Here is a 57671-nt window from a genome sequence, read left to right on the forward strand (position 1 = left end):
TTTAATTCGTCTGATCACAGATACTTTATAAAGCATTTTAATACTTTTTTGAATCTGTCAATGCGTAAGTCCTATAATAATAATATTGTTTTAAATGGCGACTATATTCAGTTAAATAACACTCTAAGCCCTCTCGACGATCAGCTTTTTGCATTTCTTTAGTGGCTAATTGCTCAATTTTGATTTCCAATAAATTCAGAATCGCGGCTTGTTCCACTTCAGGAAGTTGGGCTTTTTCTTTCTGCTGTTTTTTAATTTCTAAATAATCCTCTGCCCAATGACGTAATGGATCGTGCTCAGAGACTTGCGCAAATAAATCGGTAATCAATAATTCAGGCATGACTTTTTGGGTAGCTAACTCTGCCGACATCAAACCACGAATTGAATAAAATACTTTCTTATAAGTAAAATTATCCGCAGTTTGCATTACTTTCATGCCACCTTTTGCCAGTGATAGGTAGTGGTGATACAAGGCACTATAGTCGACTCGCTCAATCAGTCCATCGCGAAAGGTTTGCCATTCTGGAAAGGCATTAAAATAAACAATATGCGCTCGCACCCATTCCAAAACTGTTGGGTTACTTTTTGCCAATAAGCCAAACATTTTATCGAGATCATATGAAACGAAATCGAAATCCCCATCCATGATCTCAATCAAATCACGGTATTTTTTATAGTCAAAATATTGATCTTTGCTCGGCAAATGGAAGCCACGCACATCATAGTCACTGTCAGGGCTAGCCATACCCCATAGACGACTCCCACTTTCAATATAAAATAGTGGAATATCTTGGCGTTGTTCGAATAGTTTTTCGATTTCGTGATGGATGTTCATATTTCCCTCTAAGATTCGATTAAACGAGAATTTTATTATTTGTAACCTGTTAATTTGATTCTCTACTCTTAATTTATCTAATAAAAAATAGCATTTTTAATTTACTAGCTAAGTTGGTGGTGTTTTAAAAAGTATGCTGACATTAAATGAAGCCATTATTGATGTAAAAGAAGGTTAAGTCGAAGGCTTTAAAATGGTTTTCAAGCTTTTTGGAGAAATTACAACTTCTTCTAAAACCACGCCTTATTCGATGCCTTATTTTGCAATTATTACCTTCAATTCCTACAGTAAAAAACTTACCAATACTTTGCTTGCAGTTTTTAAAAGCAGTGATGAAACTGTCCCAATGATCACTTGCAATTCGGGTGTAGTGAATACCTAATTGTTTAAGCTTTGTCTTCAACCTTTGGACTGTAGCTAAATCTCTCTTACCCCAAACATAAGCAACAATCTCACCTGTTTCTCGATGGTAAGCGTAAATAAGCCATTGTTTATTATTTTTATTTCCAACAAAAGTCCAGAATTCATCTACTTCGAGAGATTCATAATGACTTTGTTTAGGCTGAATTTGATAGGCCGATTCAGTTAAAGTCCGTAAGACTTTACCGATACTAATGCGCTCAACTTCAGCGATATCTCGTATACCGCTGCCTCTGACCATTAACTGTAATATTTTACGAGTAATGCCAGAATTACATCCTAGATAGCTCAGAGCATGGTCACCAATAAACTGACGTTTGCAGTCTTTGCATTGGTAGTTCTGTTTCCCATCTACTTTGATGCCATTTTTCTTTATACTGTCACTGAGGCAGGTTGGACATTTGATTTCTAGAGTTATTTGCATTTCTCTATTTTATCAAAATTCAACCTGCTTTTTTTTAGCATACTTTTTGATACACCACCGCTAAGTTAACCTATAACACATCAGTAAAATAGATAAGTCCTATCCGTTCATTTTTTAAGTTATGGAGCTCGTAATTCTTAAAGAAATTTAATTCTCCCTCATAACAAAGAAAATTTATCTCACAATGAATAAGCTCTCCTAATATCCATGAAGAGAAGTCTTTGAATATAAATGAACCGGAGTAAAATAAATTTCCAATTTTTACTCTCAACATAATACGCATACACTTTATATTATGTTCATTATAAAAATGATCAATATAGTCTCCATATACTTGATCACTCTCTAGATAAATATAAGCTTGAATTTTCATATTGGTTTTATAAAAAAAGCGCATCTTTCGATACGCTTTTAGCAGAAATTCTTTTATTTAATCAAGCATTAAAGATCAAATAATTTTCCTGGGTTCATAATCCCATTCGGATCAAATGCCAACTTCAAAGCTTTCATATATTCAATTTCTTCAGGTGAACGTGAATATTCCAAATATGGCTTCTTAGTCATACCGACACCATGTTCGGCAGAGATCGAACCATCATATTTTTTCACAGTCTCAAACACGTATTTATTCACTACCTGACACTTCGCAAAGAATTCGTCTTTAGTTAAGTTTTCAGGTTTTAAAATATTTAAGTGCAAGTTACCGTCACCAATATGACCGAACCAGCAGATTTCAAAGTCTGGATAGTTTTGTGAAACGATCGCATCAATTTCTGAGATAAACGCAGGGACATGCGAAATTAACACTGAAATATCATTCTTATAAGGAATATACGGCGCAATTGACTCTGAAATATCTTCACGTAAACGCCATAAGCTCTGTGCTTGTTCTAAGCTTTGACTCATTACACCATCAATCACCCAACCTTGTTCCATACAATGCTCAAAAATCTGCATTGCTTTGTCCATAATCGGCTCATACGGCGCTTCAAATTCAAGTAATACATAGAATGGGCAAGTTGTTTCAAATGGACGTTGCACATGACCACGATCCAACACTTTTTGCATTGCCACTTCACCAAAGAATTCGAATGCGGTTAAGTCGATTTCTTTTTGGAAAGCATGTAATACAGGCATCACCGCTTCAAAGTCAGGCGTACCCAATACCATGACTTGTAGGTTTTGTGGTTGACGCTCAAGCTTAATCTCAGCTTCAGTAATGAGACCTAATGTACCTTCACCACCGATAAATAAATGCTGTAAGGCATAACCTGTGGCATTTTTAATCATGCCTTTGTTCAAACGTAAAATGTCACCTTTACCCGTCACAACCGTCAAACCAAGCACCCAGTTACGCGTCATACCATATTTGATGACTTTAATACCGCCCGCATTAGTACCAATGTTTCCACCAATTTGACTAGAACCTGCTGAAGCGAAGTCCACCGGATAATACATCCCTTGTTCTTCTGCAAAATTCTGCAACTGCTCAGTCACGACACCTGCTTGGACACGAACCATACGATCCGCTGGCAAGAATTCCAAGATTTGATTCATCTTGTCAAAGCTAATCACGATCTCGCCATTGTTCGCTACCGCACCAGCAGATAAACCTGTGCGACCACCTGATGGCGTGATTGCCACTTTAAAACGGTTCGCCAGTTTTACAATCTCTTGAACTTGTTCAGTGCTTGATGGAAAAACGATGACTGATGGGTTCGGATCAAAGTGCTTAGTATGATCTCGTCCCCAATTTTCCAAGCTATCGGCATCAGTTTTAATACGGTTTTCACCCACGATTGCCGTTAAGAGGGTCAATAACTCGGGTGTTAAAGCGACTGGAGCATTCATCGTTTTCAGGCCTAGTAAGAAAGAGATATAGGACTTCTGGATGATCCTGAGTGTATTTCAAGAGCTTGAAAACAAAGGATTCAAAACATCCAAAATATAGAAACGCTAGCGAACTATCAAACTGTCTACACAACGAGTTCGAGCTTCGTATTCCTTTATTTTACATGTAAGCAAGCGAGGGATAAAGCACAGGATAAACATCTCGTCATAACAAAATGTGTATATGAACTAAAATTCATTCGAAACTGAAAAAATCTCAACAATTATGCTGAGCTAATTTTAAACGAAATATCTATAACACAAAGCTCTATGCTATGATACCGCAACTAAATTTTGGCCTTTGTAGCGGAGCCGTAATGAGCCAACATCTATCACTACCTAAAGACAAAATCCGTTTCCTTTTGCTTGAAGGTGTGCATCAAAATGCCATCGATACATTAAACGCTGCGGGTTATACCAACATCGATTACCACAAAACTGCGCTTGAAGGCGAAGCTTTGAAAGAAGCGATCAAAGATGCGCACTTTATTGGTATTCGTTCGCGTACTCAATTGACTGAAGAAATCTTTGAAGCAGCGAATAAATTGATTGCGGTTGGTTGTTTCTGTATTGGTACTAACCAAGTTGATTTAAAAGCAGCAATGTCTCGTGGTATTCCTGTTTTCAACGCACCGTATTCGAATACGCGTTCTGTAGCAGAATTGGTTCTTGCTGAAGCAATTTTATTACTTCGTCGTGTACCTGAAAAATCAAAAGATACGCATGCAGGTGGTTGGAACAAATCGGCTGTTGGTTCATACGAAACTCGTGGTAAAACATTAGGTATCGTAGGTTACGGTTCTATCGGCTCTCAACTTTCAGTTTTAGCTGAAAGCTTAGGTATGAAAGTTTGCTATTATGATGCGGTAACTAAATTACCGTTAGGTAATGCACGCCAAGTCGGTTCTTTGGATGAGCTTTTAGAAACTGCTGATGTGGTTTCTTTACACGTTCCTGATGTTCCTTCTACGCGTAACTTCTTCAAGAAAGAACAGTTTGCGAAAATGAAGCCTGGTTCAATCTTCATTAATGCTGCACGTGGTACATGTGTAATTATCGAAGATTTAGCTGATGCGATTAAATCTGGTCACATCGCTGGTGCTGCAGTAGACGTATTCCCGAAAGAGCCAAAAGCAAATGGTGAAGAATTTCAATCTCCACTTCGCGGCTTAGACAACGTGATTTTAACACCGCACGTGGGTGGTTCTACGATGGAAGCGCAAGCAAACATCGGTTTAGAAGTTGCTGAAAAATTCGTTGCGTATTCAGATAAAGGTATGACACTTTCTGCGGTGAACTTCCCAGAAATCGCATTACCACTTTCTGATGGTCAACATCGTTTACTTCACATCCACAAAAACGTTCCTGGTGTATTGTCTAAGATCAATACATTGTTCGCTGAACAAGGAATCAACATCTCTGGTCAATCTTTAATGACTAAAGGTGATATCGGTTACTTGGTAATGGATGTTGATGCTTCTGCATCTCAAGAAGCTTTGGATACTCTACATAATGTAGAAGGTACAATCCGAGTACGTGTATTGTTCTAATTTAGACAATTCACTCAAAAGCCACGGCACTTGCTGTGGCTTTTTTATTGGTGATTGAATTATTATGTGAATATTAAACCAATTGTTCTAATAATAAGTGTCCCAATGCTAAAAACACCTGTGCACGCTCTCCTCCTCTTAATGATCGCCATGTTATGTGTACAAGGTAGCGGTTCTTTAGCCAAAATTTTATTTCAAAGTTTTCCAGTATTGACCGTATCCGCAATGCGCCTATGTTTTGGTGCGATCATTTTGGCAATTATTTTTAAAATTTGGACCATCAATTTTAAAGCTGTTCGTTGGAAAGCCATACTCAGCTACGGTATGGCACTAGCAGGAATGAACGCCCTCTTTTATTTATCACTGGAGCGTTTACCTTTGGGCTTAGCGGTTGCCTTTGAGTTTATCGGCCCTTTAAGTGTTGCACTATTTCATGCACGACAGCGCTATGATTTTATTTGGGTGGGTTGCGCCATTCTGGGTTTGGTATTGCTATTTCCTCTACAACAAGCACAACAACATTTAGATTTAGTCGGTGTATTTTTCGCTGTGGCCGCGGGTGCATGTTGGGCGCTATACATTATCGCAGGTCAAAAACCATCAGGTATTTCAGGTAATCATACGGTTTGTTTAGGCATGAGTATTGGTATGCTGTGTTTATTGCCCTTCGCACTCGCTGCTGGTGTCATCGATCGAGTGTTTGAACTGCCGAATTTATATTATTTTATTGGCCTTGCGATATTAGCCAGCGCCTTACCTTTTACGCTAGAAATGATTGCATTACGCAGTTTAACCCCACTCAGCTTTGGTACTTTGATGAGCTTAGAACCTGCCGTAGCAGCACTCTCAGGCTTCATCTTTTTGGGTGAAACTTTGCTTTGGAATCAATGGCTGGCTTTAGCAACGATTATAGCTGCATCGATCGGTTGTACTTTTACCACTCAACATGCTAGACAACAGAAAGAGGCTCAATAAAATGTCACCGTATGACCATAATGTCGTTTTCATAGCATATAGTCATCGCGCCTATTTTTAGGTCTGTTTACTTTGATTTTGTAGATCTCCCATGAAAAATATTCAGTTGGTCGCTGTGCTATACATGGTTCTTTCCATGGTGGCTTATCAAATCAGTGCTTCATTTGCTAAACAACTGATTGCAACACTTGATCCGCTTACAGTCACAATATTACGCCTGTGTTTTGCGACTATTCTAGTTGCCATCATGTTCCGTTCATGGAAAGTGATCGCTAAACTAAAATACCTAAAATGGCGAGATTTACTGCTATATAGCGCTTCTTTGGGCTGTATGAATATCTTGTTTTATAGCTCTTTAGGGAAGCTCCCTCAAGGCATTGCGGTCGGTTTAGAATTCATCGGCCCTCTTGGTTTAGCTTTACTTTCCATTAAGCAGCGTAGTGATTACATCTGGGTAGCTTTTGCCGTCTTAGGAATTGTACTGATGGTGCCTTGGCATGATGCAAATACCGAGCATTTTTCTTATCTTGGTGCGGCGTGTGCTTTAGGTGCTGGACTATTTTGGGCATTTTATATTTATTTCGGACATCGAGTTGTACAACAGAATATTGGGATACATGCCTTAACCATCGCAATTGGTTTATCTGCCCTGACCTTACTTCCCTTTGGTCTGTGGAGTAATGCACCTGCTCTACTCGACACTCAATATTGGGGTAAAGCTTTAGTCATAGCAATTCTAGCTACAGCTATTCCTTATGCACTCGATCTCATGGCACTAAAACGTTTAAGTAAACTCAGCTATGGTACGCTTTCAAGCCTTGCACCTGCGCTTGCTGCTTTAGCAGGACTCGTGTTGCTGCATGAACAAATTAGCTTCATCCAGTGGATCGCACTTGCATGTATTATGATTGCATCGATTGGAGTGACCTTACGTGGTGAAAAATCTCAAACACAGTAAGAGCACTCCTTTCTGCTCATTTTCGTTATAACGAAAATGAGCTATCTGCATTTTTATATTTCTGATATTCAGTAAGATATTTTTTACCTAGTTTTTCCTTTTCATCATCCTCTAATATTTTTCCAGCCTGTTGGAAAAATTTATGTTCCTCTTCCTTTAAATGATGATGGACTTTTTCACTTAATTGTTTTGCTGTCGCTAACCAACTCGGGTTACTCATATCAGTTTCTTCTAATTTTTCAACCAGTTCATCCATTTCATGATGCTCAGATAAAGCATGGCGGGTAATGTCTAAACCCACATCATCAAACATTAGAGGAATATATAAATAACGGTCTTCGGCAACTGAATGCGCATAGAGTTCATTCTTAAGCTGTTTAAATAAATCTTCCCTTTCTTGAGTATGTCCGCTGGTCTGAATTAATCGTTCAGCTAAGTTACGTTGTTGTTCGTGGCTTTCTCTGAGTGCCTCAAATATATTCATTCTTTACCTCTGCGATGGCTAGCATAATCAACACTTACTTCAATTCTTATCTAGTTGATCTGTTTGGCTGAGCTTTCATATTAAAAAATGATACTTTTTTAAACAGCGATGTTTGCGTAGGTTTTTGTATGGAAAGTTTATTTTTATAGATTAAACTGCAACAAAGATTTGATAAGCCAACCGACAAATTAAAATACTGACCAAAATCAAAAATAAAATACGAATAAAACCACTACCGTATTTCAAAGCCAAACGTACACCTAATAATGAACCTGCAATATTGGCAGCCGCCATCATAAAACCAAGCTGAAAGAAGATATGCCCTGCGGGAATAAAGAAGCTCAGTGCTGCCAGATTAGTCATAAAATTGCCAATCTTGGATAATGCAGAAGCATGTAAAAAATCGACTTCAAGAAAGCGAATAAAAAAGAAGATAAAGAAGCTACCTGTACCAGGACCAAAGATTCCATCATAGAAACCAATCGCTAAACTACCCAATGCGGCAAAAAATAACAATTTTGGTGTGATGTGTTGATCAACATGTACTTGCCCAAATTGCTTTTTCATAAAGGTATAAATCGCAATCACAATCAGCATGACTAAGACAATCGGTCTTAATATATGAGTAGGCACCAATGAAACGCAGGCTGCACCTACATACGCACTGACAAAAGCAAAAATTGCGATCACCCATAATAATGACCACTGCAACTTTACTCGACGTACAAATGAAAAAGCTGCTGAACCCGTTCCAAAAATAGAGGCAAGTTTATTTGTTCCAAATAATGTTGCAGGAGCCGTTTGTGGTAATGCACCCATTAATGCTGGAATCTGAATTAACCCACCACCACCAACTGCCGCATCAATGGTTCCCGCACAGAATGCAAAGAACACCAAACTCAGAATCAGCTCCCATTCCATCAACACTAACTCTATAAATTCAACAAACGTTTTGGCACAAGACGCTTTTTATCTGTAATTTCAGCTAAGCCTAAACAACGCTCACCATAGAATACCAATACTTCAGCAGCAGCTTCGTGCTCAATATTACTTTCTTGACCATTACCAAAATATTTTTCACGCCCTTCGGGTAATTGAACCCGTGGAAAATGCTCAACAGGTGCATAAACAGGCAACAATAATGCATCCCGCTGTTCCTGAGTAAGCCCTTCTAAATATTCGATGGTATAACTTGGATTAATTTCAAAATGACCCGTTTGAGTACGATGTAATTTTGTTAAATGTCCACCGCAGCCCAAAGCTTCACCAATATCTTCACCTAACACTCGGATATAAGTTCCTTTAGAACACGTCACGTCTAAGGTCAAACTGTCTTCGGTAAAACTTAAAAGCTTGAGTTCATAAATAGTGACTGGACGCGCTTCACGCTCAATTTCAATTCCTTGGCGCGCTAACTCATACAAAGGGCGACCTTCTCGCTTCAGTGCCGAATACATCGGTGGCACTTGCTTGATATCACCACGAAACTGTTCTAGAACCTGTTCAATATTAGCTTCAGTTAATGCGAGCACATCTCTTTGTTGAAGAATTTCCCCTTCAACATCACCCGTAGCAGTTGTTTGTCCAAGTTTTACTGTTGTTTGATAACGCTTGGTAGAATCCAATAAATAATGCGAAAACTTGGTTGCCTCCCCTAAGCAAATCGGTAATAAACCTGTTGCAAGCGGATCTAAAGCACCTGTATGTCCTGCTTTCTGTGCATTAAAAAGTCGACGTACTTTTTGCAATGCCGAATTAGAACTTAAACCCAAGGGCTTATTAAGCAAAAAAACACCACTCAGATGGCGATAAGAACTTTTTTTCATAAATGAAAAGTCAAAGTATAAAACGGTATTTTATCAAAACTATTCATCGGATTTTTAAAAATTAAACGCTCAAAAAAACAACATTTATGATAAATTTATATTCGTTTCCGAAATTAAAAGCAAATGGATTATGCTTAATGAATAAAAATGGAAAAAAAATAGCATTATTATGTAGCTTATTGATCATTTCAGCAGTCACGCTGAGTGTATTGTATTGGTTATATCCAAATCAGTCTCAGCAATCACTTGATTCAACTGATGAATATAGCAACAACAGTAATCCATCACAGCTGCATAAGAGTCCAAAGAATATCAATCAACTCGATACTTCTTTTAATAGCACCAGCCAAATGGATACTGAGATTGACTGCAAATTACAATTCAATAGCGCTCAGCATTTAATTGTGAATGAACACACGCGGAATTGTTTTGAGTATTTTATTTCCCAATATGGCGAACGGAATATTGATGAAATCCGTCAGAGTTTTCAGCGCTATATTGCCAAGGGTTTTCAGGCATCGGAGCAGCAGCAGATTTTAGCCTTGTGGTCACGCTATGTAGATTATCGCAAAGAGCTGAGTAAGTTACAGGTGCAACAGCCTGCTCAAGAAAGCTATCAATATTTCCAGACTGTTTTTAATTCGATGCATGATTTAAAGCAGCGTTTTTTTTCAAATACCGAAATTGAGGGACTGTTTGGATCAGAGGATATCTATCAACAATACACCCTTGATCGCATGAAAATTCTAGAAAATAACGGATTAGATGCATCAGCGAAAGCAAAACAACTACAACAACGTTTTGAGCAGCTTCCTCAAGATTGGCAAGACAATCTCAAGGATTTATCCAAACTTGATGATTTGCACTCCTTAACTGCACAAATCAAGGCCAGAAATGGTTCAGCGCAGGAACTTCGGGATATGCGGGTCAGTTTAGTTGGAGAGGCTGCTACTCAGCGTTTAGAGCAACTCGATCAACAACGATCTGATTGGAAACAGCGAGTTCAAGCCTATCTTGATGAGCGTAAAACCATTGTAGATAGCAATATGAGCACTTCAGCCAAAGATCAAGCCATTCAACAACTCAAACAACAACAGTTCCAGTCTCCACAGGAACAGCAACGTATACAAACATTTGAAACGGTTCATGACCAAGGAGGAACCTTACCTTTTAGCAACTAGGAACACGTAATACAAGACATTGAAATAATGCGATTTAGCAAGGATGCAATGTCAGTTCGCAAGAACATCAAGACCCTGATGAAAACAAAAATCGAGAGAAATATCATGCAAAAACTAATCCGCTGTCTTGCACTATCTATGATAGCAATGAGCGTATCAACAAGCTACGCATCAAACGCAACACAAGTTACAGGTACGGCCTCCTCTACTTATGCAAAAACCAAATATCCGATGGTCTTTGTACATGGTGTCGCAGGTTTTTCACGTGTAGGAAGTGATCCTCTAGGCGTTGATTACTGGCATCAAATCCTACCTGACCTTGCTCGTAATGGTGCAAATGTCTGGGCGACACGACTTTCTCCATTTAACTCAAATGAAATTCGTGGTGAACAACTCGCGCAGCAAGTTGAAGAAATTATTGCGATCACTGGACAACCTAAAGTTAATTTAATTGGTCATAGCCAAGGCGGTCCAACGATCCGTTACGTGGCTGGCATTATGCCAAATAAAGTTGCCTCATTAACCAGTGTAAGCGGAACCCATAAAGGCTCACCCGTTGCCAGTTTGATTATGAATGTAGATGGTACTGTCTTAGGTACAGCTGGCTCTGCCGTCGTGAACTTTTTCTCAGGAGCGATTACATGGTCACAAGGACTTAATCCAAAAAGCTATCCTCACGATGCTTTAGCCGCTGGACGTAGTATTTCAGTAGAAGGTTCAACCCAATTCAATACACGATTCCCAATGGGCGTACCAACTACAACATGTGGCGAAGGTAATTATCAAGAGAAAGGAATATATATGTATTCATTCTCAGGGACTCAAGCCGTCACAAACATTCTTGACCCTCTTGATCCCCTATTTGCAGGTACGAGCCTAATTGTCGATATTAAAGGAGATAATGATGGTATGGTAAGCCGTTGTAGCGCTAAGTTTGGACGTACAATTAGAGATAATCTCCCTTGGAATCATGCAGATGAAGTGAATCAGGTTTTAGGTTTGAAATCACTGTTTGCACCTGATCCAATTGATATTTATCGTCAACATGCCAATCGACTAAAATTACAAGGACTATAGAGCAGACATAAAAAAATGCGCCAATTGGCGCATTTTTTTGCTTTACAACAAAGTTAAAATTAACCTTGTTTACGAGCTGGTAACTTTTCACGAATACGTGCAGCTTTACCAGACAACTCGCGTAGGTAGTAAAGTTTAGCACGACGAACGTCACCACGACGTTTCACTTCGATTTTAGCAACGATTGGAGAGTGAGTTTGGAAAACACGCTCAACACCAACACCGCTAGAGATTTTACGAACTGTGAAAGCAGAGTTTAAACCACGGTTTTTCTTCGCGATTACAACACCTTCAAATGCTTGAAGACGCTCACGGTCACCCTCTTTTACTTTAACTTGAACGATAACAGTGTCACCAGGAGCAAAAGCAGGGATATCAGTTTTTAACTGTGCATTTTCAACAGCTTGAACTAAAGGATGTTTACCACTCATTGTGGAATCTCCAATATGTGCGGGAGAGAAGAGGTCTCTTACACCGCTGAGGATAGAGGCTAAAACGCATATCGCTCGTTTAACTTTCCCTTTAAAGCAAAATTACCCTAAAGAGCCTATTTTCAACTTAAACTCAGTTTAAGTAGTAACTCGAAGCAAAGCTTCTCGTCTGTTGCAAACACAAACTTCTAACAGTTTAGTCTTGCGAATTTTTAAGCCATTTTTTTTGCTGTTTAGTCAACTCAACTTTTTCCACCAACTCTGGTCGACGATCTAAAGTTCGTTGATAACGCTGTAAAAAACGCCATTTCGCAATATTGGCATGATGTCCTGATTTCAGTACCTCAGGCACATCCAACCCTTCGAAATGGTCTGGCTTGGTATATTGTGGACAATCCAGTAAACCATCCACAAAAGAATCTTGGATCGCAGATTGCTCGTCAGACATGACATTCGGCAATCGACGAATAATACTATCAAGCAGCACCATCGCTGGCAGTTCACCACCCGATAAAACGTAATCCCCAATTGACCATTCTTGATCAACATAATGCTGGATTAAACGCTCATCAACTCCTTCATAACGCCCACACAATACAATCAAACCATCATAATCAACGAATTGTTGTACTGCCTGTTCATTTAAGGTTTTGCCTTGCGGTGACATATACACCACTGGGGCATGAACACAGCCTGCTTGTGTTGCAAGTTGTTTGGCATGGTTAATTGCTTTTGCCAAAGGCTCAGCCATCATCACCATACCAGGACCACCACCGAAGGGACGTTCATCCACTCGTTTGTAGTTGCCCTCTGCAAAATCTCGTGGGTTAATGCAAGTCACTTGCACGATGTCACGCTTTGCTGCACGCCCGCTAATTCCGTGCGCTGTAATCGCTTCAAACATTTCAGGAAATAATGTGATGACTGCAAAAAACACCGCAGACTCCTTTATTTTCCTGCTGCGCTACTATTCCAAAAAGGATTAGTAGTCTACGCCCCAATTGACGTAAATACGACCAGCTTCAAGATCAACGCGTTGTACCACATCTTTATGCCAAGGAATCATTCGCTCTTCAGCATCAATACTATCAGGTGTCGCTTTCACGACCATGACATCATTAGCACCAGTTTCAAACAGTTCGTAGATTTGACCGAGATTCACTTCTTGTTCTTCATCATCAAGACCTAACACTGTTAGACCTTTAAGATCAGACCAGTAGTACTCGTCTACATCTGCTTTAGGAAGCTGTGATTTGGCAATCCAGATATTTGCACCAACTAAGTTTTCTGCACCTGTGCGATCATTCACGCCTTTTAATGCAACAACCAAGCCTTTGCCATGTGGTTTCCAACGTTTTACATCTATGGTTTGCCAACCTGCCTTGGTCTCAATATACCAAGGAAGGTAGTCAAACATATTGCTCATAGGTTCAGTATTGGAGTAAACCCAGAGCCACCCATTCAATCCATAAGCTGAACGTAACTGTCCAATCTGAATACGATCTTCTGGCACATTCTGTGTTGATGTCATGGGCTACCTACTACAATTATGCAGTAGTTGCAGCTTTTTTAGCTTGAGCAGCTAAAGAAGCAACACGTTCTGAAGGTTGAGCACCTTGAGAAATCCAGTGTGCAAAACGGTCAGCATCTAAACGAACTTTTTCAGCTTTACCTTGTGCAGTTGGGTTAAAGAAACCAATACGTTCGATGAAACGACCGTCACGTGCGTTACGGCTATCAGTCACAACGATTTGATAGAATGGGCGTTTTTTTGCACCACCGCGCGCTAAACGAATAACAACCATGAGAACAACCTTATAATTTTTACGGATTATCCCTGCGCCGACCATCGGCAGCACTTCAAACCCCTTTCATAGAGGGCATTATTCTACGTTATATTTGCTCTGAAAGAAAGACTAAATTAAAAGTTATCCACAGTTTTGAATTTGTAGGAATCATTACCAATAATTAAGGTGATAGGCTACTTTAACTAAATCATGAAAACTACTAAATAAAAAAGCAAGCTAGTTAAGCTTGCTTTTGGGACTGGAAAGGAATCAATTAACGTCCGTCCCAATTTGAAGTTGGCGAAAGAATACATGCAGATGCCCCTTTTGCCCAAAACCTCTGTCCTTGATCATTTAAACAGATAACGCCATTACCAAATTGATTTGTCCCACTTTTAGGTGTTGCAACTAATAACCAAGTTCTTACATTTGCATTTGAGGCAGTTAATGGATTGCCATTTACATCTGTAAGTACAATATCATACAACGGCTTACCCAAAGGTATTGTTGATCTACCAAAGATATTAGAAACTGTACGCCCTGCATAATTATAGTTAGCTAACTTATAGTTAGATAAATTTCTTGCAATATCTAACATCTCAGTTTGGGCATTTACCCGCTGCGTGCGAATTTGATAAGCTGTATAAGATGGGTATGCGATAGCAAGTAAAATCGCAATAACAGTCACAACTATTATTAATTCAATTAAAGTAAAAGCGCGTTGGCTTATCATTACCAATCCTCTTTGCCAGTTACAGTAGTTCCACAATCAGCATAGCTAACATTCGCTTTTGTTTTGTTTTTACATTTCATACCACTACTAGTCATTAGAAAATTGTAATTTTTAACATCAGAAGTCTCTGCTTTCATCGCCCAGTTTCTACCACGAACAGTTGGTTTAGGCGGTGAACTCCCATCAACTGCAGTCAATAACTTAGTTGAATCATCTGCATCACGAATCGTAATTGTATATTTGATTGCCATTCCTGTTGCCCCCTGAGGCAATATAACTGATGTCATAGGACCTGTGGCACCATAGATATATGCAGGATCAAAACCACGATAAGTAAAATTTTTTGCTTTATGTCTAGCTAATTGTTCAGCAATTTTCTGCATTTCTTGCTGAACAGCAGATGCATCTGCTCGCCTTACATACTCTTGATAGCTAGGAATAGCAATAACCATAAAAATTGCAATCAAAACTAATACTAGCATCAGTTCGATTAGAGTGAATCCATTCACTCTTCGACTCTTGGAGGAGTCACGCTGAAAGAGCGCGACGTCTCCAATTGATTTCATGTGTTTAATTATTTCACCCATTTTTCATACCACCGAGTAGGGTTAATAATTGCACTGCATCCCCATTCACCAACACCTTTTATTGGTGCTGAAATCGTTTTACCCGCACAAGAAGATCCAGTATTAGTTTTTGGAACTAAGGCAACACCACGAATACCTGTACCAATTACATTAGAGTTACACTCGGTGGCATTATCCGGACAATTTAGCGTTGTTGTTTGTAATCCAGAGTTATTCTCCATCCCCCCTGTACCAGTATCTGGAGTTCCATCTGCTTTTAAATATACGCCAAATGGTAAACCATATAGTTGACGATCAGTCTCACCAACTACCCTTGGTAAACAAGGATTCTGTGGAGCAATACCAGTTCCTTGAGGATCGTAAACAGGAATAATAAGATTTCCAGTAATTGCTATTGGCTCTTCAAAGGCTTTCATACCACCAGCAATCCGTCTAAACCCAGTAGTAGTAGACACTTCTGTTCCATCACTTTTACTTGAAAGGGAACGATACCAACCGTCTTTTGTTGCTGTTGCACCAATAAAGACCGCTGGAATATTTCCTGTCAATGTTTGAGGATTCTTTTGTAAATTAGCAAGTGTCTTATTTTGTGTTAATAGTGTTGGCGATCCGCTGATTAAATTACTCTTGATGAAATCACGATCAATAAGACCGTATACATTATTTACCAATCGATCTGTCAATGCTGTTTTAGGCAACATCCCATCACGACCGATCAATGGATAAACATCTAGTGGAGTGCTTCGATTTCCCGAAGCGATGCCAACCAAAATAAAGGTTGTAGCACCTTGGTCATGAATTGTTAAAGTTGGTGCTTCATAAAAACGAGGATTTGTGCCATTAGTTAAGGCAGTTCCAGTTGTTGTCGTTGCGAGATTTGCTAAACGAACAACTCGCTTACCTAAATTTGCACTTGATGTACCTGAAGCATTATTAAGATCTACACGGAAAACTTGACCACCTAAATCACCAAAATATAAATGATCGGCTAAACCATCTGCATCCCGATCAATAACACTAATACGACTAACAATACTGTGTTTCATATCGGCATTTGTCACATCAGCACCAGATGAACTACTGGTCCACCACAAGCGAGCACCAGTTTTAGCATCAATAATGTAAATCGCATTCCCTTTTGCTTCAGTACGATTATCACAAGAAGCATCTGGGTAATCCGTCGGTACATTTACACCGTTTACGTTCGTGTAAGATAATACTTTACCAAATTCAAATTTTGGGTTTTCGTAGCATTGATCATATCCACCGCCAACGATCATCACTCGTTTAATCTGATTGTTATATCGAATGTTTGCCAAAACAGGCTTAGACCAAGATTGCCCCATGCGTGAATAATTAGATTGGTCAGCACCAACGCGGAATAGAAATTTCGGTGCTTTAGGGTCTAAAACATCTAATCCATAATAGCTACTACCACCCATTCGTAGCCCACCATATACATTCATTTGACGGGCTTTAACTAGACTACTATCGGTAGCAGATGCTGCTTTCTGCGTTGTATAGGCAGCATCAGCAACCCATGCAGCATCTACACCATGTACAGGTGCATTCGTATCATCTTGTCCTTTCACCAAAGCTTTTGATGACAATGTACTTCTTAACAACTCAGCTGGAACAAAAACCATCTGTTCAACACCCGTTTCACCGTCAACAAGATGAAGACCACCATCCATCGTTCCATACAAAACAGATTGGCTTCGTGTACTTGTCAGTTTACCTGTTGAATCTAACGTACCTGAATAAGTTAATTGAATTGGATATGAGTGAATACTTCCACCCATCGCTAAATTCGGAGCATTTGGTGTAATTAATGACGTTGGTAAAGCTGTAGCAGTTTCATCTAAAGGAACACTATACCCAAGATAATTCAAAAGTTTTTGCTTGATAAAGAGTGGAAAATCTTTTAAACCAAGTTGAGTAGAAAATTTACCCAAAACATATGAACCAACATTTGTAGTAGGTACGATTCCTTCAGGAATTCGCAATAAACTTGCACCGTTACTTGCTCCTGTTAATGTACTACCACCAGTTACAGCAACATCTGTAAATAAAGTTCTTAAAGCATTTGGAGTCGCAGTTAATGCATATTCTTTTGGCTTTTTATTCAAATCCTGATTTTGACCTAGAATAGGCATAGGTACACGAGAGTATGCTCCACCTAAATTAACAATCCCGCCATCATCATAACTCGTATTCTGATAGACACTCGCATTGTTCCAATTATCTTTTGTATTTGTATTAAAACCGCCATCATTTTTATAAACAAGTGTAGTTCCATTGACTGAAGTGAATGCACCTACATTTGTACCGGTTAAAGCAACTTTATACTTTTTAAGATTACCAGCCCAAATCACTTTATTACTTTGCGGGTTAGGTTCCAGCGCACGTAAATAACCATAAGGTTGTAAACCTGATGGATCCAAATCATCGATTGGAACTGAAATTGCACCTGTCGTTAATGGCTCCAATGGTGCCGAACCTAAGTTATTAATAAACGCAATAACACTGTCTGTCACTCCGCTTGAACTTTGGGTTGGGAAAAAGCCACCATTACCATAACCAGGACTAGTAAGAGCATAAGTTCCTTGACCAGGTGAACAAGCATCATTACCAGTACGATCAGCTTGTGTCCGAGAACTGATTTTGCAGGCATTTCTAGCATCTTCTGCACCGCTAGTTGCTGTTAAGTTATTCATGACTGAACCAAAACCAACAAAAGCTGTCTGAATAGATACACCTGCTGGGTTTTTTGTACTGTCATATAACTTCTTAGCGAATTCCCCCATACAATCCCAAGCTGAGTCACTACCTGTATTGCTTAGTCCACCACTACAACTAAAACCAGTCCCGCTATTACCTAATGCTTTTGACATTACTTGCGTAGCTTCTGCTGTGCTAGAACTGTTTGCAGCACCATCTGACAAGAAATAGACCCCTTGACCATCACAAGATACTCGATCAGCAGTATCAGGCAATGGGGATTTATATGCCACATCAATATCAGCCGCCGTTCGATCCATTACAATATCTGGATTCGACGTTGTATCTCTACTTTTTGACTTCGGAACCCCACTATTCGCATCCGCATTGATTTGATAGAGTTGAGATTCATTTACCCTAAAAATAATCGTTTGATTAGTGTTGTTTCCAGGGTTATTACTGACTGAGCTCGGATTGGTCGAATCATATGTAAATGTTGGTTGAGATGTCCACAATGGGCTAGAAGAACTTGTACTACCTTTACTTGTACCTGTTGTGGGTGAGTTAGCGACCCAATTTGAACATGTTTGTGTATTAGTACTACCAAACACAGTAGTATTCCAAGCCGTACAATTCGATACAGTGTATGTATAAGTATAATTATATTTTCCAGATACCAAAGTCGTGACATATTTTCTGACCAACCTTTGTTTTTCTACAGCAATGTCACGGTACACTCTATTTTCAGTATATGTCGATGTCCCCATCAAATAAGCTGCGGCTTCTGCAAACGCATGGGCAGATGGCGTACCTTTACTTGCAACCAGACCTGCAACCGCAGTTTTTAATGCTACACGTTGGGTAGAGCCAACAGCTCCAAGCGCCTTAGCAGGTACTAAAATTTCACCTGATGAACCATCTCCGGTTGTAGTCCCTGAGTTATAGGCTGAAAAATGCCCGAGACCTACACGCACATTATTTAATGTTGGATTATTACTATCTAAAAAAGCAAACATACCATCTTTGAGACGACTCAAACGATCATAACAACGATAGCCTGTAATTGATGCTCCTGTCGCACCTAAAGGTTGTGCCTCACAGCCTGAAGCGGTATCTTTGACCTTCGCGCTGGCCGTACTTGCAGATATTGAACAATAATAACGCGTATAAGATGGTGTTGTTGAACTCGTGGACGAAGTTACACTACAATTACTACTTGTTAGACCATAATCGTCATACAAACTATACCCAGAACTAAGGGTATAACCCATCGAACCAGAAGTATCCAACATCATGACAATGGTTTTTTTACCTGCAGTGGGTACGGCATAAATTTGCATATCGGTAGCTTGCGCAACTGAAGAAGCAACCAACATCGTTCCAGTAAATGCCCAAGCAAATGACACACCATATTGAATATGATGAGTTTGATTTTGAGAATTCAACCTATTTTTTAATTTTTTCATCATCATTCTCCATTTTCATTATGGGGTTGGTACTGGAGCACTTATTTGCTGCTCACGTTCACGTAGAACTAATTCTTGTACTTGCGTATTTACAGGAATACCATACCCAGATAAACACTCGGCCATCGTTTTTTTACCTGCAACTGCCTCATCAAGATTGTCATTGATATATCCTACGGATGTCGCTGATCCAATACAGTCTTCCTGCACTACAGACAAATCCTGTGTTGAGTAACTTGGAAGGATTGATGTAATTGTGATGCGTACACGTGAATCAGAAGCCTTACTATTTTTTACAAGTGAGTTTTCACTCAAATCAGAGTTACGATCTAAATAAGCTCCTATAGCCGCATTTGCGGCATCTGTTGGTATACGAACAGCAACTTGTGTTACCACTGCTGACCGAGCACTTCCAAAATCCTTTTCTAAATCACAAAAACCACTACGATTAGACTGAGTAGAATCAATTGTTGCTTTGGTATTAGCAGGATCAGTCTGTGCTGGAGGAACCAATACAGTTGCATCTAAAGCAGCTCCCATTTGTTGCGCCGATGTAGGTCTGTAGCAAAAAATAAATTCTTTACCTGGCGCACTTTTATGTTCCAAAATTGCTGCTCCGATGACGACATCCGCTTTTTTTAATGCTTCATAAGTTGAAACATTTATAAATTGGTTTGTAGGTGCATCACCCGTTTGTACTAATAACTGACCAATTTGGCTATTAGTTGCGATATTTAGAGAAGTAATTGCCGTACGGATTGCCAGAATCCCTAGAATCGTAATCAGTAACAATAAAATTAAAACTACAATTAAAGTAGCTCCTCTTTGTCCTTGGCGATAAGCTATTTTCATATTCTTTCCCCTAAAGCATTTCGAAGCGCTACCGTTGTAGTGTATACACGACGGGCATATTTTGTATTTTTATCTGTCAATTCAACACTTTGATTCAAAATATCTATTTTTTTAGTGAGATCAATAGATGCATTTTTTGTATCATCCAAAGATCGAACTAACACAGCAAATTTAACCGAAACGATTCTTGGGGGAATCGTAGCAGGAGTTGCAGCTCTAGCATTTGCAGCAAGTTGACGATATTGATTAATTGTATAGTAAGCTAGATTTCCTGTTGGAGTGCGCGCACCTAACTGAACTGTAAAGTGATCAACACGAGGAATAATCATTTCACCTGCATCACCAAAGCCAGTTAGATTTGTTGGAGTAGAAACAGCCGCTGTGCCGACAGGTGTAGGGGTATTGGCATCGCAAGCTAAACCAAAATCAGTACCAGATGTTGCGGTTGCGGGATCTCGTCGGATAAAGTAACGTTGAATGACATAATCACGAGCTTGAACTATACCCCCCTCACAGTTAACCATATCATTCGGAGCTACAAATTGAATCGTTAACTGATCACTTTGCACATCCACATTTGATAATCCTTGCCATTGGTTTTGGGTAGTGCTCACAGCTTCATTTAGACCCACACTATGACTCAACAGACCTTGAGCAATAAAAGGTGCTGCTGCAGGAATCGGAAGATTAGTGTTGGTTAAGACCCCATTATTAGCTGTTAGAACAATTCCCCCCCAAGGTGTTTGCTCATTCAATTCTGGGTTATTAATATTTTCATAATTTGCTAAACGAATATCACGGACAATATAATCTAAACCAAAAATACCACTATTCTGCAACTCATCATTCGCTTGTTGCATACGCGTTGATAAAATACTACCTGTAAACAATTGCACTGCGGCTGCAGAAACCAATAGGCCCAAAACTAATGCAACCATCAATTCTATTAAGGTAAAACCTTTTTGATATTGATTGGAGATTTTATACTTTTGACGAAGACTAGTCATTTAATATGCCTCCATCATTAAACATTTAGAATTACTTACATATACACCAGTTGCAGACATACATTGACTAATATCAGCAGTTGTACCACTTACACTCAACACCGTATCCCCCCAAGCAGCAAAAAGACATTGTCTCTGAACTGGTGCCCCAGCTGTACCTGGGCAAGCAGTCATTGTAATATTCATCCCTAATTCAAATGCAGTTTTTGCAGCAAAATAGGCATCATATGTCGCCGCTTGCGCTGGCGTACAAACTGTCACAGGATTAAAACATGTGGTTGTAGGAGCTGTAGGTAAAGCTGTTATATTCGTATAATTACGTACGGCCGCTGGGTAGTTCGCTTGTCCAGCAGAATTTACTCGAATACCCTCAGCAAGACTTCGTAAAACCAAAACCCCTTGGGAACGAGTTAAAGCTTCACTCGATGCATCTATGGCTCTAAATTGCAAGATACTGTATCCCAACACACCTACAGCAAGTAATAACAAAGCAACCAAAACCTCCACAAGACCAACACCCTGTTGATTTTTTATATTTATCATACACATACACCCGTATTTTTTGCCTGTGTCACGCTGCCTAAACGAGTTATTGTTATCGTTCGCTTATTTGCAGAAGCGCAAAGCCTAAACGTTTTGACAGCAGCCACACTACCCGTAGCATTAAACAAAATAAAAGAATCACTCGTCGATTCAACAGCTACTTTTGAATCAATATCAACTGAAAAAACACGATTATTTAAAATATCCTGCTTTTGGGTTGTAGTTAAAGCTGGACTAGTAGCCGTATAAGCTGGTATTGCAGCTTGTGCACATTTATCTTTATTAAAATCTGGATCAGAAGCCAACTTATTTGGGCAAACTGCAACAGTTGATCTTAAGACTGTCGCCTGAGATCTAGCTTGACTCAATGTAGCCATAAAATCACGCGAAGATGCATCAAGTTTTTGTCGCGTCAACATATCTCCAAAAGAAGGCATAGCGATCATAACAATAATAGATATTATTGACAGTGTTACAATCAACTCTATCAAAGTGAATCCTCGATTGTTCCCCATCGCTTTACACCTAGTTATCCAAATTCCCTTACTCTATATTAAATTGTATTTTTACAGAACCAATACAAAGCAGATAAGCACCCAAAAAAAACGGATAGGCTGTACCCTATCCGTTTCTAGTTCACATTTTTGTATAGGAATTAGGCTTGTATCACCTGAATACGCAACTCTTTAGGTAAGCTAAACGTAATATTTTCTTCTCGTCCATCCAACTCTTTAGGAGGGGTTGCACCCCAATCTTGTAACCGTTGAATCACTTGTTTGATCAGTATCTCTGGTGCAGATGCACCTGCAGTCACACCGATTTTACTTTCGTGCTTAAACCATTCTTTTTCAAGCTGATCAGCATTATCCACGAGATAAGCAGATTTCCCCATCCGCTCTGCCAACTCACGTAAGCGATTTGAATTCGATGAATTCGGAGAACCTACTACCAACACTACATCACATTGTTCCGCCAAATCACGTACCGCATCTTGACGATTCTGAGTGGCATAACAAATATCATCTTTCCTCGGACCTTGAATCTTAGGAAATTTAGTTCTTAAGGCATCGATGACCTTAGCCGTATCATCAATCGAAAGCGTCGTTTGAGTGACAAATGCAACTTTATGAGGATGCTCAACTACCAAAGCGTCAACATCTTCTTCATCTTCAACCAAATAAATCTTTCCACCACCAGATTTATCATATTGCCCCATTGTGCCTTCAACTTCAGGATGCCCCTCATGCCCAATTAGGATTGCTTCCGTTCCTTCTCTAGCATATTTCGTGACCTCAATATGTACTTTAGTCACTAAAGGGCAAGTTGCGTCAAATACTTTTAGACCTCGACGATCCGCTTCCTGCTGTACAGCCTTGGAAACACCATGTGCACTAAAGATCACGATGGAATCATCAGGAACCTGATCAAGCTCATCTACAAAAACAGCACCACGCTGACGTAGATCATCAACCACAAACTTGTTGTGTACGACTTCATGACGGACATAAATTGGCGGATTAAAACATTCTAGTGCGCGATTGACGATTGCTATCGCACGGTCAACACCAGCACAGAAACCTCGCGGATTGGCCAATACAATTTCCATAACATCCTCTCTTATCACCTGAATATTTATGCCAAACTATTTCGTTTAATGGCACGCTACACTACAATAGCCAAGATATTTTATCATATCAGGAAAAATATCATGTCGGGTCTATTGTTTGTCGTTTCTGCGGCATCAGGAACAGGCAAAACATCTCTTGTTAAAGCCCTACTCGATCGAGTCAGCAATTTACACGTTTCTGTCTCTCATACTACACGTGGTCAACGCCCTGGTGAACTTGATGGTGTTCACTATCATTTCACTGATACTGAAACTTTTTTAGCTCAAGTAGAACAAGGTGGTTTTATTGAGTATGCAGAAGTATTTGGTAATTACTACGGTACATCTCAAGCCAAAGTCAAAGAACAATTACAACAAGGTCATGATGTGTTACTCGAAATTGACTGGCAGGGTGCCGATCAAGTTCGTCGACTTTTTCCTGAATCAAAACAAATCTTTATCTTGCCGCCAACTCAATATGATTTAAGACAACGATTGTCTAATCGCGGAACAGATTCAGTTGAAGTAATTGAACATCGTTTAAGTTGTGCTGTAGAAGATATGCGTCATTTCGCAAATTTCGATTACATCATCATCAATGATGATTTCAATAAAGCTGTTCATGATTTAGAAGCAATTATTACAGCAAATCGTTTAGTTACCTTACAGCAAAGTGCTCGTCACCAGCAATTAATTGAAAAGTTAATCACCCTTAATCGCGAATAACTTGAGTCTTATTTAAAAGCCTTTTATACTATTTAGTCTTTTCAAATGTAATGTTCAAACGAGACAACTTATGGCACGTGTAACCGTTGAAGATTGTTTAGACCACGTAGATAACCGTTTTGAGTTAGTACTGGTAGCGAGTAAACGTGCACGTCAATTGGCACGTCAAGGTATGGAACCAACTGTAGAATGGGATAATGATAAACCAACAGTCGTTTCATTACGCGAAATTGCGGCAGGTCATGTCACTAAAGAAATTTTAAAACAACGCGATCAAGATTATCAGACTTCAAATCTTGATATGGTGTTGTCTACAAACTCATTAAATTTAGAAGGCTTCTCTTTCTAAATTTGATTTGCTTTGTCTAAAAGCCCATTGTGAATACACTGGGCTTTTTTGTTTGTTGAAAATTTCAGTGCTATATTGGTAAAAACAATATATTTCATTGAAAAAATTTACGAGTTTTTCTAATGAACAAATTGACAAGTTTCACAATATGCTTTTCATTAGAAGCTAGTCTTATTTATTCCTGAATTCATGTTATAAAAGGTGTTTTATGCCAGGCGAAGAGGTCAGCCAAGCCAAGCAACAACTCAAGGTCATTATTGAAGCCTATCTTAAAGATAGTGATATTCAGAGTGTACTTGCTGCCTGTGATTTTGCTGATTTAGCACATAGTGGTATTACGCGAAAAAGCGGTGAACCCTATGTTCTTCATCCTATTGCTGTGAGTTGCATTCTGGCGCATATGCGTTTAGATGCCGAGACGCTTATGGCAGCTTTATTACACGATGTCATTGAAGATACCGAATTTAGCAAAGATGAGATTGGTGAAAAATTTGGATCTATTGTTGCCGAACTTGTTGATGGTGTAACCAAACTCAGCCACTCTAGTGATAAGGAATATAATAAGGCGGCATCATTCCGCAAAATTCTACAAGCCACCTTACAAGATCCACGTGTCATTATTATTAAACTCGCAGATCGCTATCATAATATGACGACTTTAGGCGCATTACGTCCAGATAAACGAGCACGTATCGCGCAAGAAACCTTTGATATTTTCGTACCTATGGCACGTTTAGTCGGTATGAATGAAATGGCCGATAACCTAGAACACTTATGTTATCAAAATCTTGATTTGGATATGTTTAATGATGTGCAAGCCGCATTATTAGAAACCAAACCCAAACGTTGTGAATACCAAGCAGTATGGGAGCAAAAATTATCAGATTTGCTTAAAAAATATAATCTACAAGGTCGTATTAAAAAGAAAAATAATAATATTGAATTACTACGTCATTTCGTAAAAAGTGAAATTGATTTAAATGAGCTCAGTCATAGCCATGCCTTTGAAATTATTTTAAATAGCATTGCAGACTGTGATCGTCTCGTTGAAGCATTAAAAGATAATTTCCAAGTTTTACAATATAACGATTATATTCGCCGCCCATTACCGGGTGGTAATCAATCATTAATGATTAAGCTAAAAGGTGAAAAAACAACATTATCTTTGACGATCCAAACCGAATTAATGCGTAAAGCTGCTCGTTTTGGTGTAGTACTCGGGGAGAATGCACCTCAAGCATGCCGTTCGGCAATTCAAGCTTCGATGCAGAACCTAAATACGCTCATAGACAGTGATTGTGCAAAAACCACTTTTAGTGACTTACTTGATTATTTACATCAGGAAAAAATTTGGGTCTATACGCCACACGGCCAATTACATGAACTTCCTCAAGGCGCAACTGTCGTCGACTTCGCCTACTCAGCCAGCCTGTTTTTAGGCAATCATGCCGTTGGCTCAAAAGTGGATGGTGAAATTCGTCCTCTTTCAACCCCATTGCATAGCGGACAAGTAGTTGAAATTATCACAGACGTATTAGCAACACCGAATCCAGATTGGCTCAGTTTTATTAATACTCAAAAAGCACGCCGTGCATTACAGAATTTGTTAAGAGAACAAGACATTGATGAGCAACGTCTTGTCGGTCAACAAGCACTCAATCGTGCGTTAAAGCTGTTTCACCGCTCAATTGACGACCTTTCCCAAACTGACTGGATTAATGTTTTGGAATGGCGACATTTAGCTAATAAAGATACGCTATTTGAACAAATCGCAGTTGGGGATTTATTGCCTCAATTGGTTGCAAATCATTTATTTGCTCAAGATTACCATTCTCAGCATCATGAAACTTCTGATCGCTTGATTTTAGGAACTGAGGGTGTTGATGTAAAATATGCACACTGTTGCAATCCTGTGCTTGGCGATCCAATTCAGGGACATTTATCTCGACGTGGTTTAATCGTACACCGTTCACGCTGCCGTAATTTACTGCATGAACAGCACCTCCATCCTGAAAACATTATGCCTTTACACTGGCAATCAGAAGAAATTGATGATGTTCGCTTTAGTGCTTTCTTATGTATTCATATGACGATGAGTGACGAACAAATTTCTGACCTGATTTATCAATGCCGAAAGGCCAAAACAGGCGTAGAAATGGTCTATTCACAAGACCAGAAAACCTATGTGAATATAGTCGTGAGCAATCGAAATCAAATTGCCCAAATTATTCGTGATTTACGCATGCATTTTGGCTTCCCACGGATTGAACGATTAAATATGCCAATCGCCCAACCAGAAGTTGCAAAAGTCTGTTAATCGTTTAATAGACGATGTTCACCCAGACCTAAAATTGAAAGATTCCTTATTTTTAAAGCTAATGAATCATTTGCAAACAATTGCGACTAAACAGTATTCGACCGTTTCGGAGCCAAACTTTTGTGTTAAAGTCACATTGTTTAAGATAGAAACAATGACATAGGAGAGCTTAATGTCACGTCAAGTTATTCATACTGAACACGCCCCTGCTGCTATCGGAACATATTCTCAAGCAATTCTTGTTGGCAATACGCTCTATCTTTCAGGTCAAATTGGCTTAGACCCATACAGTATGGAACTTGTAGAAGGTATTGAGGCTCAGATTCGTCGTGTATTCGACAATCTAAAAGCAGTATGTGCAGCCGCAGGTGGCAGCTTAGCAGATATCGCTAAATTGAATATCTTCCTTACAGATCTTTCTCACTTCCAATTGGTGAATCAAATTATGGGCGAATATTTTGCCCAGCCCTATCCAGCTCGTGCAGCATTGGGTGTCGCAAGCCTACCTAAAGGTGCATTAGTCGAAATGGATGGTATTGTTATTATTCCAACACAGAATTAAATGCGATATTTATCAAATAGATAAAATAAAGAAAGAATACTACCGATCAGGTGGTATTTTTTTATTCAAATTCTCAATAAGAATATCTTCACTCTAAGAATGAAATTCATTGACAAACGATAACAATTATCAATAATATCAATTATCGCATTAATATTTGTGGATCACTCCCATGTATGTCTGTTTATGCCGTGGAATCACAGATCAAGATATCAAAGACGCTGTTGCAAACGGCGCTGAAAGTTATCGTGAAATTCGTGATTTACTCGACTTAGGCACTTGCTGTGGTCGTTGTGCACCCGAAGCCCGTTCTATTATTAGTGATGAGCTCGCAGAAATAGCTGCTCGTATTTCAGTTGCTGCATAATCTAAATTAATCCAATATCTCAACAACCTCATTTAACGATCTGTTTACGACTACGCCGCTTCTTGTCGAACTTTAACCATTCCTCAGATAAGCGGTTTTTTTATTTCAGTGATTCACTTTAGTACGAATCCAAAATGCTTTTCGTATTTTGATTGTGATTTTCATTTGCCGTTCTATAATTTACTCGTCAGATTATTATTTGTTGATTAAAATCATATAAATTGCCTTAAAAACTAGGGCATCATGGTGTTATGGAGTAAGTGCAATGAAAGGCAATCGAGACGTGATTAATCAACTGAATCAGGTGCTTTATCACCATTTAACTGCAATTAACCAATATTTTTTACACTCTCGTATGTTTAATGACTGGGGAATTGAAAAACTTGGCTCCGCTGAATATAAAGAATCAATTCGTCAAATGAAGCATGCGGATAAGGTCATTGAACGAATCTTATTCTTAGAAGGCCTACCTAATTTACAGCATCTAGGTAAATTGTATATTGGGCAACATACCATCGAAGTCCTCAATTGCGACATTCGTAAAGTAAAAGAAAACATTGAAGCGATTAAACAAGCTGTTGAACTTGCTGAAGCACAACAAGACTACGTTACACGTGATTTAGTTCAGGAAATTTTAGAGAAAGAAGAAGAGTATTGGGATTGGCTCGATACACAACTTGATTTAGTTGAAAATGTTGGCATCGAAAACTATATCCAAAGCCAAATTTAAAGCATGTCATCTACTTTATCCCTTAAAAGATAAAGTAGATGAATTTTAGAAGTTTATTTATTATTTAATTCCATAATTTCTGACAAGCTTATTTTTTGCTTATACAATTGTTGTAAAACAAATAATTGTTGGTCCGCTTCATCAAGCTTGTGATTATAGACAAGTAATTGTGCATATTTTTTTAAATTATATGGTGTAGCCTTATTTTTAACCATTTCGCCAATTACGCTAAGATCTGAATCAGACATCAATGTCTGAGGCTTTAAAGCAATCCAATCTAATCTTTGCTGAAATTGAGTAAGTATCAATATTTTAGAACTTCCCAATATTTCTTCTGAAACTGGTTTTTGCTTAAAAACCAATTTACTATTCTCTTGGAACAGTTTGTAATCTCGCCAAATCAACAGTAAGACAATCAGAGAAACGAGCCATACACAACGAATAATATTTCGATGTAAGCTAACACCGTTTAAATTTGGCGTTTGAGCTTGAATTAACCCCAACAAAAAACCCATTGGCAATAAAAAGTAAGCATAACGCTGCGGAAACTCCAACATCGCATGCATCAAAATTGCACTCACCATCAATATTGCCACAATCGAAATTGTATCTTTTGCATTTTTACTTAACCAAAATAACCAAATCGCAAAGTACGCAATAATTAAAAAGCCTAATGGCAAACCATTCCAAACCAACAGATCTAACAGGATATTATGCGCGCTATTAAACCAAACTTGTACGGTATTAAAATGAATACTTTCCACAACCGCGACACTTGTTTGATTCCAGCCATAACCAAACCACGGACGCTCACCTATGGCATGTATAATTTGCATCCACATCCCAAGACGCTCATGCCCTGAACCTGCACGTTCTGCTAGTGATGCTGTATGGGTTACTGCCTCTCCAACACTTGTCGTCATGACTTGTGCGATAATAGGCAATAAATAGCCCGCAATTAAAAAATAAGTAGCAGCCCAACCAAATAACTTAATAAAATTAAGCCTTGGTTTATTCTTATATTGCTTAATCATCCAATAGATACAAATAAAAATACAGACTAGCCAGGAAGTCCGTGACTGCGTTAAGCAAATCGCAAATAAGATAGATAAGCTTGATGGGATAAGTAGCCACAAGGATGCTTTATGCTTTTCATATAAAAACAACGCACCCATTAAACCTATAATCAAAAATGTAGCTAAATTATTGGGTTGACCAAAATTCGCATATGGCCGACTTCCCTTTAGTTGAATAACCCAACTAAAATTTGACTCTAGATTCAACCATTGAACAATCGCAATCAAACTACTTATAAAAGCAACACTCAACACTACATAACTCATATCTTGCATAGAGCGTTCACGATTTTGAGATATAGAGGACAGGTTATACCCACCTATCATCATCAACCAAAACATAAAAACATATGAAAAGCTTAGCAATGCCACACTAAAATCTGGAACGAGTCCAAATAACCATTGAAATACAGGAATCAAAAACAAAGGCAACATCAAAAGTTGTGGTATAGGAATTTTAATATTTTGTTTGAGCAGAACACCCAATAATGCCAAAGCAGCTCCGAAGCTTGCCAGCTCACTAGAAAATGTCACCCAGGGATAGGTATGAAATGGTGACAGCCAAGCAAAACTAATCAACAAAACTGCAACTACACTACAAAGAATTTGCATATCGACATAAAAAAATGAGCTTCGATAGATTATACATCGAAGCTCATTTAAACAAATTTTCAAAATCGAATAAATTTAATTTAATTTAATTTCCAAGGTCGTAAATCTACAATTTCAATTACCTCGGCAGTTTCTTTATGAATTAACACAGTCATATCTACTGCATTTGCTTTTAATGGAACAAAAGCATTTGCTTTTGGATATCTTTTTAATATCTTTTTCACAGAATCAGGATCATTATATTTCGATAATAATACCAAATCTTGTGCTCGTTTCTGAATCTGAACTTTAGCTTTATCAATCGCCACATAACGTTCTGGTCGTTGGGAAATATCAACCCCACCCAATACCTCATCAAACATATCTGCATTACGTTGTTTTTGATCTTTCGAAAACTCAATTGCTGCAAACTGCGGTGTTAACCAAGATGTTTGTTGATATTTTTTTTGAGCACGGTGAATATTTTTTGTATAAAGCTCATTATTCCTAACAAGATCAAATCGATCAACACTATATACAATCCATACTGGGCGTCCTTGTGCAATATTATAAATTCCATAGCCCAGTGCAGCGATTTGGATCAAAATAATAACTACTAAATCAAATACTAAAGTCTTTTTTCCTTCTTTATAAACCAACCAAGTAAAAAAGGGACCTAAAACAATATCTATTGCGAGCATCATTAAAAAAATATGCGTGACTCCAGTCGCTTTATTCAAAGGCAACGGGTACCAAAAAACAAAAATAAGTACGACGACGCACAATGCAACACACAATGAAAAAAATAAGTGCGTTATAACAAATTTTGTCTTTGCTGATTGCATTTTTTAATTAAATTCCTTCTAAAATCACCTACATGCTGCTGGAACATATTTTGGCTGAATTGTACCTAACGTTGCTCCTGGCATGCCTTGCATTATAGCAGATTGTTGTGTTTGCGATGAACAAGCCCAGTCAACTGATCCGCTGCGACCTGCAGTCAAAGCAGCCAATAAAGTTAGTGCATTACCATTGGTTGCCCGAATATAAGGGCTCAGCATCAACGTATTTTCTGTTGCAGCAATACCGACTTGAGTCGGGTTGAATGTTATTTCAATTTCACCTGTCACTTCATCAACTTGTATACTATTCACGTATTTACTATTTGCCCCAGTACCTACAGCTTGTGCATTCCAAGCCTGCGCTACACGCTGTAAATCTGCTGCCGAAATAATCGCTTCAATCGATATTGCCTGTTTTGCTTGATCAGCCAAACCAAGCCCCTCCACGACACGAGTACGAACCGTATAATCCTGATACGCAGGCATTGCTATTGCAGCCAAAATACCCACAATTGCAACAACGATCATCAACTCAATCAGTGTGAATCCCTTTTGCATACTCCACCCCATAATCCCATTTATTATTATTTTACAATCAAAAAGCGTACCATAAATTAAAATGTTATTTTACAGCAACTTATATTTATCAAAAAAAAGAAGGTAACCTAAAACGTCACTTTATTCGTATTTTTATTACATCTAATCATTTATTTTGAATAAAAAAAAGCAGCCCTAAGGCTGCATTTTTTTAGGAAAGTATTAACGGCAAGCTGCTGGAGCGTATTTAGCACGTACACCTGCTGCACCTAAAGCAACTACAGTGATACCACTTGCTGTAGCTGTTGCATTTGTTTCAGAAGCACAACCCCAGTCAATTGTACCAGTACGACCAGCAGCAATTGCAGCAGCTAATGATTCACCAGCACCTGCAGCGCCACTACGTACCCATGGCGTTAAAGTAATCGTTCTTTCTGCGGCAGCCAAACCAACTTGTTGATCGTTATATACGATAGTAATCAAACCAGTAGCACCGTCCATAAGAACAGAGTTTACATATTTAGAGTTTGCACCAGTACCAGCAGCTTGGGCATTCCAAGTAGTTGCTGTACGAGTAAGATCTGCCGCTGAAGCAGAACCGTCAGTTTGAATCGCTGATTTTGCAGATTCAGCAAGACCCAAACCTTCAGTGATACGTGTACGCACTGTATAGTCTTGGTAAGCAGGAAGTGCAATTGCCGCCAAAATACCAATGATCGCTACAACGATCATTAATTCGATAAGAGTAAAACCCTTTTGCATTGATTTCATAACATTTCTCCAATGTATTAAATTTTTACAAGCTTTGTTCAACTAGTTTATGTTTAACATGTTATATGCCGATCCTTGGCTTATACGATTCTAACTTAAAACATGTATCTTTAAAAGAATACAATTAATACAACTTTATTGTATTAATTAACGACAAGCTGCTGGAGCGTATTTAGCACGTACACCTGCTGCACCTAAAGCAACTACAGTGATACCACTTGCTGTAGCTGTTGCATTTGTTTCAGAAGCACAACCCCAGTCAATTGTACCAGTACGACCAGCAGCAATTGCAGCAGCTAATGATTCACCAGCACCTGCAGCGCCACTACGTACCCATGGCGTTAAAGTAATCGTTCTTTCTGCGGCAGCCAAACCAACTTGTTGATCGTTATATACGATAGTAATCAAACCAGTACCAGCATTCATTTGAACAGAGTTCACATATTTAGAGTTCGCACCTGTACCTGCTGCCTGAGCATTCCATGTATTTGCAGTACGAGTAAGATCCGCCGCAGATGCAGAACCGTCAGTTTGAATCGCTGATTTTGCAGATTCAGCCAGACCCAAACCTTCAGTGATACGTGTACGCACTGTATAGTCTTGGTAAGCAGGAAGTGCAATTGCAGCCAAAATACCAATGATCGCTACAACGATCATCAATTCGATAAGAGTAAAACCCTTTTGCATTGATTTCATAACATTTCTCCAATGTATTAAATTTTTATAAGCCTTTTTAGCTACTTTGTATTTAGCATGTTCTATGCCAATCCTTAGCTTAGCCAATTTTAACTCAAAAAAACAGAGACTTAAAAGAATATTATTATTGCTACGAAATAACTCAAACACCATATTTTTGGGGATAAAGTGACAAATATTGACAGCTTTAACACTTTATTCGCCTAAATCCTAAAACTCAACTATGATTTATATCTTATAGAATTTAGATTTCATGACACAAATCACACAAAAATAATCACTTTTACTTCTTCCATTTATCGGAAGATAAAAGGGCATATTATTACAAATGATAAATTATGAAGCTTTCTTTACGCACGAATATGATAGCAATAAGCGAATCAAAGTGGATTAGCTGATAATCATATCTAATTTAAAATAATAGGCTCATCAGGTAACTCATTTTCATGATTATTTTGATTTTTGATAAAATAATGATCTAACACTTGACCAATCTCACAAATTCCGTTTTTGATGGCTTCTAGATGTTGTTTTTGAGCAAGTTGATAAACAATACGCTGACAAATCTGATTCCAAATCTCAGTTTGAGTCGCATTTTTAAGACCACGATCAATCACAATCTCAACTTTACGCTCACAAAGGTTCAAATAAAGCAAAACCCCACTATTCAATTCAGTATCCCATACACCTAATTCAGCAAATAGCTGCTGAGCACGTAGCCGTGTGTTTTGATGATAAGCCTGTGAACAGGGTATATGCCCTTCTATTACCACCTGAATTTCACCGACATGCCCTTTCTCGGCTTGCTGAACAGCTTGTGCAATCTCTAAGCGGTCTTTTTTATTAAAAAAACGATATGCAGAAGAAATATAGAAAAAATGTTTGAACCAACGTTTTAGACTAGGTTGTGCATATTCTTCCAGTTTCGATTGCGTAATGATTTCCGTTGTATCCGTCTTTGTCACCATGAACCTGATGCTCCTCCTCCACCAAAACTACCGCCACCGCCACTATATCCACCACCACTTCCTCCACCAAAACCACCTCGACCTCGCCCCCCTCCAGATAGAAAAGCTTGAAAAATAAGCTGTGCCAATGAAGTAATCAGTAGAAAGAAAATTCCGATGCCTAATAACAGGCTCATCACAAGCCCTGCCCCATTGAGTAGTCCCGCAACAGTTGCAGCTACTGCCGCAGTGGAGGCACTTAAACGATTGCCAACAATGAATGAACCGACAACACCAGCAATCAGGATGAATAGCGCCATAGTTAGCGTATTATCTTTCGCTTGTTGCTCACGTAAAGCTTGTTCATGACGGTCTTTTAATTCTTGGGCAGCCTGTTGGGCAATTTCTGGATCTTGGTTCACAATACGGCTAATTTCATCCAAACCTGATGAGATTCCTTGTGCATACTGACCTTGTTTAAAAGAGGGTGTGATCTGATTACGAATAATGCGGCTAAGAACCACATCAGGTAAAACACCTTCGAGACCATAGCCTGTTAGAATCTGAATTTTGCGATCATTGACTGCAATTGCCATCAACAAACCATTATCACGTTTAGCAGAACCTAATTGCCATTTTTCACCTGTACGTAAAGCAAAATCAAAAATAGCTTCCTGTCCTGTGGTGGGTACAATAATCACCCCAATCTGAGCTTTACCCTGCTGATACAACGTCAGTATTTTTTGATTGAGTTGCTGTACCTCAGCCTCGTTCAATATCTTAGCCTGATCAATCACAGGTTGGTTTAAAGTGGGTAAACCACGTATGGATTCACCCTCAGCCATATCATTGGCAACTTGCGGTAAAATAAGTGCTTGTTGTGCTCTAGTGTTCGGTTGTGATTGATTTTGTTGTGGCTGCTGAATCATTTTACCTGCAACAACTAAATCAGTTTCATCTGTTGCAGTCGCAACCTCAGCCCAAACTGTATGTTGAAAAAATAGTGTTACAAAAACAATCATGAGAACAGCCGAAAGCTGCTTAAGTTTCTGTGTAATTTTTTCCAACATATGGCAACTCCAAACCCATCAAGAACAATTTCAAATCTTAATTAAATGAAACTGTTGGCGCTTGTTGCGCAGATTGCTCTGCTTTGAAGTTCTCTTTGGTTTTCATACCAATGACTTTTGCCGTCATTGCTTGTGGGAACTGACGCACATATGAATTGTAATCTTGCACTGTCGTAATATATCGATTACGAGCAACCGCAATTCGATTTTCTGTACCTTCCAATTGTGCTTGTAAATCACGGAATTGTTCATTGGCTTTTAAATCTGGATAATTTTCAGAAACCGCAATTAAACGAGATAATGCACCTGTCAATTGACTTTGTGCTTGTTGATATTTTTCGAATAGCGCTGGGTCTTCTAAAACTTCTTTATCCACTTTTAGACCTGCCACATTGGAACGAGCTTGCGTAACCTCTGTGAGGACTTGCTCTTCATGTTTAGCATAGCCCTTAACCACATTGACAAGATTGGGAACAAGGTCAGCACGTCGTTGATACTGGTTTTGCACCTCAGACCATGAAGCACTTACGGCTTCATCCTTCACTTGTAAAGTATTATATCCACAACCTGTAAACAACAAAGTGCTTGTTAATACTGTTGCTAATGCGGTTTTCTTAATAACTTTCATAAAAATTTATCCTCAGGTTTTTCTTTATATTTTTTGCAATAATTCATTGTAATGTGATTTTTTGTTCGCTGTGTAACATTTATTTGTTGAAATATTTATATCATTGCATAAAATCATCTGAGAACTGTAACCGTTGTACTGTAACCCCAAATGCCTTGGGAAGATTTAAATAATTTTCTCTGAATTTGCATTTGCAAGAGCCATCTTTATTGCCTGCACAATTTCCTGATTGGTCTTCGAGTATCATGCTGAAAAATGATCAGGGACAGGGCAGAAAGCTTACAAGATTTGCTAAAACTACCAAAAAGATAAGATGAAAAAAATAAAGCCTGCTTGAGCAGGCTTTATCGCAATCAAACTAAAAAGATGAATTAGACACCTAAATAATCTAAAATACCTTCTGCTGCTTGGCGGCCTTCCCAAATTGCAGTCACAACAAGGTCTGAACCACGCACCATATCTCCGCCAGCGAAGATTTTTGGATTAGATGTTTGGAATTTAAATTCTTGTTGTTCTGCCGCAACGACACGACCTGAACCATCTAAACTTACATTTGCAGAACCAAACCAATCAGCAGGACTTGGACGGAAACCAAATGCAAGTAATACCGCATCTGCTGGTAAAATTTCTTCAGAACCCGGAACAGGTTCAGGACTACGACGACCACGGCTATCAGGCTCACCCATTTGGGTAGTGACCACTTTAACACCAGTCACTTTTCCATTCTCGCCCACAATCTCGATCGGTTGGCGATTGAATAGGAATTTTACACCCTCTTCATAGGCATTCTTCACTTCGCGCGCAGAACCCGGCATGTTGCTTTCGTCACGACGGTAAGCACATGTCACATCATGCGCACCTTGGCGTAATGAAGTACGGTTACAGTCCATTGCAGTGTCACCACCACCAAGAACAATCACTTTCTTACCATCAACACTGATGTATTCGCTTGGATCTTTTTCCCAACCTTGGCAACGATTGACGTTAGCAATTAAGAAATCTAGGGCATCGTAAACACCATCAAGATCTTCGCCAGGGAAACCACCTTTCATGTAGGTATAAGTTCCCATCCCCATAAATACGGCATCGTATTCAGCAAGGAGTTGTTCAATCGTTACATCAACACCGATTTCAGTATTTAAGCGGAATTCGATACCCATCCCCGTGAAGATTTCACGACGACGTTTCATCACATCTTTTTCCATTTTAAATTCTGGAATACCAAATGTAAGTAAACCACCAATTTCAGGGCGTTTATCAAATACAACTGGTTTCACACCGCCACGGGCAAGAATATCAGCACAGCCTAAACCTGCTGGACCCGCACCAATGATGGCCACTTTTTTATTGGTCCATTTAACGCCAGACATATCTGGACGCCAGCCCAAAGCGAACGCTGTATCATTAATATATTTTTCTGCATTACCAATCGTGACTGCACCAAAGCCGTCATTCAAGGTACATGCACCTTCACACAAACGGTCTTGCGGACAAACACGACCACAAACTTCTGGCAAGGTATTGGTCTGGTGGCAAAGTTCAGCTGCTTGGAAAATTTGACCTTCAGCAATCAGTTTTAACCAGTTTGGAATGTAGTTATGTACAGGACATTTCCATTCACAATATGGGTTACCACACCCTAAACAACGATGAGTCTGGTTTGCAGCCACTTCCGCTGTAAAAGGTTTATAAATTTCCACAAACTCTGCTTTGCGGACAGTAATATCTTTTTTCTCTGGATCTTGACGTGGTACATCCAGAAATTGAAAGTCATTATTGAGGCGTTCTGCCATGTCTCTCTCCGTGGGTAGGCGCAGTGGTGTCCTTCACCTCTGCACCTGCCTATGTCTTTGCAGTCGTGGAATTATTGTGGATCAGCTTGGGTTGTTTTCAAAAGCGATTGCAAATTAGCAGCTTTTGGTTTTACAAGCCAGAACTTACGACTATAGAAGTCGAACTCATTACGGATTTTGTATGCCCAAGCACTACCTGTTTCTTTGATATGTTCATCAAGGATACGCAGTAGATTTTCTTTGTGATCTTCCATCGACTCGGTAGAGATACGATTTAGGTCAATCAGCTCATGGTTGTAGTAGTCAACAAAGTCGTTATCAAGGTCAAGTACATAAGCGAAACCGCCTGTCATACCCGCACCAAAGTTATGACCAACTTTACCTAAGACAGTTACCACACCACCTGTCATATATTCACAGCAGTGATCGCCAGCACCTTCAATGACTGCAAAAGCACCTGAGTTACGAACAGCGAAACGCTCACCCGCAGTACCCGCAGCAAATAACTTACCGCCAGTCGCACCATACAAACAAGTGTTACCGATGATTGCAGTATTTTGTGTTTGGAACGGTGAACCTTTTGGTGGGAAGATCGAAACTCGACCACCCGCCATGCCTTTACCAACATAATCGTTCGCATCACCTTCAAGTTTGATATGCAAACCACCAGCGTTCCAAACACCAAGTGACTGACCAGCAGTACCTACAAGATTCATGACTACTGGACTGTTTTCCATACCCAAGTTGCCATAACGACGTGCAATTTCACCAGAAATACGCGCACCAATCGAACGGTCACAGTTACCGACAGTGAAGTTAAACGAACCACCTGTACCTGCTTCAATTGCTGGTAACATCTCAGCCACCATTTTCTCAGCCAATACACCTTTATCAAATGGCGCATTACCTTGAACTTGGCAATACTGAGCTTTGCCTTCAGCAGCAGGATGTGATGTCAATAATGCGCTGAGATCAAGATGCGCATGCTTTTCAGTTTCGCCTGGTAAAACCTCAAGCAAATCAACACGACCAATCAAATCTTTGAGTGATGCAACACCTAAAGCAGCCAACCATTCACGTGTTTCTTCAGCAATAAACTTGAAGAAGTTGATCAGCATTTCTGGTTCGCCAATATAATGCTCTTTACGTAAATGGTCTTGCTGTGTTGCGACACCAGTTGCACAGTTATTCAAGTGACAGATACGTAGGTATTTACAACCTAATGCGATCATTGGCGTAGAACCAAAACCAAAGCTTTCAGCACCTAAAATAGCTGCCTTGATCACGTCTAAACCAGTTTTTAAACCACCATCCGTTTGAACACGAACCTTACCACGCAAGTCATTTACACGAAGTGCTTGATGCGCTTCACTTAAACCAAGTTCCCAAGGCGAGCCCGCATGGTGAATCGATGAAAGTGGAGATGCTGCTGTACCACCGTCATAACCTGAAATGGTAATAAAGTCAGCGTATGCTTTTGCCACACCAGCCGCAATCGTTCCAACACCTGGCTCTGATACTAGTTTTACCGATACCATCGCTTGAGGATTGACTTGCTTCAAGTCAAAGATCAATTGTGACAAATCTTCAATTGAGTAAATGTCATGATGCGGAGGCGGAGAAATCAAAGTCACACCCGGTACTGAGTAACGTAAACGTGCAATTAAGCCATTCACTTTACCACCTGGTAGCTGACCACCTTCACCTGGTTTCGCGCCCTGTGCCACTTTAATCTGCAACACTTCAGCAGAGGTTAAGTACGCAGGAGTTACACCAAAACGACCTGATGCAATCTGTTTGATTTTCGAGTTACGAATCGTACCGTAACGTGCAGGATCTTCACCGCCCTCACCAGAGTTCGAACGACCACCAATCGTATTCATCGCAATTGCAATTGCTTCATGTGCTTCTGGAGATAATGCACCCAAAGACATTCCCGCAGAATCAAAACGAGGTAGAATCTCTTCAATCGTTTCAACTTGATCAATCGCAATCGAATCGGTTGTTTTTAACTTGAATAAGTCACGAATCGTAGCAACTGGACGGTTATTTACTAGCTCAGCATATTCTTTAAAGTCTTGATATTGACCTGAACGAACCGCTTTATGCAATGAGTTAATCACATCAGGGTTGAACGCATGGTACTCTTTACCGAATACGAATTTGAGTAAACCACCCTGATCAATTGGCTTGCGATTTGACCAAGCTGTGCTTGCCAATTTTTTCTGGTCATTTTCTAAATCAGCGAAAGTCGCACCTTGGATACGGCTTGGTACACCAAGGAAACATTTATCCACGACTTCAGATGACAAACCTACTGCTTCAAACAGTTGGCCGCCACGATAAGAAGCAACTGTCGAGATCCCCATTTTAGAAAGTACTTTTAATAAGCCTTTCTCAATCCCTTTACGGAAGTTTGCTTGCGCATAAATTGGGTCACCCAATAATTCGCCTTTCGCAACCAAATCATTAATCACGTCATAAGCTAAATACGGGTAAATTGCTGTCGCACCAAAACCTAGTAGTACTGCAAATTGATGTGGATCACGTGCGAAACCTGTCTCAACCAAAATATTTGCATCAGTACGTAAACCAACTTGAATTAAGTAATGATGTACTGCACCAGTTACCAATACTGAGTTTGCTGGCAAGAAACCTTCGCGAATATTTTTATCGGTCAAAACGATTAAAGTTTTACCATCACGAACAGCTTGTGCAGCTTCTTCACAAATACGTGCAACTGCGGCTTGTAAACCTTCGGTTTCTGCATAATTCAGATTGATATCAGCAACAGCATAACCCGCACGTTCTTTTTCAACATCACGAAGCTGCTGCATTTTTGAATGTGACAATACAGGGCTTGAAATAATGATGCGGTCAGCGTGTTCAGGGCCCTGTTCAAACACATTTTGCTCACGACCCAAACATGTTTCCAATGACATTACGATCGATTCACGTAATGGATCGATTGGTGGGTTAGTCACTTGCGCAAACTGTTGACGGAAATAGTCTGATACATGGCGAACTTGACGAGACAAGACTGCCATTGGCGTATCATCACCCATTGAACCAACAGCTTCCTGACCACTTTCTGCGATTGGACGCAAAATCTGATCACGCTCTTCAAATGTCACCATAAACATTTTTTGAGCCGCTTTTAATGCATCACCAGTTAAACCCTGATCACTCAATTGTTCTTCAAGCTGAGGATCTGCTTTCAAACGAATCGCATGGTCACGCAACCATTCACGATACGGACGCATGTTTTTAAGGTGATTGCTGACATCTTTCGTATCAAGCACTTTGCCTGTCAAAGTATCTACAACTAAAATTTGACCAGGACCAACACGACCTTTAGACACAACATCTTCTGGTTCATAACCCCATACACCAATCTCTGATGCAAGCGTGATGTAATCATTTTTGGTGATCACCCAACGTGCAGGGCGTAAACCATTACGATCCAACATACAAATCGCGTGACGACCATCTTGGATCACAAGACCTGCTGGACCATCCCAAGCTTCCATATGCTTAGAGTTAAATTCATAGAATGCACGTAGATCAGCATCTAAAGTTTCAACATTCTGCCATGCTGGTGGAACGAGCATACGAAGTGCACGGAATAAGTCCATTCCGCCACCAACAAGAATTTCAAGCATATTGTCTAGGCTTGATGAATCCGAACCAGTACGGTTTACAATCGGATTTAACTCAGTTAAACCCGGCAGTAATGGATTTTCAAACTTCGGCGTACGAGCCAATGCCCAGTTACGGTTTGCTGTAATGGTGTTAATTTCACCATTATGCGCAAGATAACGGAATGGCTGAGCCAATGGCCAACGTGGCAAAGTATTGGTTGAGAAACGCTGATGGAATACCACAATATGCGATTTTAGACGCTCATCAGCTAAGTCGGTATAGAAGTCAGCAATTGCTGCTGGCATCATCAAACCTTTATAGCTGATGACAGTTGTTGCAAGTGTGGTCACATAGAATAATGGATCGTTTTGTAATTGTTGTTCTGCACGACGACGAGCTAAAAATAACTTGCGGTTAAATTCAACTTCTGTCAAACCCATTGGGCAGTTCACTAAAATTTGTTCAAATGCTGGGAGTGATTGTAATGCAATTTCACCTAAAGCATCATTATTTGTTGGTACAACACGCCATGCCGCAACCGTTAAACCTTCTGCTGCAATTTCTTTATTTAAAATGTTCTTTGCATTTTGAGCTAAAGCAGGGTCGATATTCAAAAATACTGTGCCTGCAGCAAAAATCTCAGTTAGATTACTGCCTAGCTTCTGAGCTTCTTCACGGAAAAATTGTTTTGGCATTGCCAATAACAATCCGCAACCATCTCCTGTTTTACCATCCGCGGCAATACCACCACGGTGCGTCATGCAACTTAAACTGTGAATCGCAGTTTCGACCAGATGATGGCTTGATTCACCCTTCATATGGGCAATCAGACCAAAACCACAGTTATCCTTAAACTCATCAGGCTGATATAAGCCTTGAGCGGGAGCTACAGTATTAGGCGATGGCATGTGCATAGCGTACCCTTCTTTCAACATGGCTCTTTCGAGCAACAAACAATCAATTCATTTTCTGCGATATTGCCGATCAACTCATATAAAGTTCAATGCTTCGCAAAAACATTTTTCCTGGCGGATTTGCAATATACGCCTTTCTTTAAGAAGAAACAGCGTACTCAAGCATATAAAGTGTTTTCAGTTATTACACCTTCACCAATGTTTGTAAAGCACAAAAACTTTCCATTTCACTAAATTAATTGGGTGTTTAGTGTGAAAAAGTGCAATGAGCAGATAAATTAGCACCACAAGGAAGCAAAAAACATACCAATTAATTATAAATTTACTAAATCATTAAAAAAATTAAAATAACCTTAATTTATAATAGGCTAAAGCTATATCTTATCAGGTTTTTTTGCACCAAAATAAGTCATTTCGCCTTAAAATAGCGCCAATTATGCTCAAAATTAGTGCAACACTAATTGAATGGATCTACCACATCGCGTTTAGAAGAATCTGAATTTTCTTTCAATTTTTCAGGGTTTTGTGTTGAAGATTGGCTTTGTTTGACGTTTACCACGTTACCTTGAGCATCACGCTGTGTGACTGTTGTCTGAGTTGCTATTGCAGGATCAACTGCTGGCTTTTCTGAACTAACACCCAAACTGCCTTGTGAAACCACCGCCCCTGCAGCCAACAAACTCTCGTCCACTTTAGGTAGCGCTGCGGGTTTTAACTGAATATCATAAAGCTGATTTGTCGCTGTTTTTAATTCATCAAACCCTAAATCATTCACAAACTCTGCATATTTTGATAATTGCTGGGCTTTAGGTTGCACGGATTGCGGAAGTACCAAATTCAATTGAGCAAACTGATGATTTGCTTCCTCCATATTCGGTGACATACCATAAACAAGAACATATTGTTCTGCCTGATCTTCCCCAGTTAAGCGGAAATAAATAAACTTTTTCCGATCTAATCGACTCAACAAAAAATTTTTAACAATTGCTTCATCTGAACTACGAAAGATTTCCATCGTCCATTTTTGCTGATTTTCTTTAATAAATTTAGTGCCACGAAATTCTGGTGCATGCTCATTAGAAACAACAACTCTGGTTGTTAAATCTAGCGGCTTCACCTCATTAGAAAAGGCACCTAGATGAGCAGTTGCAGTCACTTTTTCAGGTTGAATTTGAACTTCAGTTTTAGCTGGTTGATCCACCTCAACCAAAGCATCTCCATCAGTAATTCCCCAAAAGACCAATGCAGCAATCAAGCATACAATTGCAAGCGTGAGCCAACTGTATTGTTGAATATTTTGCCAGATTGATCTAGAAATAAGCATATTTTTCTCAATATATTGATTATGAAGATTGGTTCGCAAGAATCGTTTGCTTCATTAAATCCACATCAAAATCTTTGGTAATGATCGCTTGGCCTAACTTTTTAAGTAAAACCAAACGTAATTGGCCATTGAGCACTTTTTTATCATGCGACATATAAGCCAAAAATTCGTCAAGTGGAATCTGTGGACATGATATCGGTAAATGGGCACGTAGAATAATTCTTTTTGTACGCTCAACATCTTCAGCAGATATCCAACCTAGACGGTGTGACAAATCTGCCGCCATGACCATACCTGTTGCAACCGCTTCACCATGTAACCATACCCCATAACCTAGATAGGATTCGATTGCATGCCCAAAAGTATGCCCTAAATTTAGAAGTGCACGCTCACCCTGCTCTTTTTCATCATTAGCCACAATTCTAGCTTTATGTGCGCATGAGCGATAGACTGCTTCTGCGAGTAAATTCGCATCACGTGCAACAAGCGCATCCATGTTCTGTTCTAACCATACTAGAAAATCCACATCGCCTAGTAATGCATATTTAATCACTTCAGCCAAACCAGCAGAAAGTTCACGGTCTGGTAAAGTATCAAGCTGTGCCATATCCGCTAATACAACTTGAGGTTGCTGAAACGCACCCAACATGTTTTTACCTAAAGGATGATTGATTCCTGTCTTCCCACCCACACTTGAATCAACTTGAGATAATAATGTAGTTGGTACTTGAATAAAATTCACTCCGCGCTGGAAACAAGCTGATGCAAAACCAGCCATATCACCAATGACTCCACCACCTAATGCAAGCACTGTGCAATCACGATTAAAACCTGATTCCAAAAGCGCATCAAAAATTAAATTCAAATGTTCAATGTCTTTAAATTGCTCACCGTCGGGTAAAATACATTGTGCAATCTGTTTATCTAACTGGCGCAATCCATCAACATAATGTTGCAAATATAATGGTGCGATGGTTGTATTGGAAACCAACATCACTTGTCGACCATGAATATATGGCGCTAGCAAATCTCTGGGATTTAAATTACTTCCAATAAAAATAGGATAGCGACGATCACCCAATTCAACATGTAGTGTTTGCATAAAATTAGACCAACAAGAAAATTACTAAATTTGTTTAGATAAAATAAGCTGTAGAATTTTTTGCGCTAAGTCTCGCGCTGCACCCTGATTTGTTTCAACAATGAAATGTGCAACCTCACGATAAAGTGGATCTCGCACAGTTAACAAATCTCTTAATTTCTTTTCTGGGTTTTCTACTTGCAACAATGGACGATTCTTATCGCGATGAGTTCGCTGTAGCTGAAGCTCTACAGGAGTATATAGATAAACAACGATACCTCGCTGTTTTAAAAACTTTCGATTTTCCGATTGTGTTACCGCACCACCACCAGTCGCCAAAACAAGGGCAGAACGTGCCGTTAGGTCATTTAACACATTAGTTTCACGTGCTCGAAAACCAGATTCACCCTCTTTTTCAAAAATCCAAGGGATTGTAGCACCTGTTTTACGCTCAATTTCATGATCACTATCAATGAATTCACGTCCCAACAATTCTGCTAAATGTCGACCAACTGTTGTTTTGCCTGCCCCCATTGGCCCTACCAAATAAATATTTGGTAGGGTTTCAAACGCTTTGCCTTGCAACGCGCCACCTATATTAATTGCGATTATTCAAAATATATTAATGATTTCTCGTCAAAGTGTCATTAACAATTCTTGGTGTCACAAAAATAAGTAGTTCACGTTTATTTTCAGTTTTCGAATCACGACGGAATAATTTGCCCATGAAAGGTAAATCACCTAAAAATGGCACCTTGGTTTGTTTGTTTAGATTTTCTTGTTCAAAAATACCACCCAATACCACCGTTTCACCATTATTAACCAAGACATTAGTATTCACCATGTTTTTATTAAAATAGAATTGTCCTTGAGGGGTTACACCAGCAATACTATCTTTCTTAATATCAAGATTCATTTGAACCTTTCCATCTGGTGTAATACTCGGCGTTACATCTAAACTTAATACCACATCTTTAAATTCGATTTTCGGCGTTGCATTTGCCCCAGTACCCGTTGAGGATGAAAAAGGAACTTGAGTACCTGACTCAATTTTTGCAGTTTGTTTATCCGCAGTCATAACTTTAGGCGTTGAAATGACTTCACCATAACCATCCGCCTGAACCGCAGACAGTTCTAGATCCAGCATAAAATCTGACAAACTGATTAAACCAAAAGCAATACGACTCGCACCTACTGCTGTTGCCCCCAAATCAACATTTAGGTTACTTGGACGTTCAATTTCATATTTCCACCCCCCTGTATCACTATCTTTAGTAGGCTTTCTTAAGTTCCATAAAGTAGTATTACTACCACCTACTAACAAATCATTATTACTAGTAATACCTTGCGATAGAATACCCCATTTAACACCCATTTCTTTCGTAAAATCGGTACTTGCACTGACAATACGTGCCTCAATCATTACCTGCTTAACCGACACGTCCAATAAATCAACCATTTTACGAATTTGATCAATTTTCTGCGAAGTATCATTGATAATGACAGTATTGGTACGCGGATCAGTTGATACTGTACCACGTGGACTTAACAGACCACCTGCCAAAGTATCGTTATTCGCCACACCTGATGAATTGTTGTTATTGCTACTATTTTTACCTTGCGTAATCAGTTTTTCAATATCAGCCGCTTTTGCATAGCTCAAGCGAATATATTCAGTTTGAAGAGGTGCCAATTTAACACTTTGTGCAATCGCCTTAGCTTCTTCTTCTTCTGCCTTAATTAACTCAGAAACAGGTGCAATCCAGATCACATTTCCATTACGACGTTTATCTAAATTCTTGGTCTTAAGAACAATATCTAAAGCTTGATCCCAAGGTACATCTTTCAGACGTAAAGTAATATTGCCTTGAACCGTATCGGCTGCGACCATATTTATACTAGTGAAATCTGCCAGTAACTGCAGAACTCGACGTACTTCGATATCCTGAAAGTCTAAGGATATTTTATTTCCAGTATAGACTTGGGCTTTAGCTTTCGGAGAAGATTTATCTTCTGGACGCTTAAGACTAATCGTTAATTTATTTTCCGCTTGGTAAGCCATATATTCATAACTACCAGCAGATTGAATGGTGATCACACCATTTCCTTTGTCATTGTAGGCGTCAACACTTGCAACAGGGGTTGCAAAATCGTTGGTATTTAAACGACGAGCTAAATGCGTTGGAATTTTATTTCCCATCGTTCTAATAACAATTTTACTACCTTGCTGCTGCACATCGACAGGTGTGTTACTTCCCAACAGGTCAATAACAACCAACCCCTCGCCATCCTTACCGCGCTGGAAACCAATATTTGATACACCTTGCTGTGGTTGTCTGACAACCGTAGCATTACGAACAGCGTTTACTGGTTGAACTGCATTTATTTTAAGAATAAACGTGTTCCCTTCAACACGTGTCGTAAATGCTCCTGCCTCTTTTAAATTGACCACTAAACGTGAACGTTGATCATCTGCTGCAAGGTCTATAGATGATGCTTCAGCAGTTGATACAGGGATCGATTTTTGTTTTAGATTTTGTTGTGCCTTATCAAAATCTAAAATCAATCTTGAGGGTTGCTCTAATTGATATGCCTGTGGTTGTGGTGGCAGACCATCAAACATCACACGGATTTCTGTACCTTGGTCAGCCAAACTCATTGGAACAATATTCGTCATACTCACCTGTGCAGATGCAACTTGCATAATTGCAATTGCGACTGCACCCATTGAAAATTGACGGAATGCATGGCTCATAGTCTTGACTTCCCCAAATAAAGAATTTTTAAACTGTTTTTTCATTGTTATTCCCTTAATCCTAAGATATTGGCCCAATTAAAACGAGCGTCCGTGGTCTTTCAACATAACCCTCTCGCCCATCTGGCACAATCTCCACTAAATCAATTTGAGTCGGGTTGATCTTAATGATTCGCCCTTGGTTCATACCCAAATAACTACCAACCTGTACACGCTCAATCTGACCATCTGGTGTTTGAATCAAGGCGATCGTGTCATTATGCTTACCACGCATACTACCTTTCATATTCAAGGCCTCAAGAGCATAACTCTCTAAAGGTTGTGACTGCCGGTTAAGGTTAGGATAAACACGCTTACCTGCCATAATTTTTAATTCAGCAGCTAATGAACTTGGCATAAACGGACTTTTCAACTGGTGCGATGCGTAATTAAATAATGGTACTGGAGCAAATACAGGAGCAGGTTCGATAGGTAACGGTTGTTGATTACGAATATCAGCCATCTGTTGATTTACAGCATCAATACGAGAATCACAACCAACCAAGCTAATTGTAATAAATAGAGCAGATATTATTTTATAATTATTCATCAGTGCTGCCCTCCTTGAACTGCTGGAGTTGTCGTTGTAGCTGGTTGAGTCATAGATTCTTTCTCAACTTGCTCTTCAGGACTAATATAACGATATGTTTTTGCTTTAATTGAGTAGTTTACGACAGGAATGTCTGAAGCCTTTAACGAATCTGCTTTTCCAGCTTCAACAACAAAATCATGCAACGTTACGATGCGCGGCAATGCAGCAATCCCTGTAACAAAAGCACCAAAGGCGTGATAATCACCTGTAGCTTCGATACTAATTGGCTGCTCAATAAAAAACTCTTGCTTTACTTCATTTTCTAAGCGGATATTTTTAAACTTTAATCCAGAGTTCACACCAGTTAAATTAATATCTTCAACTAAACTTGGAATTTCAGTTTCTTTCGGTAGTTGTTCTAATTGTTGATTGAAATTTGCTTCCATTTCTTGTAATTGAGCTTGATATTGCTGCAAATTACGTAATTTAGAATCTTTTTCTTTAAATTCATTTAATAAATTTTGCTCTTGTGCTTGCGCGCTGGTTATATTGTCAAGTTGTTTTTTAATGACAATAAAATATCCTAGAGCAATAACTGCTAGAAAAACGAAAATCCAACAAGTGATTTTTACAGATAGAGGCCACCCCCCATAATTATTCATATCCAACGTATTAAACTGTTGGAAAAATTGCTCGAACGTCATCTTCTTTTTCTTTACAACAGCGACTTCCTGATTTAAATCATCCGATTTTTCTAAGTTCATTTTGTCACCCCTGCTGTCCCTGATGCTGCTGCTTCTAAAGTTGAGTCAGCTTCAGCTGTTGTCCCTATCTCCCCCAAATCGACAGTAACCAGAAAACTACCATAATTTTCTTCGATTCGAGGAACTAAAGAGCTTGTTGTTTTATCTTTTTTATCATCTGCCGCCAAGAAAGAATTCATAAACGCGTTACGATACCAAGGTGAAGCTTCTAGATTTCTCAAAAGCTCAGCAACGGTATTTGGACTTTCTGCTTTACCCTCAATGGTAAATTTATCACCTGTACGGGTAAATTTTGTCAAATACATTGTAGGTGGTGTTACTCGCACTAGCTCATCAACCAAACGCACTGTAATAGGACGCTGTCCTTGTAAGCCTTGAATCAACTTCATACGCTCAATGATTGCATTGCGTTGTTCTTGCAAACCATCTAATGACTTAAGTTGAGTATCTAAATTTTGATTAGTACTTACAATTAGCTGATTTGCCTGCTCCTGATCATTCAGTTTATGGTCAAAGTACATCCACCCAGAAAAAACTGATACTACGCCTAATGCTGCTACCCCAGCACAAAATGCAACGAACTGTTTCTTTTTTAGTTCTCTTAGCTCATCACGCCAAGGGAGTAAGTTAATCTTTGCCATTAATCAAAACTCCTCAATGCTAAACCACATGCAACCATCAATGAGGAAGCATCATTTTCAATTTTTTTAATATCAATCTGCGGAGAAAAGCCCATTTGTAAGAATGGATTAGCAATGGTGACGCGATAACCTAGTTTTTGTTGTAACAACTTGGCTAAACCAGGAATATTAGCATTACCACCTGCCAATAAAATATGGTCAATCTCATTGAACTGTGATGATGAAAAGAAAAACTGAAGTGAGCGAGCTGCCTGTTGAACTACGGCATCTAAAAAGGGTTCGAGCACTTCCGTATCATAGTCGTCAGGCAGTGTTCTTTCTTTTTTCGCACGCCCAGCCTCTTCAAAAGACAAACCGTAACGACTCTGAACATCCTGGGTTAGTTGTCGACCACCAAATACCTGTTCACGTGTATAGATAATTTTACCTTTCTGCATGACAGATAAGGTGGTCATAGTATGACCAATATCTAAAATACCAACTGTGTTTGCACCGATTGGCAAAGTATCTGCGAATACACTGAAAGCACGTTCCATGGCATAACTTTCAACATCAGCAATTTTTGCAGATAAATTAGCCAGCTCAAGAACTTCTACACGTGTGTCAACATTTTCTGTACGCGTTGCCACTAACAATACATTTACACGATTTGGGTTTGCTAATTTGTCAGATAAGACTTCAAAATCTAGACTTACTTCATCCAATGGGAACGGAATGTATTGCTCAGCATCCATACGAATTTGAACTTCTCGTTCATCGGCTGTCATATCTGCATCCATTTCAATGATTTTATTAATCACCATTGAAGTTGGCACAGCTATAGCCACATTCGTTGTATGCGGATTAGCAAGGTTAACGACTCTTTCAAGCGCGTCACCAACTGCTTCTGGATTGATGATGCTTTTTTCTACGACACTGTTTTCAGGCAGTGGCATCACAGCATAGCTTTCAACCCAATATCTACCGTTCTTTACAGAGAGCTCCAATAACTTAACAGTTGTCGAACTAATATCGACACCCACTAACCCCTTATTTGGTTTACGATATAACCTGAGCACAGTACATTCCTATTTATTTTTTTATCCCCAAAAATACAACTCACTAATTTGTTTTGGTCTTTAATTGATACGGATACAATATCTCATCTAACAATCCGTAAGGCTAAAGGATATACTGACCATAATTAGTTTGCCATTCGCTCTTATTAAAACTTACTTATTATGAAAAAGCTATCCAGTTCTGGTATTGTTCGTCCATTTTTTTTGATGCTTATTATTATATTAGTCTCACTTCCAATGGGATTTTATGGCATGTATCTCTATCTAGCACCCTCTTTGCCTGATATGAGTTCATTAAAAAAGGCACCTTTACTGAAACCATTGCAAGTTTACACGGCAGATAATAAGTTAATTGCAGAATATGGCGGCAAACTTTCCATTCCAGTGAAATACGAACAGATTCCACCAGCGTTTATCCATGCATTTCTAGCAGCGGAAGATTCGTCATTTTTTGAACATAATGGGATTAGTTTTAAGGGCTTGGGGCGAGCACTAACAGAATCTATTACAGGGTCAGATGTACAAACTGGTGGTTCAACCATTACCATGCAGGTAGCAAAAAACTATTATTTGAGTCCAGAACGAACACTTAAACGCAAACTAACTGAAGTTTTTCTCGCTCGCAAAATCGAGCAAAATCTCACCAAACAAGAAATTCTAAGCTCATACGTCAATAAGATCTTCTTAGGCAAAAATGCTTACGGAATTGCTGCAGCTGCACAAATCTATTACAACAAAAATATTAATCAACTTACCATTGCGCAAATGGCAATGATTGCAGGATTACCGAAAGCACCATCAAAATACAACCCTGTCGTCAATCCTGAACGCGCGCTTGAACGCCGGAATTGGATTTTAGGGCGTATGCTACAACTTGGCTATATTAATCAGAGTCAATATCAAAAAGCTGTTGCTGAGCCAATCAACCTGAATATGATTGATCGCTCGGTCAGTAATGTTTTCCCGTACGTTGGCGAAATGGTTCGTTCAGAATTGGTTGAAAACTTTGGCGAGCAAGCAATTGATTCAGGATATAAGGTATATACGACGATTGATAGTAACCGTCAACGTTACGCTGAAGAATCAATTCAAGACGGTTTAGAAGCCTATGATCGCCGCCATGGTTGGCGTGGACCAGAAGCACATGACAAACCTCTTAACCAGTTTGTCCCATATGCAAATACCTATCCAGCACAAGTCATAAAAGTGAATAACAATTCTTTTGATGCTTTGATGCAAGATGGCTCAACAGTTACGGTAAATTGGGCAGGAATGTCTTGGGTTCGCCCTTATCGGAATGCGAACAGTGTAGGCGGGGCTATGTCGAATGCTTCACAAATCGTTAAAGTGAAAGATATTATTCGATTACGCCCCAATGAAAACAAAACCGTTTGGTCTTTAGTACAGGTTCCTAAAGTTCAAGGTCAATTGATTGCCTTAAATCCAAATGATGGCTCCATAGAAGCTGTTGTTGGCGGCTATAGTTTTTATCAATCGAAGTTTAACCGTGCGTTACAAGGGTGGAGACAACCAGGTTCAACTATTAAACCATTTGTTTATGCATTGGCACTTGAACGTGGTATGACACCTTATAGCATGGTGAACGATAGCCCCATCAGTATTGGTAAATGGTCTCCAAAAAACTCCGATGGACGCTATCTTGGGATGATCCCCCTGCGCCGTGCGCTCTATTTATCACGAAATACCGTATCGGTCCGACTATTGCAAACTGTGGGAATTGAACGCACACGCCAACTATTTATGGATTTTGGATTACAAGAAGATCAAATTCCTCGTAACTACACAATCGCATTAGGAACACCTCAAGTACTCCCTGTGCAAATGGCTACAGGCTATGCCACTTTTGCAAATGGCGGTTATCGTATTCAGCCCCATTTTATTAAACGAATAGAAGATGCTTCAGGCAAAGTAATTTATGAAGCAAATCCAGAATACGCTTGTATCCCTTGTATTAGTGATCCAAATGCCTATGCAACAGCCGATGCTATTCAAGAGCAAGATGCTGTAAATGAAATCACCAATGAAACTTTAGATGATGTATCTGCCGCATCTGAAACTGTTACATCTAACTCTCAAACAGCCGCAACGACAAATAGTAATTATCGCCAAGCGCAACGCATTTTAAAATCTAGCTCAGCTTATGATATGGCTAATATTTTACGCGATGTGATTCAGCATGGTACGGGACGAGCAGCACTTAAAATCGGTCGTAACGATTTAGGTGGAAAAACAGGAACAACCAATGATGCCAAAGATGCATGGTTTGCAGGTTTTAATGGAAAATTAGTTGCAATCGCCTGGGTTGGTTTTGATCAACCTCGTACACTCGGTCGACGTGAATATGGCGGCGTTGCTGCTTTACCAATTTGGACAAATTTCATGGCGAATTCACTTAAAGATACGCCATCGGCTTGGGTACATTTCGATAAAGACGCGAAAGATCCAATTTCATTCGACAAATTACAACTGGAGAAAAATGAAGGGCAAAAAGAATATCGTGCTTCCCCACCGTTGGCACGCCCACTTTATCGTCCTGCTCCTGTTGCACCAACTCGCTCCGCGCAAACAGACTTCTCAGATTTACCAGATACAGCACCATCTGATGAAGAGCAAATTATTGTTCCAGCGATGGAAACAGCATCACCCCAAAAAGAACATGATGGTATTGAAAATTTAATTAATAATATTGAATAAGTAAATTTAAAAGAAGCCATCAAATTGATGGCTTCTTTCTTTTTTGGAATACATAAATTTGAAAAGCGGCTGTCACTAAGAAATGCTGTTCTTGTTCTAAAATCATTCTTCGTTCAGGATTCGCTTTATAAGCATAAGGTGTCATAGCAATCAAATTTTTTAGCGCTTGTTGATCTAACTCGATTGCACTCTCGACAAGCTGTTGTTGCTGCAATTCAAATTGATCATCTAGCTGTTCTAAAAATTTTTCTGGTTCGTGTAAATTTACTTGCTCAAATAAAGCTTCACGCAACCTATAGAGATGTCGAGGTGCAGGTGTCACCACAATCAGATGACCATTCTCTTGAAGAACACGTGTGATCTCTTCTTGTGGAATTGGACTAAATAAACTAGTACATACGTCGATTGAATGATCCTGTACGGGCAATGTTGCACCCGTCCCAACAACCCAAGTGACTTTGGAGTTGAGTTTTGCAGCTCGTTGTACAGCTGTTTTAGCAATATCCACACCTATACAGTGTTGAGTATGCGCTTGCATCGCACTGGTGTAATAACCTTCACCACAACCAATATCTAAAATAGTTTTCGGCCTGAGCCGCTGCAACAGTTCAACAATCGCCTGCTGTAACGGCTGATAAGCACCTGTTTGCAAAAATTCACGACGAGCCAATACCGACTCTGCAGTATCCCCTGGTGTCTTACTATGCTTATGCTGTACCACATGCAGATTGACATAACCTTGTTTGGCGACATCATAATGATGGCCTTTTTCACAACACCAAGAACGCTCAACCAAATTCAATGATTGGCGACAAACAGGACACATCAATAAATTCATCTATTTTCTCCAAACATAAAAAAAGCTGGTGATCACCAGCTTCTTTTTGAATCATGGTTTAACGCAACTTTAAGGTCATTAAGCCTAACACAACAAGGAAAATGGTAATAATCCAAAAACGAATAACAACCTGTGTTTCCTTCCAACCTTGTTTTTCATAATGATGGTGTAAAGGTGCCATCAAGAAAACGCGCTTATTCCGCATTCGCAATGAACCAATTTGTAAAAATACAGAAACGGCTTCCATTACGAATACCCCCCCCATAATCGCAAAAACGATTTCTTGGCGGACCATAACAGCAATTGTACCTAGCATCGCACCAAGTGCCAAAGCCCCGACATCACCCATGAATACTTGAGCAGGATGCGCATTATACCAAAGGAAAGCCAAACCTGCGCCAACCATGGCTGAACACACCACCACCAGTTCAGAGGTATATTTTACATAGGAAATATGCAAATAATTGGCAAACCGAATATCACCTGATAAATAGGCAAATACACCCAAACCTGCTGCAACCATGACAATTGGCATAATTGCCAATCCATCCAATCCATCCGTCAGATTGACTGCATTTGACGCCCCATTAATCACTAAATAAGTGAAAACAATAAATGCTAAACCAAACGGCACCGCTGAAAGTGGAATGGAGAGATTCTTAAAGAATGGAATCAGCAAATCTAGCATATTTGCAGTATTCATTGGATTATCTTGTTGTTTTGCAATTAGATATAAAGCAATACCAGCACCTAATGATGCCACAGAAGTCCAAAAGAATTTTTTACGTGCAGGTAAACCAGCATTATCTTTATAACGAACTTTAATCCAGTCATCTGCCCAACCAACAGCACCAAAGACCACCATAACACCCAATACAATCCAAACATAAGGGTTTGATAAATCAGCCCATAATAAGGTACTAATACCAATTGAGAGCAGAATTAAGATCCCGCCCATCGTTGGTGTTCCCATCTTCTTCGCATGATTTTCAGGAGCAAATGAGCTTACTGCCTGACCATATTTTAAGGCTTGTAATTTACGGATCATCACAGGCCCTAAAGCCAAGCCAATGGTCAAAGCAGTTAATACACTCAACAAAGAGCGTAATGTTAAATAACGAACCACTTGGAAAGAGCTGTTATAGCCTGCCAATTGTTCAAATAACCATAACAACATTTAAATCTTCTCCATCAAGTCAGCCATCAACGTTTCCATATGGGTATAGCGAGAACCTTTAAATAGGAAACTCATGTGCTGGGGTTGATGTGTCTCTACTAAACTCATTAAAAATGACAAAGCTTGCCCCTGATTCAGAAAAGCTTGTAATTTTTTACCGTATTGTGTGCTTCTTGCACCTTCTTGAGTGGCAGGTGAGAATTCACCCACTGCAATTACAAAATGAATACCTTGCATCGAAACCAAATCTCGGCCCAACAAATAATGTTGTTGCGCTGCTGTACTTCCAAGCTCACCAATATCCCCGATTACCATCACTTTAATGCCCGTTTGTTGAGCAAGAACTTCTGCTGCTGCACGCATTGAAGTTGGATTGGCATTATAAGTATCATCAATGAATAAGTGATTTTGGTGTTGAATAAAATTCAGACGCCCTTTGGCACCCTGTGCTTGTTCTAAGCCTTGTACAATATCATCAAGCGCAATCCCAATTGCCAAGGCAAATGCTGTTGCAGCAGTTGCATTTTGCACATTATGTGCACCTGCAAACGGTAGATCTACTGTACGGATACCCTGTGGAGTATGTAAATTGAATTTTGCTGATTGAGGATGTAATTCAACCTCTGTCGCAAACACATCGCCACCATCACCAAAACTCAACATTGAATGAGCTTGAGCATTTTCACGAATAGTCGCTGTAAAATCATCATCAGCGGGAACAACCGATATTCCGTCAGGCAAAATATGTGCATAAATCTCTGACTTGGCACGACAAATGCCCTCACGGCCACCAAATTCACCCAAGTGCGCTGTACCAATATTCAAAATCCCCGCCACATGTGGCTGCACCAGATTCGAGGTGTAATCAATTTCACCTTGGTGACTGGCACCCAACTCCATCACAGCATATTGATGCTCCTGACGCAGTTCCAGCAACATCATCGGCACACCCAAATCATTATTCAGGTTGCCACGCGTGATCAAGGTTGGTGCTAAACGGGATAAAATACTACCCAACATTTCTTTCGTGGTGGTTTTACCACTACTGCCTGTTAAAGCAATCACTTTCAACTGTGGATTTTGCTGACGGCGATACGCTCCAAGATGCCCTAAAGCCAAACGTGTATCTTTAACGACGAGTTGTGCAATATCTGCATCAATTGGGCGCTCTACGATGGCAATCTCACAACCTTGCGTCGCCACTTGTGCTACAAAATTATGAGCATCAAAGCGCTCACCTTTTAAAGCAAGAAAAACATCTCCAGCTTCAGCATGACGAGAGTCAGTCAAAATACGTTTAATTTCGCTTTGTGGAATCTTATGATTATGCCATTCACCTTGAGTCGCTTGTTGTAATTGCTCTGCTGTCCAAGGTTCTAGTGGAACGGTGCTGGTTGTTGAAGTATGCATACGCTTTATTTACCTTTTAACCTTAGTGTGCAGGATAAGCTGAATCTACAGAATGTGGCTGAGCATTAATCGCAGATTGCACTTCGACTACATCATCAAACCAGTGACGAACGCCATCTACTTCCTGATAGTTTTCATGACCTTTGCCAGCAATCACGACAATATCTCCAGCTTGAGCTTGAGCGACCACAAATTTAATCGCTTCACGGCGATCATGAATTTCATGTACGCTGTGTTCTGCAAAATCAATTCCCTGCTTCATATCAGCAAAAATCTGTTCAGGGTTTTCAGTTCGTGGATTATCTGAGGTGAGAACTACTGGATTAGCATGATCAAGCGCAGCCTGAGTCATTAAAGGACGCTTACCGCGATCGCGATCACCACCGCAGCCAAATACCGCCCATAATTGTCCAGTGACATGACGTTTCAACGTGGTTAACACCTGAATCAATGCATCAGGTGTATGTGCATAATCAACGACAAATAGACGATCCGCATCTTGAATGACTTGCATTCGTCCTGGGGCACCCTTAAGTTGCGGAACAAACTGCACTAAATCAGCAAGCGAAAAACCAGCATATTCTGCTGCAATCAAGCTTGCTAATAAATTTTCTACATTAAAATGTCCAAGCAATGGGCTTTGCACAGCAAATCTACCTGTTGGACTAATCAATGTAAAACTTGCACCACTCAAGCGATATTGCAAATGATCAATATAATAATCCGCAGAAGTTTGAGTCAAAGAATAAGTCAAAACTTTCGGTTTTGATGGATTTTCTTTCGCAGCAGCCAGCATCACGTTTGCATGTGCATCGTCGATGTTAATCACAACGACTTTTAATGTAGTAAATTTAAATAATAGCGCCTTAGCTTCTGCATAAGCCTCTAAAGTACCGTGATAATCCAAATGATCACGACTTAAATTACTATAAACTGCTATCTCAAGATCACAACCATTCAGACGACCTTGCTCCAGACCATGCGAACTCGCCTCAAGTGCAACAAAATTAGCCCCTTGTTTAGCGTAATCATGCAATGCCTGCTGTAAGTGCAGCGCATCTAAAGTGGTGTGGGTTGAGGGGGTCAAGTTTGGCAAGATACCATTGCCTGTTGTCCCCATCACTGCACAGCCTTGCCCTTGCGAACTAATTAACTCTGCAATTAAGCGTGAAATCGTGGTTTTACCATTGGTACCTGTGACTGCAATACCACGTAATGACTCTACAGGATCGACCGCTTCTAAATATTGCTGCTGCCATTCACCCATAAGAAAACGTACTTCAGGGCAAACCCATTCGTTCGCAAGCCCCAAACTTGTTTCACTAATAACCGCCAATGCCCCTGCATTCAGCGCATTTTGTGCAAATTGACGGGTTTTTTCAGGTTGGCTATAACTACTTAAAGCAATAAAAATCTGCCCAACTTC

Annotated in this window: 52 protein-coding genes (1 of these 52 running past the window's edge); 12 read left to right on the top strand and 40 right to left on the bottom strand. The window is 39.5% G+C overall.

Annotation, left to right across the window (positions count from 1 at the left end; translation table 11 throughout):
• Positions 1–37 precede the first annotated feature (37 nt).
• From NO346_RS00910 to NO346_RS00920, 3 genes are all read right to left on the bottom strand, one after another.
• Positions 38–835, bottom strand: coding sequence for a DNA polymerase beta superfamily protein (locus tag NO346_RS00910; protein ID WP_256413915.1), 798 nt, complete (start codon positions 833–835; stop codon positions 38–40).
• Positions 836–977: 142 nt separating this feature from the next.
• The gene (locus tag NO346_RS00915; protein WP_004282344.1) at positions 978–1679 is read right to left on the bottom strand and encodes an IS1 family transposase; all 702 of its coding nucleotides are present in this window, start codon (positions 1677–1679) and stop codon (positions 978–980) included.
• A 441-nt stretch (positions 1680–2120) separates the two neighbouring features.
• Complete coding sequence (locus NO346_RS00920) at positions 2121–3530, bottom strand: FAD-binding oxidoreductase (RefSeq protein ID WP_039047078.1); 1410 nt, start codon at positions 3528–3530, stop codon at positions 2121–2123.
• 356 nt (positions 3531–3886) lie between these two features.
• Between NO346_RS00920 and serA the strand changes: the two genes are divergently transcribed.
• The 3 genes from serA (at position 3887) to NO346_RS00935 (ending at position 7052) form a co-directional block, all read left to right on the top strand.
• On the top strand, positions 3887–5119 hold the full coding sequence (serA, locus tag NO346_RS00925) for a phosphoglycerate dehydrogenase (protein ID WP_004909533.1): 1233 nt from the start codon (positions 3887–3889) through the stop codon (positions 5117–5119).
• Positions 5120–5224: 105 nt separating this feature from the next.
• Positions 5225–6094 (top strand): DMT family transporter, encoded by an 870-nt coding sequence (locus NO346_RS00930; protein WP_256413918.1) that lies wholly within the window; start codon positions 5225–5227, stop codon positions 6092–6094.
• 91 nt (positions 6095–6185) lie between these two features.
• On the top strand, positions 6186–7052 hold the full coding sequence (locus tag NO346_RS00935; RefSeq protein WP_256413919.1) for a DMT family transporter: 867 nt from the start codon (positions 6186–6188) through the stop codon (positions 7050–7052).
• Between the two features lie 25 nt (positions 7053–7077).
• Here the strand turns inward: NO346_RS00935 and NO346_RS00940 are convergent, their stop codons facing one another.
• From NO346_RS00940 to truB, 3 genes are all read right to left on the bottom strand, one after another.
• Positions 7078–7536, bottom strand: coding sequence for a hemerythrin domain-containing protein (locus NO346_RS00940; RefSeq protein WP_256413920.1), 459 nt, complete (start codon positions 7534–7536; stop codon positions 7078–7080).
• Positions 7537–7686: 150 nt separating this feature from the next.
• Positions 7687–8457, bottom strand: a complete 771-nt coding sequence (locus NO346_RS00945) for a TSUP family transporter (protein WP_256413922.1) — start codon at positions 8455–8457, stop codon at positions 7687–7689.
• Between the two features lie 11 nt (positions 8458–8468).
• A complete protein-coding gene (gene truB, locus NO346_RS00950; RefSeq protein WP_256413924.1) occupies positions 8469–9362 on the bottom strand; it encodes a tRNA pseudouridine(55) synthase TruB in 894 nt (297 codons plus the stop codon).
• Between the two features lie 137 nt (positions 9363–9499).
• Here truB and NO346_RS00955 point away from each other — a divergent pair, with 137 nt between their 5' ends.
• Together NO346_RS00955 and NO346_RS00960 are read left to right on the top strand one after the other, a co-directional pair.
• The gene (locus NO346_RS00955) at positions 9500–10543 is read left to right on the top strand and encodes a lipase secretion chaperone (protein WP_256413925.1); all 1044 of its coding nucleotides are present in this window, start codon (positions 9500–9502) and stop codon (positions 10541–10543) included.
• Positions 10544–10648: 105 nt separating this feature from the next.
• Complete coding sequence (locus NO346_RS00960) at positions 10649–11620, top strand: triacylglycerol lipase (protein ID WP_256413926.1); 972 nt, start codon at positions 10649–10651, stop codon at positions 11618–11620.
• Between the two features lie 59 nt (positions 11621–11679).
• Here the strand turns inward: NO346_RS00960 and rplS are convergent, their stop codons facing one another.
• From rplS to ispH, 12 genes are all read right to left on the bottom strand, one after another.
• Positions 11680–12051 carry a 50S ribosomal protein L19 gene (gene rplS, locus NO346_RS00965; protein ID WP_004660214.1) on the bottom strand — a complete coding sequence of 124 codons (372 nt, stop codon included), beginning with the start codon at positions 12049–12051 and terminating at the stop codon, positions 11680–11682.
• Positions 12052–12247: 196 nt separating this feature from the next.
• Positions 12248–12988, bottom strand: coding sequence for a tRNA (guanosine(37)-N1)-methyltransferase TrmD (gene trmD / locus NO346_RS00970; protein ID WP_256413927.1), 741 nt, complete (start codon positions 12986–12988; stop codon positions 12248–12250).
• 45 nt (positions 12989–13033) lie between these two features.
• Positions 13034–13582, bottom strand: a complete 549-nt coding sequence (gene rimM, locus NO346_RS00975; protein ID WP_005156501.1) for a ribosome maturation factor RimM — start codon at positions 13580–13582, stop codon at positions 13034–13036.
• A gap of 16 nt (positions 13583–13598) precedes the next feature.
• The gene (gene rpsP / locus NO346_RS00980) at positions 13599–13856 is read right to left on the bottom strand and encodes a 30S ribosomal protein S16 (protein WP_087544231.1); all 258 of its coding nucleotides are present in this window, start codon (positions 13854–13856) and stop codon (positions 13599–13601) included.
• Between the two features lie 256 nt (positions 13857–14112).
• Positions 14113–14571 (bottom strand): type IV pilin protein, encoded by a 459-nt coding sequence (locus tag NO346_RS00985; RefSeq protein ID WP_087547360.1) that lies wholly within the window; start codon positions 14569–14571, stop codon positions 14113–14115.
• Positions 14571–15158 (bottom strand): type IV pilin protein, encoded by a 588-nt coding sequence (locus NO346_RS00990; RefSeq protein WP_371924472.1) that lies wholly within the window; start codon positions 15156–15158, stop codon positions 14571–14573. Before NO346_RS00990 ends, NO346_RS00985 begins: the two co-directional genes overlap by 1 nt.
• Positions 15146–19345 (bottom strand): PilC/PilY family type IV pilus protein, encoded by a 4200-nt coding sequence (locus tag NO346_RS00995; protein WP_256413929.1) that lies wholly within the window; start codon positions 19343–19345, stop codon positions 15146–15148. Before NO346_RS00995 ends, NO346_RS00990 begins: the two co-directional genes overlap by 13 nt.
• A gap of 18 nt (positions 19346–19363) precedes the next feature.
• The gene (locus tag NO346_RS01000; RefSeq protein WP_256413930.1) at positions 19364–20197 is read right to left on the bottom strand and encodes a PilX N-terminal domain-containing pilus assembly protein; all 834 of its coding nucleotides are present in this window, start codon (positions 20195–20197) and stop codon (positions 19364–19366) included.
• A complete protein-coding gene (locus NO346_RS01005; protein WP_256413931.1) occupies positions 20194–21204 on the bottom strand; it encodes a PilW family protein in 1011 nt (336 codons plus the stop codon). Before NO346_RS01005 ends, NO346_RS01000 begins: the two co-directional genes overlap by 4 nt.
• Complete coding sequence (gene pilV, locus NO346_RS01010; protein ID WP_256413932.1) at positions 21205–21747, bottom strand: type IV pilus modification protein PilV; 543 nt, start codon at positions 21745–21747, stop codon at positions 21205–21207.
• Positions 21744–22262, bottom strand: a complete 519-nt coding sequence (locus tag NO346_RS01015) for a GspH/FimT family pseudopilin (protein ID WP_256413934.1) — start codon at positions 22260–22262, stop codon at positions 21744–21746. Before NO346_RS01015 ends, pilV begins: the two co-directional genes overlap by 4 nt.
• Positions 22263–22402: 140 nt before the next feature.
• The gene (gene ispH / locus NO346_RS01020) at positions 22403–23353 is read right to left on the bottom strand and encodes a 4-hydroxy-3-methylbut-2-enyl diphosphate reductase (RefSeq protein WP_256413935.1); all 951 of its coding nucleotides are present in this window, start codon (positions 23351–23353) and stop codon (positions 22403–22405) included.
• 102 nt (positions 23354–23455) lie between these two features.
• On the opposite strand from ispH, the gene gmk reads away from it, so the two are divergent.
• The 6 genes from gmk to bfr all read left to right on the top strand — a co-directional run bounded on the left by gmk (position 23456) and on the right by bfr (position 28404).
• On the top strand, positions 23456–24079 hold the full coding sequence (gene gmk, locus NO346_RS01025) for a guanylate kinase (RefSeq protein WP_004660188.1): 624 nt from the start codon (positions 23456–23458) through the stop codon (positions 24077–24079).
• Positions 24080–24149: 70 nt separating this feature from the next.
• On the top strand, positions 24150–24428 hold the full coding sequence (gene rpoZ / locus NO346_RS01030; protein WP_004660187.1) for a DNA-directed RNA polymerase subunit omega: 279 nt from the start codon (positions 24150–24152) through the stop codon (positions 24426–24428).
• A 208-nt stretch (positions 24429–24636) separates the two neighbouring features.
• The gene (locus NO346_RS01035; protein WP_256413936.1) at positions 24637–26745 is read left to right on the top strand and encodes a bifunctional (p)ppGpp synthetase/guanosine-3',5'-bis(diphosphate) 3'-pyrophosphohydrolase; all 2109 of its coding nucleotides are present in this window, start codon (positions 24637–24639) and stop codon (positions 26743–26745) included.
• A gap of 172 nt (positions 26746–26917) precedes the next feature.
• On the top strand, positions 26918–27307 hold the full coding sequence (locus tag NO346_RS01040; RefSeq protein ID WP_004660185.1) for a RidA family protein: 390 nt from the start codon (positions 26918–26920) through the stop codon (positions 27305–27307).
• A 172-nt stretch (positions 27308–27479) separates the two neighbouring features.
• Positions 27480–27674, top strand: coding sequence for a bacterioferritin-associated ferredoxin (locus NO346_RS01045; RefSeq protein ID WP_004660183.1), 195 nt, complete (start codon positions 27480–27482; stop codon positions 27672–27674).
• A gap of 265 nt (positions 27675–27939) precedes the next feature.
• On the top strand, positions 27940–28404 hold the full coding sequence (bfr, locus tag NO346_RS01050; protein WP_005156520.1) for a bacterioferritin: 465 nt from the start codon (positions 27940–27942) through the stop codon (positions 28402–28404).
• Between the two features lie 53 nt (positions 28405–28457).
• On the opposite strand, the gene NO346_RS01055 is transcribed toward bfr, so the two are convergent.
• From NO346_RS01055 to NO346_RS01140, 18 genes are all read right to left on the bottom strand, one after another.
• The gene (locus tag NO346_RS01055) at positions 28458–30092 is read right to left on the bottom strand and encodes an O-antigen ligase (protein WP_256413937.1); all 1635 of its coding nucleotides are present in this window, start codon (positions 30090–30092) and stop codon (positions 28458–28460) included.
• An 80-nt stretch (positions 30093–30172) separates the two neighbouring features.
• On the bottom strand, positions 30173–30916 hold the full coding sequence (tfpZ, locus tag NO346_RS01060; RefSeq protein WP_256413938.1) for a TfpX/TfpZ family type IV pilin accessory protein: 744 nt from the start codon (positions 30914–30916) through the stop codon (positions 30173–30175).
• A gap of 24 nt (positions 30917–30940) precedes the next feature.
• Positions 30941–31471 carry a pilin gene (locus NO346_RS01065; RefSeq protein WP_004660176.1) on the bottom strand — a complete coding sequence of 177 codons (531 nt, stop codon included), beginning with the start codon at positions 31469–31471 and terminating at the stop codon, positions 30941–30943.
• Positions 31472–31672: 201 nt separating this feature from the next.
• On the bottom strand, positions 31673–32212 hold the full coding sequence (locus NO346_RS01070) for a prepilin-type N-terminal cleavage/methylation domain-containing protein (protein WP_371924474.1): 540 nt from the start codon (positions 32210–32212) through the stop codon (positions 31673–31675).
• Positions 32213–32368: 156 nt separating this feature from the next.
• The gene (locus tag NO346_RS01075; RefSeq protein ID WP_371924475.1) at positions 32369–32908 is read right to left on the bottom strand and encodes a prepilin-type N-terminal cleavage/methylation domain-containing protein; all 540 of its coding nucleotides are present in this window, start codon (positions 32906–32908) and stop codon (positions 32369–32371) included.
• A gap of 416 nt (positions 32909–33324) precedes the next feature.
• Positions 33325–33885 carry a TPM domain-containing protein gene (locus tag NO346_RS01080; RefSeq protein WP_256413941.1) on the bottom strand — a complete coding sequence of 187 codons (561 nt, stop codon included), beginning with the start codon at positions 33883–33885 and terminating at the stop codon, positions 33325–33327.
• Positions 33879–34886, bottom strand: a complete 1008-nt coding sequence (locus NO346_RS01085) for a YgcG family protein (protein ID WP_371924476.1) — start codon at positions 34884–34886, stop codon at positions 33879–33881. Before NO346_RS01085 ends, NO346_RS01080 begins: the two co-directional genes overlap by 7 nt.
• Positions 34887–34971: 85 nt before the next feature.
• Entirely contained in the window at positions 34972–35562 is a 591-nt protein-coding gene (locus NO346_RS01090; RefSeq protein ID WP_004660169.1) for a LemA family protein, read from the bottom strand.
• Between the two features lie 371 nt (positions 35563–35933).
• Positions 35934–37355: an FAD-dependent oxidoreductase gene (locus NO346_RS01095; protein ID WP_087547375.1), complete on the bottom strand. Its 1422-nt coding sequence runs from the start codon at positions 37353–37355 to the stop codon at positions 35934–35936.
• Positions 37356–37426: 71 nt separating this feature from the next.
• On the bottom strand, positions 37427–41905 hold the full coding sequence (gene gltB, locus NO346_RS01100) for a glutamate synthase large subunit (RefSeq protein WP_256413957.1): 4479 nt from the start codon (positions 41903–41905) through the stop codon (positions 37427–37429).
• 463 nt (positions 41906–42368) lie between these two features.
• The gene (locus NO346_RS01105) at positions 42369–43235 is read right to left on the bottom strand and encodes a hypothetical protein (RefSeq protein WP_087547377.1); all 867 of its coding nucleotides are present in this window, start codon (positions 43233–43235) and stop codon (positions 42369–42371) included.
• 19 nt (positions 43236–43254) lie between these two features.
• Entirely contained in the window at positions 43255–44337 is a 1083-nt protein-coding gene (gene aroB, locus NO346_RS01110; RefSeq protein ID WP_208728048.1) for a 3-dehydroquinate synthase, read from the bottom strand.
• Positions 44338–44361: 24 nt separating this feature from the next.
• Complete coding sequence (gene aroK / locus NO346_RS01115; protein ID WP_087535970.1) at positions 44362–44928, bottom strand: shikimate kinase AroK; 567 nt, start codon at positions 44926–44928, stop codon at positions 44362–44364.
• Between the two features lie 10 nt (positions 44929–44938).
• Positions 44939–47071, bottom strand: coding sequence for a type IV pilus secretin PilQ (pilQ, locus tag NO346_RS01120; RefSeq protein WP_256413943.1), 2133 nt, complete (start codon positions 47069–47071; stop codon positions 44939–44941).
• Between the two features lie 61 nt (positions 47072–47132).
• Entirely contained in the window at positions 47133–47660 is a 528-nt protein-coding gene (locus NO346_RS01125) for a pilus assembly protein PilP (RefSeq protein ID WP_087547380.1), read from the bottom strand.
• Positions 47660–48406 carry a type 4a pilus biogenesis protein PilO gene (locus NO346_RS01130; RefSeq protein ID WP_087547381.1) on the bottom strand — a complete coding sequence of 249 codons (747 nt, stop codon included), beginning with the start codon at positions 48404–48406 and terminating at the stop codon, positions 47660–47662. Before NO346_RS01130 ends, NO346_RS01125 begins: the two co-directional genes overlap by 1 nt.
• Positions 48403–49047: a PilN domain-containing protein gene (locus NO346_RS01135; protein WP_256413944.1), complete on the bottom strand. Its 645-nt coding sequence runs from the start codon at positions 49045–49047 to the stop codon at positions 48403–48405. The genes NO346_RS01130 and NO346_RS01135 overlap by 4 nt, the downstream gene beginning before the upstream one ends.
• A complete protein-coding gene (locus tag NO346_RS01140; RefSeq protein ID WP_087547382.1) occupies positions 49047–50105 on the bottom strand; it encodes a pilus assembly protein PilM in 1059 nt (352 codons plus the stop codon). Before NO346_RS01140 ends, NO346_RS01135 begins: the two co-directional genes overlap by 1 nt.
• A gap of 162 nt (positions 50106–50267) precedes the next feature.
• Here NO346_RS01140 and ponA point away from each other — a divergent pair, with 162 nt between their 5' ends.
• Entirely contained in the window at positions 50268–52820 is a 2553-nt protein-coding gene (ponA, locus tag NO346_RS01145; protein WP_256413945.1) for a penicillin-binding protein PBP1a, read from the top strand.
• A gap of 19 nt (positions 52821–52839) precedes the next feature.
• Here the strand turns inward: ponA and NO346_RS01150 are convergent, their stop codons facing one another.
• The 4 genes in view from NO346_RS01150 to NO346_RS01165 are tightly spaced (at most 58 nt apart) and all read right to left on the bottom strand, a layout consistent with a single transcriptional unit that may run on beyond the window.
• The gene (locus tag NO346_RS01150) at positions 52840–53658 is read right to left on the bottom strand and encodes a putative RNA methyltransferase (RefSeq protein WP_256413946.1); all 819 of its coding nucleotides are present in this window, start codon (positions 53656–53658) and stop codon (positions 52840–52842) included.
• 58 nt (positions 53659–53716) lie between these two features.
• Complete coding sequence (gene mraY / locus NO346_RS01155; RefSeq protein WP_004660135.1) at positions 53717–54835, bottom strand: phospho-N-acetylmuramoyl-pentapeptide-transferase; 1119 nt, start codon at positions 54833–54835, stop codon at positions 53717–53719.
• The gene (gene murF / locus NO346_RS01160; protein ID WP_256413947.1) at positions 54836–56245 is read right to left on the bottom strand and encodes a UDP-N-acetylmuramoyl-tripeptide--D-alanyl-D-alanine ligase; all 1410 of its coding nucleotides are present in this window, start codon (positions 56243–56245) and stop codon (positions 54836–54838) included.
• A 22-nt stretch (positions 56246–56267) separates the two neighbouring features.
• On the bottom strand, positions 56268–57671 hold the 3' portion of the coding sequence (locus NO346_RS01165; RefSeq protein WP_256413948.1) for a UDP-N-acetylmuramoyl-L-alanyl-D-glutamate--2,6-diaminopimelate ligase. 96 nt of this gene lie beyond the right edge of the window; the window shows 1404 of its 1500 coding nt (coding positions 97–1500); its start codon lies off the right edge, out of view — the gene reads right to left on this strand; the stop codon is at positions 56268–56270.

The organism is Acinetobacter sp. 5862, assembly GCF_024494585.1.
Taxonomy (GTDB): domain Bacteria; phylum Pseudomonadota; class Gammaproteobacteria; order Pseudomonadales; family Moraxellaceae; genus Acinetobacter.

Excerpts from the sequence above, each read along its gene's own strand:
- pilQ (WP_256413943.1), bottom strand. The coding sequence starts at position 47,071 with ATGAGCCATGCATTCCGTCAATTTTCAATGGGTGCAGTCGCAATTGCA.
- NO346_RS00920 (WP_039047078.1), bottom strand. The coding sequence starts at position 3,530 with ATGAATGCTCCAGTCGCTTTAACACCCGAGTTATTGACCCTCTTAACG.
- murF (WP_256413947.1), bottom strand. The coding sequence starts at position 56,245 with ATGCATACTTCAACAACCAGCACCGTTCCACTAGAACCTTGGACAGCA.
- NO346_RS00935 (WP_256413919.1), top strand. The coding sequence starts at position 6,186 with ATGAAAAATATTCAGTTGGTCGCTGTGCTATACATGGTTCTTTCCATG.
- rpsP (WP_087544231.1), bottom strand. The coding sequence starts at position 13,856 with ATGGTTGTTATTCGTTTAGCGCGCGGTGGTGCAAAAAAACGCCCATTC.
- rplS (WP_004660214.1), bottom strand. The coding sequence starts at position 12,051 with ATGAGTGGTAAACATCCTTTAGTTCAAGCTGTTGAAAATGCACAGTTA.
- serA (WP_004909533.1), top strand. The coding sequence starts at position 3,887 with ATGAGCCAACATCTATCACTACCTAAAGACAAAATCCGTTTCCTTTTG.
- NO346_RS00915 (WP_004282344.1), bottom strand. The coding sequence starts at position 1,679 with ATGCAAATAACTCTAGAAATCAAATGTCCAACCTGCCTCAGTGACAGT.
- NO346_RS00955 (WP_256413925.1), top strand. The coding sequence starts at position 9,500 with ATGAATAAAAATGGAAAAAAAATAGCATTATTATGTAGCTTATTGATC.
- NO346_RS01065 (WP_004660176.1), bottom strand. The coding sequence starts at position 31,471 with ATGCAAAAGGGATTCACACTGATTGAGTTGATGATCGTTGTTGCAATT.
- aroB (WP_208728048.1), bottom strand. The coding sequence starts at position 44,337 with ATGCAAACACTACATGTTGAATTGGGTGATCGTCGCTATCCTATTTTT.
- NO346_RS00990 (WP_371924472.1), bottom strand. The coding sequence starts at position 15,158 with ATGGGTGAAATAATTAAACACATGAAATCAATTGGAGACGTCGCGCTC.
- NO346_RS00995 (WP_256413929.1), bottom strand. The coding sequence starts at position 19,345 with ATGAAAAAATTAAAAAATAGGTTGAATTCTCAAAATCAAACTCATCAT.
- NO346_RS01005 (WP_256413931.1), bottom strand. The coding sequence starts at position 21,204 with ATGACTAGTCTTCGTCAAAAGTATAAAATCTCCAATCAATATCAAAAA.
- rpoZ (WP_004660187.1), top strand. The coding sequence starts at position 24,150 with ATGGCACGTGTAACCGTTGAAGATTGTTTAGACCACGTAGATAACCGT.
- NO346_RS01055 (WP_256413937.1), bottom strand. The coding sequence starts at position 30,092 with ATGCAAATTCTTTGTAGTGTAGTTGCAGTTTTGTTGATTAGTTTTGCT.
- NO346_RS00910 (WP_256413915.1), bottom strand. The coding sequence starts at position 835 with ATGAACATCCATCACGAAATCGAAAAACTATTCGAACAACGCCAAGAT.
- ponA (WP_256413945.1), top strand. The coding sequence starts at position 50,268 with ATGAAAAAGCTATCCAGTTCTGGTATTGTTCGTCCATTTTTTTTGATG.
- NO346_RS01125 (WP_087547380.1), bottom strand. The coding sequence starts at position 47,660 with ATGAATAATTATAAAATAATATCTGCTCTATTTATTACAATTAGCTTG.
- ispH (WP_256413935.1), bottom strand. The coding sequence starts at position 23,353 with ATGGAAATTGTATTGGCCAATCCGCGAGGTTTCTGTGCTGGTGTTGAC.
- NO346_RS00930 (WP_256413918.1), top strand. The coding sequence starts at position 5,225 with ATGCTAAAAACACCTGTGCACGCTCTCCTCCTCTTAATGATCGCCATG.
- NO346_RS01035 (WP_256413936.1), top strand. The coding sequence starts at position 24,637 with ATGCCAGGCGAAGAGGTCAGCCAAGCCAAGCAACAACTCAAGGTCATT.
- gltB (WP_256413957.1), bottom strand. The coding sequence starts at position 41,905 with ATGCCATCGCCTAATACTGTAGCTCCCGCTCAAGGCTTATATCAGCCT.
- mraY (WP_004660135.1), bottom strand. The coding sequence starts at position 54,835 with ATGTTGTTATGGTTATTTGAACAATTGGCAGGCTATAACAGCTCTTTC.
- pilV (WP_256413932.1), bottom strand. The coding sequence starts at position 21,747 with ATGATAAATATAAAAAATCAACAGGGTGTTGGTCTTGTGGAGGTTTTG.
- NO346_RS00985 (WP_087547360.1), bottom strand. The coding sequence starts at position 14,571 with ATGATAAGCCAACGCGCTTTTACTTTAATTGAATTAATAATAGTTGTG.
- NO346_RS01095 (WP_087547375.1), bottom strand. The coding sequence starts at position 37,355 with ATGGCAGAACGCCTCAATAATGACTTTCAATTTCTGGATGTACCACGT.
- tfpZ (WP_256413938.1), bottom strand. The coding sequence starts at position 30,916 with ATGCAATCAGCAAAGACAAAATTTGTTATAACGCACTTATTTTTTTCA.
- NO346_RS01015 (WP_256413934.1), bottom strand. The coding sequence starts at position 22,262 with ATGGGGAACAATCGAGGATTCACTTTGATAGAGTTGATTGTAACACTG.
- NO346_RS01080 (WP_256413941.1), bottom strand. The coding sequence starts at position 33,885 with ATGGTGACAAAGACGGATACAACGGAAATCATTACGCAATCGAAACTG.
- NO346_RS01000 (WP_256413930.1), bottom strand. The coding sequence starts at position 20,197 with ATGAAAATAGCTTATCGCCAAGGACAAAGAGGAGCTACTTTAATTGTA.
- NO346_RS01135 (WP_256413944.1), bottom strand. The coding sequence starts at position 49,047 with ATGGCAAAGATTAACTTACTCCCTTGGCGTGATGAGCTAAGAGAACTA.
- NO346_RS01070 (WP_371924474.1), bottom strand. The coding sequence starts at position 32,212 with ATGCAAAAGGGTTTTACTCTTATCGAATTAATGATCGTTGTAGCGATC.
- gmk (WP_004660188.1), top strand. The coding sequence starts at position 23,456 with ATGTCGGGTCTATTGTTTGTCGTTTCTGCGGCATCAGGAACAGGCAAA.
- NO346_RS01075 (WP_371924475.1), bottom strand. The coding sequence starts at position 32,908 with ATGCAAAAGGGTTTTACTCTTATCGAATTGATGATCGTTGTAGCGATC.
- rimM (WP_005156501.1), bottom strand. The coding sequence starts at position 13,582 with ATGACATCAACACAGAATGTGCCAGAAGATCGTATTCAGATTGGACAG.
- NO346_RS01130 (WP_087547381.1), bottom strand. The coding sequence starts at position 48,406 with ATGAACTTAGAAAAATCGGATGATTTAAATCAGGAAGTCGCTGTTGTA.
- NO346_RS01040 (WP_004660185.1), top strand. The coding sequence starts at position 26,918 with ATGTCACGTCAAGTTATTCATACTGAACACGCCCCTGCTGCTATCGGA.
- NO346_RS01045 (WP_004660183.1), top strand. The coding sequence starts at position 27,480 with ATGTATGTCTGTTTATGCCGTGGAATCACAGATCAAGATATCAAAGAC.
- NO346_RS00945 (WP_256413922.1), bottom strand. The coding sequence starts at position 8,457 with ATGGAATGGGAGCTGATTCTGAGTTTGGTGTTCTTTGCATTCTGTGCG.
- NO346_RS01105 (WP_087547377.1), bottom strand. The coding sequence starts at position 43,235 with ATGCTTATTTCTAGATCAATCTGGCAAAATATTCAACAATACAGTTGG.
- bfr (WP_005156520.1), top strand. The coding sequence starts at position 27,940 with ATGAAAGGCAATCGAGACGTGATTAATCAACTGAATCAGGTGCTTTAT.
- NO346_RS00940 (WP_256413920.1), bottom strand. The coding sequence starts at position 7,536 with ATGAATATATTTGAGGCACTCAGAGAAAGCCACGAACAACAACGTAAC.
- NO346_RS01150 (WP_256413946.1), bottom strand. The coding sequence starts at position 53,658 with ATGAATTTATTGATGTGTCCTGTTTGTCGCCAATCATTGAATTTGGTT.
- truB (WP_256413924.1), bottom strand. The coding sequence starts at position 9,362 with ATGAAAAAAAGTTCTTATCGCCATCTGAGTGGTGTTTTTTTGCTTAAT.
- NO346_RS00960 (WP_256413926.1), top strand. The coding sequence starts at position 10,649 with ATGCAAAAACTAATCCGCTGTCTTGCACTATCTATGATAGCAATGAGC.
- NO346_RS01090 (WP_004660169.1), bottom strand. The coding sequence starts at position 35,562 with ATGAAAGTTATTAAGAAAACCGCATTAGCAACAGTATTAACAAGCACT.
- NO346_RS01085 (WP_371924476.1), bottom strand. The coding sequence starts at position 34,886 with ATGATTGTTTTTGTAACACTATTTTTTCAACATACAGTTTGGGCTGAG.